This window comes from Sphingobacterium sp. WOUb80, from assembly GCF_050058145.1.
Taxonomy (GTDB): Bacteria; Bacteroidota; Bacteroidia; order Sphingobacteriales; family Sphingobacteriaceae; genus Sphingobacterium.
In genome coordinates this window covers 5,363,446-5,421,116 of record NZ_CP165617.1, presented here as the reverse complement: position 1 = coordinate 5,421,116, position 57,671 = coordinate 5,363,446, and the positions used below count along the sequence as shown (strand labels likewise).

The following is a 57,671-nucleotide window of genomic DNA, read 5'->3' as shown; positions in this document are numbered from 1 at the left end:
ACACATTACCCTCCGTGTTTAACCGAAAAAACAAACTGCGTTTTCACCTTGTTTCGGCACTTTTGACGATCAGCTTGATGCAGCTCTATGGTACAACAAATGCACAGCGCATCTCTATCAACTCAAACAAATCGTCCGTCAAACAAGTTTTTCAACAACTGGAAAAACAATCTGGCTATAGTTTTTTCTATAAAGACGTTGTACTCGAAAAGATCAAGGATACCGGTGTTAAATTTGAAAATGGAACCCTACAGCAGGCATTGGATGCCATTCTAAAACCGAATGGATTAGATTACGAGATAATTAATAGGACGGTGGTGATTACATCTGCGCAAAAAAAGGACACGAATAATAGCAATTTGAGCCCAATCCGGCAACAATACATTACAGGAAAGGTATTGGATGAAAATGGAAAACCCGTTGAGGGGGCATCCATACGCCAAAAAAATGACAATAGGAAATCAGTTAAAACCAATACAGATGGGGTATTTAATCTGCCAATAACAGCATTGAATGAAATGCTCATTGTCTCCTTCATTGGTTACGAAAGTCAGGAGATAAAGGCCACACTATCGGTCAACGGCATGTTGGTCAAACTTCGCAGAAAGGACAATACGATCGAAGAAGTTGTTGTTACCGGAACAGGAATCAATAGAAACAAAGACAGTTTTACTGGTACTACGACGAAATTTTCAGGTGCAGAATTAAAAGCTGTTAGCAACAACAACATTATTCAAAGTTTGAAAACATTGGATCCTTCTTTTTTGCAAATTGAGAACAATCTAGCAGGTTCGAATCCCAATGTCATGCCAGTGATTGAAGTACGTGGCAAGAGTAGTATTCCCAGCTCAACACTAACAGACCAATTTGGGGCTGACCCCAATCAGCCGTTATTTGTATTGGATGGGTTTCCAACAACAATACAGACTATTGTTGATCTTGACATGAATCGTGTCGCATCAGTAACCATATTGAAAGATGCCGCTTCAACAGCCTTATATGGTTCACAAGCGTCTAACGGCGTTGTTGTTATAGAGACTATAAAACCAAAACCAGGTGAGTTACAGTTTACATACACACAGGATTTTAGGTTCGAAATGCCCGATTTGTCCGCATACAATATGATGAATGCCACCGAAAAATTGGAATTTGAAAGACTCTCCGGGCGTTACAATTCATCGGTAAGCCCCACACATCAAATCTATCTCGATAGCCTGTATAATCAACACCTCGCATTTGTAAAAAAAGGAGTTGATAGTTACTGGCTAAGCGAACCGCTACAAAATGGCTTCTCGACCAACAACTCCATTAATGCCGCAGGTGGCGATGAGACTTTTATCTACAACTTGGGCTTAAACTATCGGGCAGGAAAAGGAGCCATGATTGGATCAGGTAGGGATAGCTATAGTGGTAGTATCAATCTAACGTATCGAAAAAACAAGGTAAATATTAATAATATCACCTATATCAGAGGCAACAAAACAACCGAATCTCAATATGGTTCATTTTCCACCTGGGTAAATACAAATCCTTATTATGAAAAAAATTTGGAAACCCCATATTTGGAAATCAGTCGTAAATCAAACTCCTCCGTCGACTTCTATATTGCCAATCCATTATACGATGCCATGCTGCCACAATATAATAAATCCAAAAACCTAGAGGTACAGAATAACTTTAATGCCAACTATGACATTACGGGTTACCTAAGAGCCAATGCAGCGCTACAAATGACTAAGGGAACGACAGAAGGTAAAATCTATAAGTCGCCCGAGATGAGTGATTTCTTTGAAACACCAACCTTACGGAAAGGAAGATACACGGACAATCGAAATAACAATTTTTCCTATCAGGGAAACTTGATGTTGACCTTTTATAAAACATTTGCACAAAAACATCAATTAAACGCCAACTGGCGCAATACAATCGCTGAAAACAAAAATGATTCCTATCAAACTGTAGCTGAAGGATTTCCTGCAGGAAACGCGGGAAACCCACGTTTTGCCTATAGTTATTTGCTAGACGGTGCACCACTAGCGTCCAATAGTGCATATCGTACGGTTAATACAACACTAAGCGCAAATTATTCTTATGATAACCGCTACTTATTTGATGTTGTGTACAGATTGGATGGCTCAACGGCTTATGGAAGTAATAAACAATTCTCCCCGTACTATGCCGTCGGTCTAGGCTGGAATATCCACAAAGAAGCCTTTGCGAAAAAAATATCCTGGATAAACTCTTTACGACTAACTGGAAATGTGGGTATCACAGGTAATCAGAATTTCGCTAATATCAGCTCTATTTCGTTATACAACTATACCAGTACAAATTACAACCAATTCGGCCAGGGCGTAACACTTAATATGCTGGGCAATCCCAATTTGGAACCTCAAAAGACACAGCAGATTAGTACTTCTTTAGATTTCAGCTTATTAAACAATCGTTTTACAGGTTATATTAATGCGTACAACAAGAAAACAGACCCATTAATCGTTCCGGTAGACTTACCGTCCTCAACAGGCGTATTTTCCTACCCCTATAACATAGGAAGCCTTACCTACAAAGGCCTAGAAACCAAATTAACCATATATCCGATCTATAATCTTGAAAAAGGGATCACCTGGAATATTGGCCTTACAGCTGCAAGCTACAAAAGCCAATATGATGGATTTGGCGACATCCTGAGAACCCTCAACAAGCAGCAGGAAACATCCAAATCTTTAATCAGATATATAGATGGAAATAGTGCTGAGGCCATTTGGGCGACCAAATCTCTGGGAATTGATCCAACCACAGGAAAAGAAGTTTTCTTAACTAAAGATGGACAATATACATTTGATTATAACGCTGCTGATATAGCCAATGTCGGAAATACAGCACCTAAAGTAGAAGGAGTAATTTCAACGAACCTTCGAATCAAAGGATTTACATTCGGACTCGGCCTACGCTATAGATTAGGTGGCGATATCTTCAATACAGCATTATTTGACAAAGTGGAGAATATTAACTTCATTAACGTAGTAAACAATCAGGACAAACGTGCATTATACGATCGATGGCAACAGCCAGGGGATATCGCCCAATTTAAAGCTATATCCCAAACGGCAACAACACCGATATCATCACGATTTGTCCAATCGCTAAACACGCTTAGCAGCGAAACCTTAAACATAGGTTATCTCTTTGACAAAGGCCCTTGGCTGCAAAGTATGAGATTGAAGACCTTGTCCGTCAACCTAATGGCAAATGACTTCCTATATTTCTCCACCGTCAGAAGAGAGCGTGGTATATCCTACCCTTACGCTAGAACATTCGCCTTCTCTTTCAGAGCATCATTTTAATTATTGACTTATGAAACGTACTATTAAAATACTCCTAATTCTGCTGATAACTGTCACTTTTTTCTCCTGTAAAAAATTCCTGGACGTTCAGCCGGAAGACAAGGTCTCAGAATCCCAGTTATACAGCACCAAAAATGGCGTCAGGTCCGTGCTCAATGGCATCTATTTGGATCTTGCTGCAAGCCAGTTATATGGAGATAATCTGACACTTTCTACAATCGAAATCCTTGGTCAGCGCTACAATATCAGTTCGGAACACACTCAATACAAGACATCAACTTACGCCTATAAAGATAAACCAACAGTAGATCGTATGGAAGATATCTGGGCGAATGCTTATGCGACCATCCTTAATATTAATGTCTTTTTAGAAAATCTCGATAAATACAAAGGCGTTTTGGACCAATCCACAGAAAATGGCTATAGAGGCGAAGCAATAGCGATGCGTGCATTCCTACATTTCGATCTTTTACGTCTATATGGTCCTCGCTATTCAACGATAGATTCTACAAAACAGAGTTTGCCCTATTATAAAAACAGTAAAACCGAAGTAAACCCTCTATTACCGGCCAATGAGTTTATGGAAAATGTAATGGGTGATTTAAACATCGCCGAAACTTTACTGCAAAACGACCCCATCATAACGACCGGTGTGAATACCGCCAAACCAGAAGATCTAGTCGACTTTCTAAGCAATAACAGAAATTACCGACTTAATTATTATGCTGTAAAAGGCCTCAAAGCACGCGTTTACCTCTATCGTGGTGACAAAACCAATGCTTTAGCTATGGCCAAAGAAGTGATAGCTGTAAATGACAAGTTTCCTTGGACAACTTCTGCCAATGCTTTGGTTGAAAAACAAAATCCCGATCGCATATTTTCATCAGAAATGATATTTGGCGTGATGAACTCCCAACTATACACTCGTTACCTAACCTGGTTCGATCCATCCGTTGGTGAGAAGCAAATATTGGCCCCGACGCCAAGTCGCTTAGCTACCGTATACGAAAATAATGAAAATGATTATCGATACAATTTAAACTGGCAGATGCCCTCCAATGGATCCAAACCTTATAAAACTTTTCTTAAATATGTGGATGTCGTCGATAAGACCAAAACTTTCCGGTTCAGCATTCCTTTGCTCAAAATAAGTGAAATTTATTACATCGCAGCTGAATGCGAGCCCAATAGTGCTGACGGGATAGCGTTGCTCAATATAGTACGGGCTAACCGAGGCTTGCTACCATTGTCAGCAACGGTAAACATTTCGACCGAGCTACAAAAAGAGTATCAAAAAGATTTATTCGGTGAAGGGCAGCTTTTTTATTACTACAAGCGCAGAAACGTAACCTCAGTAGCCAATGGCTCAGCAACAAGTGGCAACGTAACGATCAACTATAACGTTCCCCTCCCAGACTCTGAATCTATTTATAGACAATAAAATGTTACCAATGAAAAATATATACTATCTACTCCTAGCCTGTGCGACTATTACCTGTCTCTTTTCATGTGAAAAGGAACTCCACAAGTATGAAGGAAAACCTGCCGTCTATTTTAATGAAACGGCCCGGCCCCTCGCCTATTCTTCAGAGGTCCTCAAGGATTCTACAGTTATCTCCTTCAGCCTGACGAAAGGACCAACAGTTGATTCGCTTGTGCATATGGTCATTGCTACAATAGGAAATGCGGCAGATAATGATCGTCCCTATAAAATAGTTCCAAATTCATCATCTACTGCAATCGAGGGCAAGCATTATGAATTTATCACCAAAGATTTTTCGATCAAAAAGAATCAGCTTCGGGATACTATATGGCTCAGGTTTCTAAGAACACCAGACATGAAAGACCAAAATTTTCTACTCAGCTTCGACCTACTTGAAAATGAAAATTTTTCGGTCGATATGCAGTATAAAATTACGAACCAGACTACAGGTCAAAGATTGAATTTTATTAATTATCGATGGTTTATCAATGATATAATAAAAAAGCCAACCCGTTGGTTGGACCTCTATCTTGGAACATTTTCCCGCACGAAGCTCAACTTGATGGTTGAGGTCCTTAATGTCGACCCACAATATATGGATACCAATATTTCAATTGCTGAAACATTGGCCTATGGTAAATTTATGCAACGGTATCTGAATGAGCAGAAAGCAACTGGCAAACTCATTTTAGATGAAGACGGCCAACCGATGAATATGGGAAGCGCCGCGCAATAGCCTACAAACTTAAAATGAAAAAAAATGAAAAGAAATATCTCCTATTCAATTATTAGCTTCTTGATGGCATGTATATTCTTGGGGGCCTGTAAAAAAGATCTTGGAAATTATAATTATTCTCAAATAAATGAATTGGATACGATCACAGAACTGCCCAATGAAGTCACTGCCCTTGTCGGTAAAGACCTCCTATTAACCCCCAAAATACGATTTACACAAGACAGCAAATTTGTTGAAGATAATTATCAATACCAATGGACTTATATTGGTTCCAATGGTCTGGGGGGACAGGTGATATTCTCGTTAAGTGACGAAAAAGATCTGAATATTAAAATGAATCTCGTCGCAGGAAGCTATCAAGCCTATTTTTCGGTCACAGACAAACAGACCGGAATAAAATATACACGTCCATTCAGACTGAAAGTGGTTAACGAAATCAATGAAGGCTGGATTATGATGAACGAGACCAATGGAAATGCCAGAGTTGATATGCTCGTATTGAATGCCAACAATACCTTCGATCTATACAATGACGTTTTAGCTTATACTGGTTCAGAGCTGAAATTAACAGGCAAACCCGTTATGACCTACACATACGCAACAGGGTTACTGCTCGGACCAGACAAGATCAGCTATGGGCTATATTTAGGCACAACCTCCGGTACAACAAAGGTAGACCCCAATACCTTCAAATGGACAAACACGATGGGACTCTCTTATGAAATGATAGGTGCGATTCCAACTGGATTTCATGCTGATGTAATGCAGCAAAGAGGTGGTGGGGCCTCTTATTTGATTGGTGGCGGCAATGCTTACTATTACGAACGCAGTCTCAACATATTCTATTCAGCTCCGATCAATTACATCGCAGCTGAAGAAAAAGGATTTGAAGTAGCCCCTTTTATAGGTGGACGACATACAGATATTTCCAACCCCATTATATTGTATGATAAAACGAATCAAAGATTTGTGCGTCATGTATCCACAGCCTCAACCTGTACCACACTTATTGATCCAGAAAAGGATCTTAGGTTATTCAGTTTTAAAACAGGACTAGATATGATATACATGCGCTGGATGGCATACAATGGTGGTGAGATCTTCTCTATTCTTAAAGAGCCTAATGGTTCAAAAAAATACATCGCAAGGTTCAACGCGGTCAGCACGGCACAGACTTACTATAATGAAATCACCGGCACAGAAATCGATAAAGCAGAATTCTTTGCATTCAATCCCGAATTTGGTTACCTGTTTTACAGCACTGGAGGTAAAATTTATGAATACGATATGACTTATAAAACTTCCAAATTGATGGTTGATCTAGGAGATAAAAAAGTAAGCTATCTGAATTTCTATGAATTCAAGAATTCCACAAAATATACCAGTGGAAATAAACTCATGGTAGGTTTTTATGACCCTAGTAAATCGGACGGGACCGAAGGAAGCTTAAATATTTATACCGTTCCGGGGTTAAATGCCAATATTGTCTTGGATCAATCCTATACAGGATTTGGTCGGGTTAAAAGTTTAACCTATAGAGAACGCTAAGAACATTTCGAAAGCAGCAGACAATATAGACACTGTATCTCTAGTACTATCCTGCAGGAAATCTTCCAGGGTAGTACTATGATATAATTTGCGTATATCTATTGGCATTATCAGGACTACAAACAACAACAACAATCATTACATATAAATTATGCTTTTCAAACAGATTTTCAAAGCAGGGGCTTTGCTGTCTTTTGTACTCTCTACAGCCATATTACAGGCGCAGACCGCAACTCAGTTACCAGCAAAATTACTTTCCTGTTTTGTCCACAAAGATACATCAGATATTTTGACACAATTAGCCCCAAACTTCTCCATAGCTGGACACACCGATGCTGGCGCAAAATTTCGGTTAAACCAGATTATCAAAAATTACCCCGTTTCAAAAATTGAGGTAATAACAGAAAAGAAAACAGCAAAAGGTACTATCTTGCAATTGAACCTCACCTCTGGAACGGATAAACACCTTAATACGGAAGCCTTACTCGATCAATCGGGCAAATTAGTACGCCTTTCCTTATTTGACCAACTTTATGGTATGCAACGTAAGCAAAAAGCACAATTACGGGCAACAATTCCTTTCGAAAACAAAAATGGATCCATCTATCTCCAGGTCAAAATCAATGGTTACGAAAAACCATTACGCTTACTGTTTGATACAGGTGCGGATGGCATGGCTGTAAATCAGCAATTAGCCGACGCTATTGGACTAAAAATCACTAGAGAGAATAATGCTTCGGTGGTAGGCGGCAATACCAAAATTCAAGTGTCGGATAATAACAGCATTCTATTAGACACCTTAAAACTAAGCGGACAAGGTATTGCGATATTCCCAGAAATGAGCAAAGAAGGTGATGGCATCATTGGTAATACCTTGATTCGTCAATTTATTACCCATATAGATTACGACAAAAACATCATTTCGCTATATGATTTTGGAGATTTTCAATATAAAGGTAAAGGAGCTACCGTTCCGATTACAATGCCTGCGGGAGTCATGATTCTCCCGGGTCAACTTGAAGTTACACAAGGTAAAACATATACAGGACATTTCGTATTCGATACCGGAGCATCCTATGATCTGATCTGTTTCCGCCCCTTTGTACGCCAAAATAAACTACTTGTCAGTGGATTTAAATCAGAAGCTCAAGCAGCAACCGTAAGTATGGGAGTTTCTTCACCCACCTTCTCCGGCAACAGCTTTCAATTTGCGATTTCAAAACTTCCAGCCATACCGGGCTTACCAATCACCTTAATGGGCGGTAACTCCGCAAACGAGCAGTGGCAACCTGGTTTCGATGGTTCTATCGGAGTCCGCCTACTCAGCAGGTATAATATGACAATCAATCTGGCGGAGAGTGAGGTCTACTTTACTCCTAATAAGCTGCATGCCCATCCTCAGGACTTTCTAATAAAAAATTATCAGTTTGGATGGGACAATACAGGTCAGCTGAAAGCCTTAGGCATTATTGGTGCCTTAGAAACTCCAGATGGTTTAAAAGTAGGAACCTTAATTCAGCGTATTGACAATTACACCGTAGACCAACTCAAGAAAAAACCTATGCTCATCGAAGAAATAAGATTGAAAGCAAAGGAACAGCCAATTGTCATTACAATTACCGACAATAAAAACATTACAATTTAAATTTTAACAGATCCTATCAAACGAACGCTCCTAACTATAAATAGATGAAAAGAATTATTCTTTATATGATCACAACGTATTGTGGTTTGTACTTGCCCTATTTGCTAAATGCACAAGAAAAAGTCTTTCAGGGCACCTATGCGGAATGTCAAGCCCAAGCAAAAAAAGAAAATAAACTTATTCTTATCGACCTTTACTTTGTAGGCTGCATACCTTGTGCTGAAATGGACAAGCAAGTGTTTCCCGACCCAACTGTTACCAAAGAACTCCAAACCAATTACATCCTTTACAAGACAGATGTGATGAAGGAAATAGATGGCAAAAAATTGGCTCGCAAATATGGTGCTCCGGGTTTTCCAACCTATGTGATTGTCAATGCTGATGGTAAAACCATCCTGACAGAATCAGGATTTTTTGGTGTAGACAGGTTTGTCCCCTTGTTAAAGGAAGCCGTACAACGGAACAAAGCCAATTTAAATCTCGCATTTAATAGTAGTCTGGATAACGAATATCCGGCTGCCTACAGTGAACGCTTTATCAAAACAGGTGAAAATCACGATTTTGCCGAATTAGAAAGTTATCTGGACCAGCAAAAAGACTTGTTTGATGAAACTGCATTCTTAGCCAATAGCGTCACCGCATTCCCAAAGTATAACAGTTGGACCTACGATAACTTACCCAAACTGATCAAAATGTATGGTGGAAATTTGCTTCGCAATAAGATTTCGACAATAGCTACAAAGAAAAGTAAACAATATGGTTCGGCGCAGCAATTGGACAGCCTTCAAAGAATGTTAACGTATATCCGCCCAACTTTCAATGATAAACTATGGGATATCTTTTTGCCCGGATTTATCACAAATTATTATACAACCTCTAAAAATGCCACTACCTATCTGCAACTGATCAATCAATATAAAGTTTACAATACGTGGGATCTTAGGAGCAACGCATTGGGGCAGGTAATTATCGACCAGGCAAAGAATACTGAAGTTCTAAAGAAGATATTGGTTGAATTTCAACAACAGCAAAGTAAACAGCAACTGGATGCGGTAGACAGCTACCGTTTGGCACTTTTATATTACTATTTACAGGATTTTAACCAGGCAACAAAAGCCGTTACTGCACTCCTAAAAGCAGACCTATCAGCACCGTATCTTTCCATGCAGAAAAAAGAATTTATCGCATTGAAAGATGCGATAGACAAGAAGAATTCGAACCTATTCCAAGCGAAAGACATCAAAAAAAATATTCCATTTAATCTTAGTTAAACCAACAAAATCATGATCAGAAAAACAATTTTATTATTCACAGCGTGTATTTCAGCTTTTGCTGCGCTGGCGCAACAACCAAGTAATGTCACTGGAACCACAGACCCCAATAAAGTAAAACGTGTTGGATTATTTAAAGTCCTTAATGGACGATTAAAAGAAATTGCAACGGCGATTCCGGATGCTACGGGTCGATTTGGATTCCGTTTCACCCCAGAATATGAAGGCCTGTATTCGATCGGTAGTGGAACTGCACAAAACCAACAGGGATTATTTCGTTTTTATTTCAAAGGCAATGAAGATCTAAATATAAAATTGACGCAAAGCGATTATGAGCTCATAGGGAAAAATAGTCCCGAAAATGAAACACTATATGCATGGGACAAACAGGCAAAAAGTTTCCACGACAAAGGAACAACTCCTGGAGGAATGAGTACCTATGTCGATTTCTTTCCCGAAGTAGAACAATTTAAAGGAAAACTGGAAGGTATAAAAAAAGTGGTCAAAACTGGAAACGCAAACTTTGACAAATTTTTCCCTGAACTTGTAGATTACGATTTTGCTTATTATGCCATTTCCTACCTGTACATGCCACGCACAGCACATCCGAGTAAGGAAGAAATGAGCGATTATTATACAAAGTTCAATGCCGATTGCTTTCTGACACCCGAGCTACTTAAATTTCCTTATGGCGATCGCTTTATGAGTAACATGATCTATAGAAAACTGGATCTAGCGACAAAACCAACATTTGATCAACAGGTTGCCGCGATAGGTCCTGATGTACTTAAAGGACAATATGTGCTACAACGTTTGGAAGGAGCCCGCTCCTACAACGACTTTCAGGACATGAACACGACCTATAAAAAATACTTTACCTTACCTGAGCAGATCGAACGTGCCAAAACTGTTGAAGCCAAACTAGTGGAAACAAAGACAGGCGTACCTGCATTTCAATTTAGTTATCCTGATATTACAGGCAAAAAAGTTAATCTGGCAGATCTAAAGGGCAAAGTCGTGCTGGTTGACATGTGGGCAACCTGGTGTGGACCATGCCGTGCCGAAGAGCCACACTGGGAAAAACTCAATGAAGAATTTAAAGGTAAACCAGTTGCATTTGTAGGTGTTTCTGTAGATCAAGATAAGCCTAAATGGGAAGGTTATGCGAAAGAAAAAAATCTAAAGGGCATCCAGCTTCATGCGGGTCCAGGAAATGAATTGTCCAATGCTTACAAGGTAAATGGAATACCTCGTTATATTCTAATCGACAAATCAGGAAATCTGATCACTGCAGACAGTCCAAGACCAAGCGATCCTAAATTAAAAATTCTGCTTGAAGAATGGAGTAAAAAATAAAAACCGAATTAAAACCTACCTATACAAAAAGATCCCAGTCGAAATAAAACTGGGATCTTCCATTATAAAGACAGTTCATCAATCATCTAACGTTATTACATAATTAACGAATTACGCTCATCCCAATTGTGGATCTGTCTTTGAATGATTGCCCGTTTCCACGCGCCCTGCAAAATGGCGTACAAATTTGGTTCCCTCCAGATGTAAACTCACATCATACCAACCATGGACTTTATGGGATTCCACAATCCATTTCGTGGATTTCCCTGCCGCAAGTACAATAGATTTCGTCCATGTACTATAAGCATTATCTTCTACATGCACACGGAATGATTTTTCCCCTCGATTATGAACTTCCAATACAAGGTTACCCGTCAACAGGCCCTTCTTCCCGATTTCATAAGTTGCTCGAACAGACAATGGTTCCTTATTTCCTCTAAATCCGCGCATAAATCCATTTGGGCCGTACACGGTCAAATCGTAATAACCATCCTTAAAGTCGGCCAGATCCCAATCAAAATGGAGCTCCTGCCCCGCGACAACCGCAAATGGCCAGAATTTAACCCCTTCCTTATAGCTCGGTCCACTATAGACATTAAAAGGGCTGCTGAGCGATTTACGACCAAACACCTTATTGCCTGCTTCTAATGTCAAATGAATTCGGTTGGTCTCTTTAGCAAATGACTCTTGAACATAAAGCTCATATGCCAACGCGTTAGAATTTTTCTGACCTTTCTCCTGTCTTGCCAATAAATTGGAATGACCTTTAGACCGCAAGCTTGCTGCATCCTCTTTCGACCAGACATGAAAATTGTTGGGCAGCGGTTTCGATTTTGCCCGATCAATAGCATAGATCTGCTGATTCCGATCAAGAAAAGGTAACTCAACAGCATGTGCTCCTTCGGCTTTCCGAAATATCGATGTCAAATCACCCGTAATAGCCCGGCGCCATGAACTGATATTCTCCTCTTTCACATGCTTGCCCAGCTTTTTCTCAAAGAAATGTTCCATAAACTGGATGGTCGATGTAATGTCGCAAATCTCCGAATTGACCCAGCCTCCTTTTGACCAAGGCGACGCCACAATCAAAGGGACACGGTAACCGAGGCCAACAGGCCCCTCCGTCGCGTTATCTTTTTCCTCACCATCGGCAAGCTCCTGGGCTAAACTCACATATTCACCACTGTAATCTAATTCCGGTGAAGTTATTCCAGAACGTTGATCTGCTGGATTAGGTGCCACAAAAGGTGGAATATGATCAAAATACCCATCATTTTCATCATAATTTAGAATAAAAATAGTCTTCTTCCAGATTTCCGGATTTTCTGTCAAAATATTCAATAGCTCCGATACATACCAAGCGCCATACATGGGTGCACTCGGATGATCTGAAAAGCTTTGTGGTGCAACCAGCCACGACACAGCAGGTAACTTCCCAGATTTCACATCATGTCTAAATTGGTGGAGTACATCCCCCTTGGGAACGGTAATCTTTTCACCTTCATGTGTGACCACACTTGTCTCCCGATAGAAAGGGTCGCCTTCATTGGTTTGAAAAGCGCGTTCATGCAAAGCACGCTGCTCCTTAGGAAGCTGCTGAAAAGCATGATCCGTGAGACGAGCCAAATGCTTTTTATAGCTATTCAGTTGCTCCTGTTTCTGCTTAAGCTTATTTTGCGTTTTCTGTACGCTTTCGGTACTATTGTCCGCTAATGCTTTTTCAAGGCTCTGGATCTCTGCCGGCAATTCTCCAACACGCTTGCGCATAAAATCAAGATGGCTTTTCTTGAATTCAATATGATACTGCGCAAACCACTCCAAATTATTGTCCGTAAAATTACCCAACAGATCCTCACCGTCTAAGCCACTTTCTATGCTGACTTCATTTTGATAAACTTTCCAGGAGATCCCTGCTTCTTCCAGGCGTTCAGGAAAAGTCTTCCAATGTGCCCAACGGTTAAAATAGATATCGGAATTCCGTACCAATGGTTTTGCCCCTTTTTGTGGCACACAGGTCCCTGTCCAGAAGAAATGCCTATTAGTTGTTGTACCCGTAATAGACGAACAGAAGTGCTGGTCACAGATTGTAAAGGCATCAGCTAATGCATAATAAAAAGGGATATCCTCCCGTGTATAATATCCCATAGTCAGGGGAATCTCTTTCAAGGTCTTTCCTCCAGGACGCTTAGCTTCGATCCAGTTATCGTGTTTCCCCTGATTCCGGGCAGCCATCTGGTTTTCCCAGGAATGCGGTAAATTGCCGGTCCACGCAGCATTCGAGTTTTTGATATCCAACCTGAATGGTGAATAGGTCTTACCCGCAGCCGATGACTGTAACCACACCGGATTGCCACTAGGCAATTTAATCGCCCTTGGATCACTAAATCCCCGAACGCCGCGAAGCGTTCCAAAACTGTGATCAAAAGAACGATTCTCTTGCATTAATAATACAATATGCTCGGCATCCAAAAAGGTACTCCCTGTGATCGGTTCAATCGCCAATGCCCGCTGTATTGCATCAGGCATCGCACTTTGTAAACCAAAAACACCGGCTAACAAGGAAGCCTTCTTGATAAAATCTCTTCTGCTATCCATAAATAAATTTGTTGTCTCTCTTATAAATTCAATGGTCTAAAGCGAATATATCCATTCCCCATCGTTTTTTATGTAACGTTTTTAACAAACAATCCCCGCAAACGATTGATTTCATTTACGGGGATTGTTTTTTCGAATGGCTTATTTCAAAAGCCACATCAATTGGTTCGGATCATCAATACCATTAAATTGTCTTTGAACGGCTTCTTTGACATTTTCCGAATTGTAATTGTATTCTCTATCCTTATATTTCCAACGCACAGGAATTTTTGTCGGCGCATCAGAGTTCATACTTGAACTTGCATTAATCTTCCAGGTCGGATATCCCGTACGGCGGTAATCATAATATGGAGTATAACTCAATTGTAGATAACTGGCCAAATATTTCTGTACTATAATTTCTGCGATCTGCTTTTCAGCGTCTTGCGGAAAAGCTTGTCCATATGCAGTCAATGCTCCACTGATGTAATTTGCATCCATCGGCATCTTATGCGTGAACTGATCCTGATTTGGCGTATTATCGGCCGTAAATTTCATCGAAGCCTCAATTCCCTTTTTGTACCATTCGACGGCAGGAGCATCAATCCAACCACGGGCACTTGCTTCAGCCAATACAAAACACAATTGCGCATAAGAATATTGTTGCGTAGGCTCTCCAGTGACCAACTCCGTAAAACGGTCATTCAATTTCGAGTAATCTGTTGTTTTCTTAATATCACCGATATCGCCAAAAGACAAAGAAACATCAACACCCAAATAGGCGTCAAAATCAGACTGCTGCTTTCCATTGGCCAATCGCAAGGCAGAAGGTGCAGCATAATAGAACAAACGTCTGTCTTTTCGGATTTTTAATGGATCGATAATTTCAGAAGACACAATCGGATAGATCACAAAGCTATTGCTCACTTTATAAAAAGGGTAAGTCTGTCCGCTTTTGTCCGATCGTGTCAATTGAAAATTATCGGCATTCGAACTAAAAAAGACGCCGGAGTCAACAATCTTTTTGAAGCGTTCCTTTACCTTTAGATCCGTATCGGAAGTTCTCTTACTCAACTGGATAAGTACATTCAAAGCAAAAGTATTAACAAGCTTCCGCCACTGCTGCGTATTACCTGCATAAACTGGGTCACCAGTAAACTTATCACCAGCCTGAAACAATTTATCAGCTTCTTCCAACTCACTCAAAATACCTAAAAACACATTTTTTTGGGTATCATATTTCGGAAAATACATCTTATCAGATTCACCTCGCAATGCTTCTTGATAGGGAATATCCCCCAGTTTCATTGTCCCCTCAAAAAAACGCATCGCCCTTGCCAAATGCATAACACCCGCATAAGATTTTGAGAGACCTTCGGTTGTTGCAAAATCGACCATATACTGCGCATCGTTCAATCCCGTCAATGCCGATTCCTCTTCCCCAAAGTTATTATATTGGTATCCTTCAGCAAGCTCAGTCCATGCAATTTCCTTTGTCAACATATAAGGTTGCATAAACGATTTTTGAGACGACGGATTGGCCAATCCTAAAATGATTCGCTCAGAAATCATGGAGGAATTTACCACCTTAGGCATCTCCGGATCCGTATTTATTTCTTCAAATTTAGAACAGCTCGCTGTAGCAAATAACAATACCGCAACTATTCCCCATGTATAATTATTAAATCTCTTTTTCATCAGAATATATTTTTTAGGCCACTGAGGCAATCATCCCCTTTTTACAGACTCATGATCATCCCAATGTGCACGATAGATTAAAAAGTCAGGTTCAGATTAAATCCAATGTAACGCATCGAAGGAGAACTTAAATCCTCTTGTCCACGATCTGGATCAGAAAATTTATAGGTTTTCGTCCACAACAACAGATTCTGCCCCGTTACACCCACGCTCGCTCGCTTCGCTTTAAATTTTTGCGCAACAGTCGCCGGAACAGAATAATTGATTGACAACTCACGTAGTTTTACAAAAGTTTCGTCCCAATAGTTCTGTCTGCCTGAATATGCAGTCTTCCAATAAGATTCATAAGAAACCACTTTATCGTTTTTCTCAAATACCCGGGTATCTTCGGCGACACGACCATAATTATCATATTTAACCGATCCCGACACGACCTTCACGCCCGGTGCTACGTAAGTTTTATTTCCATTCACGACTTCTTCATAACGGTAGCTATTATCCGAATCAGGATGGGCTCCAGTTTGCCATAAACGTGCATTCATATTCGAATAGGACATCCCATTAATTCTGCCATCCAAACTGAATGACAGCGAAAAGTCTTTATAACTAAACTGATTTGTCAAGCCCCAAAACCATTTTGGTGCCGAATACCCGATCAATTGTGCTTTATAATTTGCCGATATAGGCATCCCAGCAGCATTTAACACCATTTGCCCATCTGGAGCACGCTCCCAATCTTTGGAAGTGATATAATCTGTCCGCAATCCTTTTTGAACATATAATGCATCGCTGGAATAACGAGGATCCAAAGAATGGAAGTATTCTAGATTCTGTGATAGATTCAAACTCACATCCCATTTAAAGTGATTGCGCTTGATCGGAATACCACCGATAGTAATTTCATGCCCTTTGGTCATGCGCTCCTCTCCTGTATTGATCAGCCTATACTTAAATCCCGTGAAAGAGGATATATTATTATAGATGGCCTGATTGTGCAATAAACGATAATAACGGGTATAGTTACCATATAACCTATTTTTCAATAATGCAAAATCAATTCCCACATCAGTCAAATCACGTTGCGTTGGCGAGATTGAAAAATCTTTGATATCATATTGATAATCGGAATTTGTTATTGCATAGGTTGCTGTTGGAGCCCCGTCCCAGACATTATTATTGACCCTAAATACTTGATTGATCTCGTATGGATCAGGAACTGTCTTGGTGACCGCCCATGAACCACGTAACTTCAGCATATCCAGCCATTGTGGTTTACTTGGCAACAAATCAGAAATAATAACACTTCCCGATACTGACGGGTAAAAATATGCACGATGCTCTTTGGACAAGGTTGACGACCAATCGTTACGCCCTGTCGCCTCAACAAAAATGGCATTCTTCCAAGATAGAGACAAACGTCCATAAAGGGCATTTCTCATTTCCCGTACCCTAGATTCAATAGAATTGACCGGATCAATTGAATTACGTAAAGAATAGTAGCCCGGAATGGACAAACCGTTCATTGTCTTGGAAATCAAACTATTATTCTGACGATAGAATATGGCTGCACCCAGCAATCCATCTATAGCAAAATCACCGAAAGATTTTTTCCCCGTAAAGATCAAATCGTTATTGGAACTAAAACCGTCGTATTTGGCTTTCATGTATTTCCCCTTACTGTCAAATCCCCCGAAATCCGTAAAACCGCCACGCGTACCATAAATCCCGATCGGGTTTTGCTGCGTTCTGGTTTCACTTAAATAATCGTACCCCGTCCTTAACATAAATTTACCCCAATCTGCAACCTTGTAATTCAATGTAATTGCAGCATTCAATTTATTACTTAAGCTAGGCGTTGTTTTCTCATAAGCGATCAAATATGGATTGTCATACCAGCCATTGTACATCCAGTTCTGTTTCTGGTCTTTAATCATCCAATAGTCCTTATATTGCTCAAGATCATATTCAGGGCCTGTCCATACTAAAATATTGTAAATATACCCCTGATCATTATAGCCTGCTCCAAAGTTGTTAGATGATGCATTTCGGTTATATGCAAGCCGTGTTTCCAGATCGAACTTACTGCTGATTTTAGTCTGCCCGGAAACCGACAAGTTCGTCATGTTCAACTTCTGATTAGGGTACTGCCCTTTATTATAAATATGGTTAATGGATGTCCTTATGCTTCCGTATTCACCTTGGTTGGTAAAACTCACCGTGTTATTAGATATAAAACCTGGTTCGAGAAAGTTTTGAAAGTTATTTTTACCACGAGACGTCAGCGGTTGCACTTCTAATTGCTTGGTCAATGGATTCCACTGCGACGCCGTACGACCGATATCCAGTTTGTCCCCCCAGACATAATCATTGTTATTGAATTTACCGAATTCCCCCGAGGAATATGAACTTTGCACCTCAGGGAGCGCCAAATAACCCGAAAAGAACATATTGTTACTATTGACCGTAATCTCTGTTCCTTTCTCGCCAAGCCCCTTCTTCGTAGTCACCATAATCGCTCCGCCGGCACCCATACTACCATATAAGGCAGTTGCTGTCGCACCTTTCAATACAGTCATATCCTCAATATTATCTACCGGCACATCTCGTAATGTCAGATTTTCATATGCAACACCGTCTATCACTAAAATAGGCGTTAGCCCCCTTACTTGGATTTGAGGCGTACTGTTAAATTCCGTGCTGTTCAAAACACGCACACCCGACATCCGCCCTGTCAAAGTAGTACCGACATCAACCCCTTTCACACGTGTCAGATCCTCTCCTTTCACACTCTGGGTAGCATACCCCAGCGCTCTTTGCTCCCTTTTTATTCCTAAAGCAGTTACAACGACCTCATCCAATGAATTTGATGATTTAACCAGTTTTATTGTTCCAGCTTGCGTAGCTAAAATTTCAATGCTTTCGTATCCGACATAGGAAATCTGAAGTAAAGCCCCATCTGTCCCAGCAGGCAATCTAAATGTACCGTTTTCGTCGGTCGTAACAGCTGTGGCCGTCCCTTTTACGCGGACCGTCACACCAGCGATAGGCTGTCCTGTCTCCTGATCGACAACCTTCCCCCTGGTTTCGTTGGCAACAGTGGAAACCGGCTTATCATTCTTCACGCGAACATCGGTGCTGTTTTTCTTCGAGATCACATACAGCTTATCATCAATTTTCTTGACCTCAAGATTTCCATCTGAAATTGTCTGGATAAATTGAACAATCTGCTCCTTTTTCAATTTATCCAAATCGACTAAGTCATTGACTTTTTGATTTGATATGGATGCATCGTAACCAAATTTGATATTAAATTTTTGCTCCATTCGCCTGAGGATTTTCCCAATCCCTTCACTGGTCGAAAATTGTGATGCCATGGTCTGAAGTGCGAGCGACTGAAAGAGCAAAGCACTTCCCATAAGTTTTAAATAGTAATTGGTTCTTTTCATAAATTACTTTTTATAGATAATTATTTGATTAAAAGCAGTATTAAGCATCGTAAGCGACTTTTCTAGATCACTTGCCGGTAGATAACCGGTATAGCTTTCCGTCTGGAAAGAATCGATTAATTCAAGATGACTGTCAGGATAAAGATTATTGAGATCGGCCACGATCTGGGAAAGAGGCACCTCTTTAAATGACAAGAGATCACTCTTCCAGTTGGATGCAATGGTCGTATCCGCTTTGGATACATCAAATTGTTTTTGTTGCCTATCATAAGCAACTTGCTGCCCAGGTTGCACAATGGAATGTTCCTTCCCGCGAGACACACACACCCGGCCGTGATTCAGCACCAGGCGGCTGTGGCCCTGCGAACAGTTTAAGTTAAATGCAGTACCCAATACGCGAACATCAAAGTCGCCGGAGCTGGCAATCACAAATGGTTGTTCAGGATTTTTGGCGACTTCAAAAAAAGCTTCGCCTGAAAGTTTGATACGACGTAAACTGTCTGTATTAAAATCTGACAGCAATTCGATCTTCGCTCCTTGCCGAAGAGAAACATGTGTACCATCTGGGAGTACAAGCCGCTTCACAAATTTTGTTGGGTTGGAATAATGGACAATTGCATAGGCCGTATTCTTATGCTGCCCCTCAAACTTAAATTGAAATAAGAAGGCGAGACCGATCAACAGCGTGCAGGCAGCAGCAGAAATAACAGACCATCTTTTTTTCCAAATAGACACTGTAGGTGTACGCAACGGTGTACCTGTAATCGCAAAGAAAATATCTTCAGAAGTTGTTTTGTTCAGCTCACAATCACGGTCATCCAACGCAACAACCTCATCCAGGTCCGGAAGTTCATCCCTTTCACACGAAGTAAGTAAATCAAGAAATATAGCGGTTTCCTCGGGACTTAACTCCCCCCTTAGGAATTTTTTGTATAAAGCAGCTATTTTGGAATTCATCATCTCTATCCGTCTTTAAATACATATACGTACCTAAAGGACACAAAGACGACCCTGCTCTAAAAAATATTTAAAAAAATCAATAGGGCTATTGAAATCTCAAAATGATCAAGAATATATTGACGGACAAATTTATTGCCCTTCACCAATTGATCCCGGACTGTATTGACAGAAATACCGAGTCTATCCGCAATCTCCTGATTGTCCAAAAACTCCTCTTTGCTCAAAAGAAAAATTTCAAGACGCGCCTTTGGAAGTTTTGCAACAGCTTCCCGATAAACACGCTCCAAATCCTTAAATCGGATGGTTTCCTCATTCGAATTGTCCACTAATTGGGTATGATCGACATCTGTAGTTTGAAATTGGAATCGAACCTTTTGCTTCCGAAGTTCATCAAATACAAGATTCCGGGCAATCGTATAGAGATAAGATTGTGGATTTTTACTTCCATCCAATTCTGCCCATTTTTTCCAGATTCTAGAGAATGTTTCCTGGACCAAATCTGCGGCAGCTGGCTCTTCTTTTAGATGTAAATAGGCATATTTATACACTTTGTCCTTATACGACAAAAAGAAAGTTTTAAAATCCAAATCACTGTTATTTTCAATAGGCATGCTTCATCACATATAATTGATCGTACAAGTTTAGTTAGAATTTTTTGAAATATTCCAATGAATTGCATGGGACATTTGGATCGCAGTCCGAAAAATAGCTCGTGATAACATTTTAATTATAATTATTTTATATTAAATTAACATCAATATCATGAAATACGTAAAGAACATTTCCCTATGCAGGGAATGTATAGCATTGCACAAACAAAAAACCACGGCAGAAGCCATGGTTTTTTGTTTATTTCTATGGAATATAAATTACAGCTTGTTATTTTAACAGCGGAAATGGGCCTAAGAAATAGCTTCCTCGTTTATAGAAACGGAGAAAGAAATCAAGTACTTCATCATTCAGAGGAAAAAAGAACTGCTTGTCCACATCTGCCTTGAATAGATTGACATAATACTTAGGCAGCTCGCTAGGGAAGAAATCCTCAACCAAAAGATTTAGAAAATACCGCGCATAAGGTACTTCATTTTGACCATCTTTCTCTACAAAGCTGTTATGCTTCAATGGGAAGAACTCCTCAATACCACCAAAAACCTCCAATCCTGTCTTTGGATTAAAGAATACAGTAACTTTGGCATCTTCCGTAATATCCAAATTTGGCTCCGGCAAAGGAGACTCCTCTTTACTTGGATATTTTTGCTGATATTTCTTAAAGAAATCAACAGCAAATTCTCTAACATCTTTCCCTTCCATAAATGCGACAGCTGCCTTATGTTCTGACTGGAATAATTTACCCATATCTTTCAGCTGCTTTTCCGTTTTCTTCAAGCTCTTATCCTTACCATGCATGGCTTCTATTCGATACGTCATCTCATACTGCTCTGGTAAGTCAAAATTTATCTCCTCGGCGTTGACAACAGTCATAATTCCAGATAAGTTCCATGCATCTTGCCAAGGTACAATTTCCATATAGAAAGATAAGGTTTCCGTAGGTTCAACAAATTGTTGTATAGAATCTTTAAAGATTTTGAATGCAGTTTTTGTACCGATATGTTTTACATGCACATACAGCTCATCCGTTTTAACGTATTCAAAAAAGCTATTAATACGATTGCCCAATGTTTTGACAAGACGATACAGTGGATGTTCTTTCCCAATCACTTCAGCGACAAATTCAGATGCCTTCAATGCAAACAAATGCAGTCTATAATTATTGAAATGGTTGTCTCGAACACGATAGATCATCTGTTGGAGCTGATTCTGATCGTGTTGATACCGTCCAATTTCTGCAACTTGCATCAAATGATTGAGATTGGTATTATATTCACCTGCCGTCAGATAATTTGTAGCGACAAGTTTCTCAATAAAATTTCGGACCTCGAAATAGTTCGCATCCTCATCCAAAACATATTCTTGCTTTAGCTTCTCATTTTCAGGAGCAACTTCATAATGTTCTTCCAAGATCGAATAGGCCAAATCTGTAACCAATTGGATCAAACGACCACGGGGATCAATAAATAAATGGGGATTACGTTCACTGAAAAATAACCAAGTCAATACAGCAATATCTTCACTATTTATATCCTCAGCATAATAGTCCGTTAAGTCATTATTAGGATAGAAAGGTAAAAGTTGATTGTACAGTTCTGTATGGATCGTCCGAAATGCAGCAAAAATTCCTGTTTTCGCAATAACGTCTTCTAAATAACATGTCAGATAGATACTTAATGTCTTTAAAGCATCTGTATGAATGAGATCATTTGTCTCTTGCTCCTCAAACCATAGTGTAGATAAACTATCATTGATTTCATTTGCAACACGTAAGTAATAACTATCTATTTCGTTTGTTTTTTGATAAGTATGGTGTGCTATCCAGTCTTGAATAAAAATTCTGTTTCCTCTCATATGAAAAATGCTAAAACCAAAAGTAGCCAAATTTTCGAAATATCCATATGTGCAAAACACAAACGCGAACGAAAATAATCTACATGAGTTAAAGCAACTACAAACAGCAAATAACAGCCAAGAATCCCTCGTAAAATTTAAAATACGTCCTTACTGCAAAGCAGACTAACTGGACTAAAAGCAGGCGGTATCTGCCAGGACAGATAGAATTATCACAAAAAAAGAGATACCTAAAAGGGTATCTCTTTCTCCAATTAATATATTTTGATGCTAGCCAGTAGCGATCACATTCTTATTACTTCCCAAATGGTCTTGCAATGACGGATTCAATATGGGACATGTTTTGAGTAAATCACGTACAGGATATTTAGCCACCACATCTTCCAAAGCGGCCAAATGGCGTTCATGATGCGCGTCTGACCCCACAAAATCATACATCCCAGATTTAATCATTGTCAAAGCTGCCGATTTCACCTCAACACCATAATACCGACTGATAGACAGCAAGTTAAGCTGCAACATACAACCAGCGTCCTTAATCTGTTTATACATGTTGAAGTTGTAATGATAATAATTATAACGTTCTGGATGTGCTAAAATAGGTTGATAACCGAGATTTTGTATATCCAATATCGTTTGAAATAGCGCTTTGGATTCTTGTAAATAGGACATCTCAATAAGTACATAACCACCAGGCATTACACAGAGTTCATTCGATCCGATGAGATTCACTATTCCGTCATCAATCATATGCTCAGCTGCTGCATGAATTTCTGGCATATTGGGCACCCCAACTATACCAGCGAGTAATTTATCTTTAGCAGCTTCAATCGTACGAATCGAATTTGGATGTACACCATCCATAATATGCGGTGTACAGATAAATTTCTCGAAGCCCATTCGGCCAAGCCCTTTCAACAATACTAATGATTGTTCAATTGATTGACTTCCATCATCTATTCCAGGAAGGATATGGTTATGCATATCCACCTCCAAGAAAGCCAATTTACCGACAACCTTTACTTTTGAATCCTGAGTTTTGTTTCCAAACAGTTTTGAAAATATCCCCATATCGTGATGTATAAAATCTTTTTTTTGTCTGTTTACTTATTCTGTTAAATGTCAAAAATACTATAAACAACCCAAACGATCTTAATATTATTTTAACATTATAAAAATATAACCATAATATTACAAAATAAACCCAAACAATAGCGTAATAAAATTGTTTGGGAACTCCTTTTAGTTACTTTTTATTTAATTCCGCCAAAATTTGATCGAGCAAATAACTGATCGCACCATCATTGGTCTGCGGCAATCTTGTCGACATTTCAGCCTCAGCACGATTGCCAACTACGCCCTTAGAAGTAAGTGCTGTACTGCCATATTGATTAAGTTGCGCCAGTGTTTCTTCCCATTGTTTACCAGGTGTAACCCCCATTTCCTTTAACATAGTGGGTAGCTTTTGCAGATCAATGGCCGCAGACATCTTGTTTTGCTTCATCAGTTTTACAAAGTCTTTATTTGCGGGAGCATTCATCTTATTCTGACGAATATCATTCAAAGACAACGAATCATTACTGACCATAACCAGATCTTCTTTCAGAAGAACATACATTGGGAAATCCATGGCTTTCTTTGTTGAAAAAGCATAAATACCATCATGAATCTGCCCAACGTTCTTTGAAACGGCCATTTCTAACCCCTTTTTAATCAGACGTTGATCCTTCGATGTAAACATCCAGATAAATACAGGAAGTGTTTCTTCCTTTGTCTTTTTCACTTCGGTTGCATTGTAATCATCGTCGTAGGTGTAATCGATATAGTCTTTTTTGAACTTCCGAAGACCGTTCACGACAACCAAATGGTCTCCTGGCATCACCTGGGCAATGGCCTTTTCATCTAGCGCTATTTCAAGAGCCATCAGCCCCCATTCTACGACATCCTGTTGAGGCCCCAATAAACCGCTATAATATTTTGCCATATAAGCAGGCATCTCTCTCAGATAAGCCTCCGAATTAATATTCACATTAAAAAAACCTAAGGTTTTATCCGTTAAATATTTACTGAACTTCGAATTAGGTTTTCGCGCATACATTCTTTTGGTCATCTCAGCAAGGGTTTTATCTAACCCCACAGATCCCTTTAATTTCAGCACATTCCCCTCTTGCACTAAATCCAATAGGCCATCTTGATAACCCGTCTTGAACTTATCCAGTTTGATCCCCATGTAGTAATAAGGAAGAGAGGTGGTATAAGGCATAAGGCCACGATATAAATCCTCTACATGAGGAACATACAATCGAATAAGCCCTAGATTTTTTAGAACTTTCTCCCGATCTGCATTTGACAGGGACTTATAATTCCCCGAAAGCAAACGGTTAGCCTCATTCAACAACCATTTATCGCGTAATCCATTTCGAATAGAATCATTTTTTCGATTTTGATCTTCATACGCCGTATAAAGCGAATCATAATAACTAGGATCATGCATTTCAACCGCATCACCTATAGCAATATCAGCAACCGGAGGGAATGCTTCTGTCGCAGCGACTATCGTATCGGGTTCAACGGCGATAGCAACTGGCGGCGCCACCGGAACGGCAAGCGGTTTTTCATCTTCATCCCAAACTGCAGCAACGGAATCCACGGCGGCAACTGTTGTATCTGCCCAAGCTTCATCATCGTCGTCAGATGGACGTGCGACGTAATCAACCTTTTTAATTCCATAATGATTAGCAATTGAATCGTTGTCTAAGAAGTTGGTATTCGTTGTCGCCGAAATAAATCGTGCAACACGATCGTTATACACCAACATACTGCCTGCTTTGAGACCTATGCTCGTATAACCATTGGCAAATGCCTTGGGTTCTCCCGCCTCATGAAGCAGTTTCTCAAATTGCCCCTTGTTGTCCAAAGAAAATATGAATTCCGTAAAACTGATACTATCGGTCTTCCTTGTATAAAAATAGGCTGTTTGGGATAGATCTACCCCCAAATTTTTAATATCATTGCTCGCTGAGATTCCCGATTTCTCAAAAAAACCAGTTTTCTGAAGCAACTCGTTCAGCTTATTTGCATTTGCCTTCTGTACAATATCTTTCACGTTGAACGCCGCAATAATTTCAGCATCTTCGGGAATCTGTTTGATCAGATCCTGCGACTTTACATTTGCCATAAACGACAAATAGGCCAATCCTACCAGTATAATTTTTGATTTCATCTTATATAAAAATTTTTAGCTGTCCCAGAATTGCTATTCATCAATATGTTATCGATTAAACATCTCCGGTTTCACCAATGTTATTAGGTTTATTTTGTTAATGTGATTTTATTTGCCAAGCTCGATTTACCATAGACCAAATCCATAAAAGGTAGTTTTAGCAAAACCCCCTTTTTATTTCCCGCGACCTTTGCCAGACTGTTTGCCTGCGAAACTACTGGTCTTTCAAAACGAATAATCTGCGTATAGAATGCATCTGCAAATTGGGTCGTATTATCACTTCCCAGCTGATTGAATTTTGTCTTCCAGTCAGCAGAAGCCGCAAATTTGCGTTCAAATACATTGCTCTGTGCGTTAAAATAATATCGGTTTGAGTTCGATATCTTCGTTTTAAATCGATTGGCTAATATATCTGAAAAGGCATTCAACGATTCTATCTGACTAAAATCACATGAAATATTAACGATATAATTGGTAAAATCTGTTTTATATTGCACATTGGAAATGCCCTTCGCCTGCTTGAGCAGCTGAACAGCAGACCGGATCTCTTTTTCCATATCAGCCTGGGAAGGTATCTGAATTCCCTTGATACTTTTCATCTTCATTAAAGAAGACACCTTGGTCTTACTCTTACTTAAATTTAATGTCGCTGCAATATGCCCGGATCCATCCGATTTTAAATCGATCTGTTCAACAAAATCAAAACAGCTCGACAATGTCAATGTCATTAAAAAGGCACAGAGGACCACATAAAATCTCTTCAATTTTCTTTTCGCTTTAAATATTCCGTTCATTACAATCCAGTAACGATTAATAATTTGTCAAATCAATATATGTTTTGACATTAACAGCAAACATTGTGCTATTTTTTTCTTATTGACAAATTTATTAAAAGCGAGCACGCATTTTACTACCTGATTTCAGGGAAAAATGAAGAAAATCGAATTTATGACATTACTCCTTCACAAAAGAATTAAAACCGCTATCCTTAGCCCATTGAAGCGTATTATAATACGGGTGTATCCACTTATTTAAATCATTAGGAACATAACAAGATAACCCAGAATATCGCAAAATGGGTTTACCTAGAAAAGTTGCCGTATTCGCCTTATAGATAACCAATTTCGAAGCTGTAGCCTCGATAGTGGTTGTCTCAGATGGCGACATATTCTGATGCACAAAATCAAGAAAATCAAAACCTGCAGATAAGGACTTATCATCAAAATCCAGTCGTTGCAAGTTATCCCGGTAGATGGTTGTCAGGGGGGACTTCGTCAGCGCAATATGGACGTTATTTGCGAGATCTGACCAATAGGCATTATTGACCACAGAAATGGTAGCCGACTGATAGAGTCCCGTTAATTGATTATAAAAATTAAAATATGTTGTCGCAGTAGATTTCAGTCCACGTTCAAGATCAGGGTCTACCAAGTGTTTCAGTACCAAATCATAAGGCATACTGGTTGATAATACCTCCGCTGGTGAAGCAATCGTGTATTTGGCCTTTTCCCGAAGCTGATACAAGACCTCGACACTTGCCATTGAACAAGCATCAAACATTAAGAAATCAAGTCCGGAAGGAATAATCGTCTCCAAATCTCGCAGCTCCGTTTTATTTCCGCGATCTTCATTAAAAGACATCAACTTGACCCCAACATTCGGAAGCCAGTTTGTCGCATGTGACCATAGAACAAGCCCCGATGGACGATTGCCGACATATTCTTTCATGGTCAACAGAATCTGTTTCATCACCACAGGGTTCGCTGAATCTTGATCGCCGTAAGATTTGATGACTGTGCTCTTGATCTCTGGGCTTTGATCTGCTACAATTTTATAAATTTTGGGTGTGGTGCCAGCCAAAGCGGCATATACATAGACATCGGCATCCAGTCCTACCATGCCCTCTTCCATCGCATTGATGCTATTGTAGGCATCTGACACCAAGTTATTATTGGCACCAATATAAACCAAAACAACACGGCTATCTCGCTCGTCTACAACATCTTTTTTGTTATTGCAACTAGTTAAAGTAATAACAAATAACATGCATAACACCGCAAATAATCTAAATACCATAGAATTTATCAAAACACCATTAAATCGCAACAAATATACCTAAAAATCAAACTGATACATCAAATAAATATTTAATTACACAAAAGAACACAAAAGGTTCACATTAATTTAACTTAACTTAAGTATTTTTGTCATTGCTTTATTAACAAACACTAACTATCAATATGATTAACAAGATCATAACTATCCCGAAACAAAACATATTCCGGATAGCTTACATTATGATTGCATTGCTTACGTTTAATTCCTGCCAGAAAACTGCATCTAGAATTGAACAATCGGCAGTACAATTCAATCCGACCATCGTTGGTCAAATCAACACAAAAGCGACAGGAACTTCCTGGGATAAAAATGATGAGATCGGCATATACATGTTCAAATCTGGTCAGCCCCTAGGAGCAGCATCCATCATTGACCAAGTTAAAAATCAGGTATTTACTTTCAATGGGTCACTATTTCAAAGTAGCAGCTCAATTTTCCTGCCCAATGAAAAAGTGGATTTTATCGCCTATTATCCTTACAAATCGCTTACTGATTTCCAGTACCCCATTGATGTAACGGACCAATCCAACCCATCAGCTCTAGATCTGATGTATGCCAACAATGCCAAAAACATCGACAAGAGCAACAATACGATACCCCTTTCTTTTGTGCGCCAATTGAGCAAAATCAGCATCAATCTCTCCATTACCAATACTGCCGCACTGGAGGCAAATCAGATTACTGTTAAATTACCGGCAGTAAGTACCCAAGGGGGATTCGACTTAACATCTGGAAAATTGACGGTTAATTCAACGGATAAAAAGGATGTTCAGGGAAAAGTAACGGTAAATGCGAATAAAACAGCCTTAATTGAATTTATACTCCTTCCGGGTGAAGATATCACCGGAAAGGCAATTAAGTTTATTGCTTCTAATGGCGATAGCTATACCTGGACCGTACCACAAAATCAAAACCTAAAGCAACTGACCGCAGGCAACAGATACAGCTTTGACATCAAAATCGACAACGGTAAACCGAGCGGTGGAATCGGTGATTCACAAGCCTATCTGGAAATCCCTAAGATGAACAGTCTCAGCAATGATGAGGTTTTTATACAGCATTTTATGCCAGACGCAAGTGACAGTAGAAACTATGCTATGTTATATGACAAAAAATTAAAAATGGCATATTGGGTAGCTTATCCGTTATACAGCAGCATTTTAGGATCGGGCAATCGCACAGATGCATGGGGATATGATCCGCAAGTCTCTACGGCTTTTCAACCTAATTTATTTAATGGTTTCAAGCCAACCGGCTACGACAGAGGACACCAATTACCAAGTGCGGACCGCAACTTAAATACAACCCAAAATAAAACAACGTTTTACTTCACCAACATGACCGCACAAGCTTCGCGTCTGAACCAAGGTATTTGGGCAAACCTGGAAACGAAAGTCAGAACCTGGACGGCACAGTGTGATACGATGTATGTCGTAACAGGAGCAATGCCTACAACAAGTACCAATACTGTATTGGATTTCGCGCAGGACAATGATGGCAAAGATATCGCCAAACCCAAATATTACTTCAAAGCACTAGCAATGAAAAAAGGATCCGAATATTATACCATTGCCTATAAGATAAATAATGAAACTCCTCCTTCTGGAGTAACCTTCGAAAATTATAGATTATCGGTAAGCGACCTAGAAAAGGCTACCGGATTCACTTTTTTCCCTGATCTAAATGATGTTCAAAAAGGAAATATTAACACCTCTATTTGGAAATAATTAATAAACGACTTAGTCATATCAATTCATTTTAATTATGAAAGTAAACCAACTTTTATTCCTAGCGACTGCGGCGGCAGCCGTTACAAGTTCCTGCCAAAAGGCACCTGTTTCAGAACAAGAAATTACCAAAGCGGTAACTTTTTCTTCAACAATCTCCAATCAAGTTACTACCAAAGCAGCTGGTGCAAACTGGGAAAGCAACGATGCTATCGGTGTTTTCATGAAAACCGGCAGCGGTTTAAGCAATGCATTGGCCAGCAACAAACAGTATGTAACGACAAGTGGAGACGGAAACTTCAAAGCGAATAGCACTACAGAAGAAATCTCTTATCCTGCTGATGGTTCCAACGTAGATTTCATTGCCTACTATCCTTATCAAACAACAATTAGCAACAATGTCTACCCAGTCAATGTGAGCGATCAAACGCAACAAAACAAAATTGACTTCATGTATGCTAATAATGTAACTGGTGCCAATAAAAATACAGCAAATGCCCAATTACAATTTAGCCACAAACTAAGTAAAATTGAATTGACGATTGCCGCCGGAACTGGCGTAAGCTCTTTAACTGGTCTTACAGTAACCTACAATGGATTCAATACAACTGCCAACTTCGACCTAGCAACAGGTACATTAGCAGGAGGAGCCAACCCAGCCGCTATCAAAGCAAAAACAACCGCTGGAACAACGACAACAACAGCAGAAACCATCTTATTACCTGTAGCTAGTGTTGCAGGAGCAAAAGTTGAGTTTAAAATTGGTAATGAGACTTATACTTGGACTTTACCATCATCAACAACTTATGAAGCAGGTAAAAAATACAGCTATAATATCACCTTGCAAGAAGAAGCCGGTAATAATACAGCTGTTGTCGCCTCAGGAAGTATTGTTGATTGGACAGATGTTCCTTCAGGCTCTTATACTATCGGCAAAGATGAAGATAATGGTGGCGGCACAACAGATCCGGTTGAACAAACTCTATATGAGGAAGGATTTGGAACAGAGAAGATCGCCGCTAACACAGATTTTGATAAATTCACAGGTTGGTCAAACACAGCTGTAAAATACACGTTAGATGCTGGTAAGTTATCGATTCGTTATACTGGTTTTAATGACAATAATATTTGGGTACCAGCTAATGCAGACGCAAAATTCACTGTAGCAGGTATCAATACAGCCGGTGCGAATAAATTGAAATTTAAATTTTCTTTTGGCGTAAATAGCAATGCAGCAACCTCAGCATTTGATGCCAAAGATATTGTCATTACATTCAATGGAAAAAACTACTCCCCTGCATCCATCGTTTTTTCTGATGCAAATGGCTATAAAACAAACACAAAATATCCATTAGAAATCGATTTGGCAGCAGAAACTACTATTCCCGCAACTTCTACCATTTCAATAGCTGTTGCCGGCGCGGCAAACACGATTGGGGTAAGGGTTGACGACTTAGCTCTTGTAGGCTTAAAATAAATCACAATAAAACATACGCAAATGCAACACATCTAACATGTGTTGCATTTGTCATCTAAATACATTTCACTATTTAACCTCAAGCTATGTATAAAAAATACATACTTTTTGCGCTCTTATCTGCTGCCAGCACACCTATATTTGCCCAAAAGGCCAATGTACAGGGTATTGTGCGCAATCAAGTGAGCAAAGAACCTTTTTCTAATGTACGTCTCGTCTTTGAGAAAAATCAAAAAACAGTTGTTACGGATTCCAAAGGAAACTTCAGTCTACCGAAGTTAAACTCGGGTGAGGAAACCATCCTGATCACAGGCGGTAATATCCAAGAGACCAAAATCACCGTCCAGATCCCGGCCTCCGGCCTACTTAAAATAGAAGATATCTACGTCCTTCCAAGTACCGACAACGACAACATGGTACAACTAAGCATGGCTGCCGATGATCTATTGGATGATGATAACGAATCTTTCGATCAAAATATCGCAGCCAAGATTATTCTTTCCAACGACGTATACGTCAACAAAATTGGTTATCAGCTGTCTCAATTCCGTTTCCGCCTCCGCGGATACAACAACCGCTACGAACAAAAGTACATCAACGGCGTTCACTTTAACGACCAGTTGCGTGGTGTCTTCAACTACGCTTCCATTGGAGCCATCAATGATTTGACCCGAAATGGAGACCAAGACAATGCCATGGATGCCTCGACCTTTACATTCGGGTCCATCGGCGGATCCGAAAATATCAATATGCGCGCCAGCACCTTTGCGAAAGGCGCAAAGGCAACAGCTACCTATACCAACCGCAATTACTATAGTCGCGGCATGTTGAGCTACTCAACAGGACTCATGGATAATGGCTGGGCATTTACAGGTTTAATCGGTGGCCGTTATGCAGACAAGGGAAATATTGAAGGTACATTTTACAAGAACTTCTCCTATGCCCTGTCCATCGAAAAGCAATTCCAACAAGGTAAACATAGCTTATCCTTAGTCACCTTTGGTTCACCCGTAGAGCGTGGTCAACAATCAGGTTCTTTCCAGGAAGCTTATGACCTGCTAGACAATAATCTGTACAATCCCAACTGGGGTTATCAAGACGGAAAAATCAGGAATTCACGGATAGTGACAGCATATGACCCTACCGCAATCCTTTCACATATCTGGAAAATAGATCAAAATACAAAGTTAACAACAGGGATATCGCTACATTATGGGAAATATGCCAGTACTGCACTCAACTGGTACAACGGTCCAGACCCTAGACCTGACTACTACCGCAATTTACCAAGCTATTTTACAGATTCCATAACAAATCAGTACTACAGTAATCTTTGGCAATCGGCCAAAGTATCACAAGTGGACTGGGACAACCTATACCTCGTCAACAAGCTAGAAAATAAAATCAACGATGGTGCAGCCATCTATATGCTTGAGAAACGCCATAGCGACCTATTGGAAAGTAGTTTCAATACTACGCTTAATAAAACCATCAACGAACATGCTAAATTGACGCTCGGTATCGGTGCCAAAGGTTCTCAATCGCAACAATATAAAACTGTAGCGGATCTGTTGGGGGCTGAATATGTTCTGGATATAGACAAATTCTCTGAACGCGACTTTGGTCAAAACACGGGGCAAAGCCAAAATGACTTGCTGAACCCCAACTTTAAGGCACGCAAAGATGATATTTTTGGATACCGTTACAACATTAATATCAAATCTGCGAATGCTTGGCTACAAAACGAATACACGTATTCGAACATCGACTTTTTCTACGCGACCCAGCTTTCTTACACAAGTTTTCAACGCGTAGGCTACATGAAAAACGGACGTTTCCCAACCAATTCCTACGGAAAAGGGCAGGAACACCATTTTTTTGATTATGCCTTTAAAGGTGGGATGACCTACAAATTCAATGGCCGTCATTTATTAAACGCCAAAATTAGCTATCAGACCAAAGCGCCTTTGGCCAATGATGCCTATATCTCGCCAAGAGTAAGTGATTTCACATTTGAAGACCTCAAAAGTGCGAAGATATTCTCTACAGATATCAGCTATGTCTTCTCACTGCCAAAACTAAATGGCCGCCTATCGGTATTTCAGACCAACTTTACAGATCTTATCAGCAGACAAAGTTACTACAACGATGCAGCAAGGACCTTCATCAATCATGGTCTAAAAGATATGAATCAGGTCAACAGAGGTGTAGAACTGGGATTGACCTATAAAGTTGACAACAACTGGAGTGTCGATCTTGCCGCAACAAAAGCTGAGTATTATTATAGCAACAATCCAATGGGAGCACAAAACTCAGAGAATGGATTGATCAATAATGAACGCGAAATGGTCTACCTCAACAACTATTATGTTGGTGGAATGCCACAGACTGCAGGAACTTTAGGTATCCGCTATTTCGTTGACTACTGGTTTTTTGGAGCAAATGTAAATTATGCCGGCGATATGTATCTATCGAAAGCTCCACTTCGTCAGTTAGCGTCAAACTACAGCACGATCAATCCGTACGATCCGGAACTCGATGGCGCCTATCATATACTGACCGACCAGGAAAAGTTCAAAAATAGCACAACCATCGACCTATCGATCGGCAAAATCCTTTATCTGAAGAATCGCAAGTCGATGAACTTCAATTTAGCGGTCAACAACGTATTAAACAACAAAAACATCCGAACAGGTGGTTTCGAAAATGCACGTCTGGATATTACGGCACCAAATAAGTTTGCGTCCAAATATTACTATATGCAAGGAATCAATTGTTTTATGAATGTATCCTATAGATTTTAATTTCAACAACGATGAATAAAAAAAATATACAAGCTGTCTATACATCGATGCTATCGCTCATCTGTATTGGACTCATCTTATTTACAGGAGCCTGTAAGCGCGATCCTGAAGCCCCCTTATTGACTCAACCGATCTACGACGGCCCCAATGCAAACACCACGATAGCCGCGTTAAAAGAAAAATACGCCAATATCACCGATCCAAAAGTCATTGATGAAGATCTGATCATTAAAGCAGTGGTGACCGGAAACGATATTTCGGGTAATATCTACAAACAACTGTACATTCAGGATGAAACTGCGGCCATCAATTTAGGAGTCGATCAAAACAGCATGTACACGACATTTCGTGCTGGACAAGAAGTATACGTCAGCTTAAAAGGTTTATCCATGGTGAAATATGGCAGCGAACTGCAGATTGGATTCAGTGGAACCAATGCCAACCGTATTGCCTGGGAGATCTTTCAAGAACACACCAAGGTAAGTGGATGGCCTAATGCGGCTAATTTAACGCCGTTGGAAGTAGACCTGTCCAAGTTAGACGCATCAATGGTCAACAAATTGGTCATCATTAAAAATGTGCGCTTCAACAACGGTGGCATTAATGCCTTCGCGGGTGGAACCGCTACTGTCAGCGAAGTAGTCAAAGATGCGAATGGCAAAACATTAGATGTGCGCAACAGCAACTTCTCCACCTTTGCTAAAGAGATCCTTCCTAAAGGAAACGGAACACTAGTCGGAATATTAGGTCGTTACAATGGTGGTTGGCAGCTCTTCTTACGTGACAAAACAGATGTTATTGATTTTGACGGTACAGATGCTGGAACAACACCAACTGATCCCGAAACTGGAGGAACAATATTCAGCGAAACGTTTGGTGACGGTACTTATCCAAGTGGCAACCGCCCAAAAATTGCGGACTTTACAGGGTTTGATATGAAGTCTCCAGTAACTTATACCGAAGAAAGTGGCTCGGCTGACATTCGTACAGCAACTGGAATCAGTGCTTCTGTATGGTTCCCGGCAAATAAAGATATCACGCTCAGAATCGCTGGAATACAAACGGCCAACAAAACGGATCTTACATTGAGCTACCAGCTTGTACCTAACATCTATAATGTTGATGAGACGACTAACCTAAATGCAATGAAAGTTAAAATTAACGGAACAAGTTATACTATTCCGAGCACTCAAGTGACTATCAAATCAACAGACGATCGCAATAAATATTATACAATCAGCATTCCGAATATTACACCTGCCGCGACCAGTACCATCGAATTTATAATGACTGGCGCCGACAATGCCTTTGGCTTCCGTCTAGATAATATTAAAATCGTAAGCGCAACTGGCGGAAACGGTTCAGACAATACGATTATCGTTACTAAATAAATAAAAGATGAACTATAAACACATCAGCTGTATTTTACTTCTCCTTTTATTTGCTGCGCACCCGAGTTTCGCACAAACCAACCGTCGGGTTTATCCCATCGCATTCTACAATCTGGAGAATCTATACGATGCCGTAAAAGATTCTTCCATCAATGACGATGAGTTTACGCCAAAGGGTGCCAATACATGGACGGAAGCAAAATACCAACAAAAAATAAAAAATATGGCACGAGCAATTCGTGCCATTGGTTCGCCTAGTTCAAGCCTCGGGCCCATTGCTTTAGGGGTAGCCGAAATTGAAAACCGCCGTGTCCTCGAAGATCTGACCAAAGACCCACAACTCAGTGACTTGGGTTTAAAGATTGTACATCACGATTCGCCGGACCGCCGTGGTGTGGATGTTGGATTTCTGTATAACCCAGAATTCTTTACCCCATATCGCGATCAGGCGTATCCCTTTCATTTGCCAGAGAATCCCGGGTTCAAGACACGTGATCAACTATTGATATCCGGCACTATCGCCGGCGATACAGTGCATATCATTGTCAACCACTGGCCTTCACGCTATGGCAACAAATCTTCCGAACTACGTGAATTTGCCGCCAGCATTACCAAAGGAATATGTGACTCGCTATATCGCGAAAATCCCGAAGCGAAGATTATTATCATGGGCGATTTAAATGATGATCCCAAAGATAAAAGCGTAAAGGAAGTATTGCAGGCAAAGAAAAATCCACAAGATGTACCAGCTCAGGGATTGTATAATACCATGTGGAAGTTTTACGATAAGGGAATTGGATCTCTTGGTTATCAAGGACAGTGGAACCTTTTTGATCAGATCATTATTTCCAGACCATTATTGGACAATAAAAACAAAGGCTTACGTTTTGTCAAAGCAGAAATCTTCAATCGGGACTTTTTGGTGCAACAGGAAGGCCGCAACAAAGGTTATCCGCACCGAACATTTTCCGGCGGAGTATTTATCAATGGCTATTCCGATCACTTTCCAACGTTGATCTATTTGGTAAAATAAACTAAAAAACAACTTATTTTGCTAATTGCCTCGTATTGATAGGATGTTCCTATAGCAAACTCCTTTCAATATAAGAGGGGAAATCTTAATAGATTTCCCCTCTTATAAATAAACGACAATTCAATTTAATAACCAAAAGCCTTAAATTCACCCAGATGTGTAAAATCATCGCCAGCATCCTTTGGTTTTGTCATGGTCACCCTAACATAACGCCCTTTAGTAACACTAGGTAACTTGTAATATTGCCAATCGCTATTTGTTGGATCAAATGACAGATTTGAAGCTACTTTTGTGAAGTTGATTCCATCCAATGAAGTTTCTAAATCATATTTAATAAAACCGTTATTTGCACCTGATCTTCTGATCATTCCAATCTTAGAAATGAATCGTTCCTTACCAAAATCAATTTTGAACCAATGCGGAAAAGGAATCGATGGATCATCGTACTGTGAATGCCAAAAGGACGTTATATCGTTATCTATTAACGCTTCTGCTCCCCCTCCATCATCAATCTGAGAATCTGAAACTGTCGCAATCCAATTGGATCGATCGGTAAACTCGGGCAGTGGTCCCGGAACTTGCGCGATCACTTTACTTTCTTCAATTTTCAGTTCAGCGTCAACAATAGTAAGTTTAAATGAAATTGGTTTTGTTTCATCAAATAATTTATCAATAGCTATGGATTCTACAGCTGGTCCCTCCACATTCTTTGTTCTTTGTTCCCCTTCGACCGTGTAAGTGATCGTATATTTCAACGAGCGGTCAAGGGTTTTAGGAAAAGTAAATTTCACACCACCGTCAATCGGCTCGGTTTGTAGATTATCGAGCTTATACTTTACTTCGGAAGGCAATGGCATTAATACAGTAGTCGTCACTTTTGATGATGTCCCTTCTTTGGTAAAATACTGTATAGCAAAATCATAGGGCTTATATTCACTCAAATGAATAATGACCGGCTCTTCAAACTTGGTAAGTTCTAACTTCTTCTCCGTTCCATCCATATAAGTGATGGTTGCTTTTGTCACACGATCACTCAGCTTTGGAAAATAAATTTCAACATTTTGATTAAATGCCGACACATAGGTCAAACTAGAGGGACGAGCAGTAGGACGTTTCTCACTGACCACGGCTTCCTGTTCCAACTGTGGCGGAAATACGAGTTCCTCTTCTTTACATGCCTGAACTGCCAACAAAATGCTGCCAATCAAAAGGCATTTGCCAATTACAACTTTAAATCTTTTCTTCATTGTACAATATCCTTTAAGGCTTTAAGAATTCGATTTCATACTTATTAAGGAAAACTTGACCGTCCAAGTTCCAGTCTTTATGTGCCTGTAATTCCAGCCAATAGAAAATTTGGGTAAACATGTCTGCAGGTTGAATTAACACCGTGTTATTCGCATCGACAAAAGGCAAGGTATTACCGGAAAGAATAAGCCGTGAGGACCCTTGTGCTGCAATACTTGGATTTCCTGCCACCTTGTTCATAAACGAATTGTTTACCAGACCATCCATTGGCCAATAGCCCACAAGGTTAGGATTTGTCAATTCAGCATCCGGAATTCCAACACGGTTGGCATTTTTCTTCAATGTTGCTTCGTCCATAGCTTTGTTATAAATGTGCACATCGCACAACTGCATATCCACGGCTAGACCCGAAAAAATATAAGGGAAGTAACCGAAAGTCAAGCCAGTGGCACTCGTAACATTATTAAGATTCATCGTCGTACTAGTCGCTTCACCCGTTTTTAGACCATTGACATAAACTTTGACTGTAGGTACATTATTTACCTTAGCAACTGTTGCCGCAATATGTGTCCATTCGCCAACAGACGAAACAGGCCCCATCCCCGGCTGTACATTCGTACTACCATCCGCAACAAAAAATGTTAATGCACTGCCTGACTTAAAAAATGCCCATCCTGCTGTCGATCCTGTCCGAGCAGCATTCTTGCCTAGAAATGGAGCATTACTGGCATAATCAAATTTACCGTCCACCGGATTCATTTTAATCTTTGCTTCAACTGTCAATTCACCTGTTTTAGCAACTTCATAGATAGATTCATTGGCCAAAACTGGATTGTTCCGACCGCGAAAAGCATTAGGTCCATACCCGGCGAAAGAAGTTTGTCCTGCATCATAAAAACCATAAAAACGCATAGATTTCATGATATCTGCTTTCAGTTCTAACTGTTTGAAATTATTATTTTGGAAAATTGCAAATATGTTTCGCTCAGCATATGAGTCACCGCCATACACTTTGTCTGTCCCTCCATGATTACTTGTCACAATAACCAGCCAGTCTTCATAAGGATAGTTCTTTCGTGCTTTTAAGGCTTTCATAATCTCTCCAATATAACCATCCACCTTCTTTACCGCATCAACATACCCAGCATTACCTGCAGAAAATCCCCCAGCTATACCTGCCTGTAAAACATCTTTAAATTGTACAACTGCCAGTCCCGGATTTTTCTTTCCTAGCAGGTCTATTACTTTATTTTTAACCTCCTCATCCGTATTGACATCAGTTGCCTCGTCTGCGCTTACCAAAAGTTTAGTCGTAATTGCCTGATCACGCGCAACAACATAGGTTTTTGTCATCGGAGAAATTGTTGAAATTCGATATAAGATGGAAGGATAGCCCGAAGCATTATGATGCGGGTCATTTTCGTCCGGTTTTGGAATATACGAATCGTCTTCAATCTGATGCTTATCCTGAGTTACCCCAGACATCATTGACGTCCACGTGGCAGCATCCTTTGTATTCTCATTTGCAATTGCTTCAAATGAATACTTACTTGTTTTCAGTAGCTCCGCAATATTCGTTGGCATGATCTTTTTCATTTCCAACCCCACAGCCCCGTCAATGGAAATAAACAAGACCCTTCTCTTCACGGTTTGATCTACCCCTTGATCGTAATCTTCATATACTGCCGCCGGATTTGCATACTTTGTACAGCTTGCTAAGGTGAACACCGCACCTAAAGCGATCAAAACAAGCTTTGTCAGACTATATTTTCTTTTCATATTACTCAGCTTAAATATCATAAAACACACCAATTTCGGCCAAAGCTACGTGAACAGCTCCACCCAGGTTCTGATCCGGGAACACAAACTTGACATACTGAGCTTCCACAATGCTGGAGAATGCAAATTCGCGTATTGCATTGCGCTGCGCCGTATTTTCAGCACTTTGAGCCAATGTATAAGTTCCCATTTCTTTCCAATTCTTATTATCACTGCTAACTAACACCTTCACTTTCGTTTGAAAAGTATTGTTTTGACGATTTTGAATATAGAACCCCTTAAAGGCATTCATCTCATTCATGTTAAGGGTTAATTCAACAGGAAGGGTTGTTGGAATACTACAACCGGACCAGCAGGTATGCCAGTAGGTATCTGTCTTACCATCAGTTAATGCTGCAAAAGTCCCCAAACTTTCATTCGTCGCCGTCGCAACATTCGCTGTGAACGTAAAAAGATTGCTTGGCAATTTATATTTGGTCGGAAGCGGTGTATCGCCACCAGTAAATGTCAATGGATTATACTCCCATAAGGTTGTTGTCAACGGCGGATACAGATTACGTATTTCTCGCTTTGCCGAAGCACTGACAGGAATACCCCAGGCAATGAAGAAACGATTGAAGTCCGTACCAGCAAAATGACAGAGTTGACGATAAAAATAATCCCGTTTCGCTTGTTCCAGCGATGTTGAGAAGTTCTCATTCCGAGCTTTTGCATAAATATAAGGGAAGAAATCCCATCCCGATTCACCATTTTTTCCCTTTACTTTATCAAAAATCTGCAGAAAAGGCGTCAAGCGTGCAAACACCACGTTATTGGCAGAACTGAGACCATAACTGAGCGGTATATTTGAAAAATTCTTCGGCACATTATCTTTTGCAAAAGCTAGTCCTGCCGGTATTTCTGTTTTTAAAGCCGGGTGAAATGAAATCCGATTCGTATTGCCACGTTTCCGCGCGGCGTTAAAAATAAACAAGTTATTTGTCGTCTCGCCCAGATCACTCCAGCTCCATGCAAACACGGCCTGATAATTGTGCCCAACCTCATGATATGTTCCCCAAGAAGTTCCCTTTTTAATTGTATTCGGGTTAATCAGCTCATCAAGCCAGTATTCATCTTCCTGCATGACCCATGGACTACCACTATGTGCATAGCCTGCAGATGGATGAATATCCATGACACCCCGCTCCCAAAACTCGGGGTAACGGTTAATAATATCGGGAGCATTGCGACTCAATCCCATCCAATCATAGTAATCTTCCTCATACGTTTTATCCCAAAGCTCCAGCGCCTCATCAATATGATCTGCCTGACCCGATTGAATAAATCGGGAGATAAGCGAACGCGGCACCGAGAATGCGACATGTTTGCCGATTAGATCCATCCAAGGGACATCACTGGCCATAACATCCTTTTGCCACTGCGCAATCGTACTTTTTCCAAGGATAAAGTCGGTAGCTTTGACAGCTCCCGCAATTTTTAGTGCTACAGGTGAGGCCATTGGCTTCTCCTTGATAATCCAGATCGTCCCACCATACAAATTACGGACATAGTTAACACCTGGAAAAAGCTCTTTACGGGTATAGATAAGGGCATCACGGCGAGGGGCATCCTTCCCCGCAATATTGTCCTCATGTACCCCCAGCTGAACTGTAAGTCCCATTACTCCTTGCGGAACAGTAATCCGCACCACTTCTCCTGCCGGTGCATAGAGTCCTGTACTATAATAAGGTGCTGGCGTCGCCTGAACCTTAAACTCATTTCTGTCTACATATTGCTTATTCAGCAATAGAGTCACCGTTGTATCCATTACGCGTTTGACGCCATCGCCCACAAGCCCGGGATAGATCCGAGCACGTGTATACATGCTCTTATCGGGCCTCCCCATTGTGGTATCTGTTAAAATCTCGGAAGCAGTGGAGTCCCCAAGCTGATAACCATCTTTAAAGTCATAGCCATATTTGCTGCAGGATGAGGCCAAAGCAATCATCCCTGCAAATATTCCCATTATATATATCTTATTCATATTGGTTAGTTCTAATGATTACTTTCTGATTTGCGCATACGCTGGACTCCAGCTTTTTCCATCCAAGTTCCAAGCACTTTCTACGGTTACCCCCAGCCACTGATAGACCATAAAAGGAACGTCAACCGCATTTGGAACTTGTCTAAAAAATGACCCTTCGATTGGAGGCTGAAAGAAAGGAACCAATTCATTGAAGCTTGTCCATGAAACCGGCCCTTTAAGCGCTATATCTCCCGCACCCTTTCCTCGTTTTTCCGTGAGTTTGCTGGTATTAACATCGCCATACCCCGGCCAATACCCTTGCAGACTAGTCCAAAATGGGAAAGACTCATCAATATGTGTTACACCGCCATAGCGTTTTACCTCATCATGGGTAAAGGCACGGTTGTAAATCTGTAAATTACAAAGTGAAAGATCACAGCCCGTATTTCCATCACCAGGGCTGTATCCAATCCGTAATGGGCTTGTATTGTCAAAATTACTATTAGCAACCACATTTTGCGAAACCTTACCTGCTATCGAATTTTTTGTACCGTCGGTATAAGTATATACCGAATCTTGCGTACCGCTACGTTTAATCACAACAGTAAGCGCATGCCATTCACCATCGTTGATGTAATCACCAAAGGTCTGGTTCGCAAAAGAGCTATTGAAACCCCACCCACCGCTTTCTGAAAAGATATTCCAACCATTTCCGCTGAATCCCTGCAAGCGTTTGGCAAGAAAAACTGCATAGTTATAAGTCGTATTCGGGCTGTTGTGTTTTGCAAAAAAAGTAATCGTCCAATCTTCACTTGCACTTACATTAAACTTGTTCGGATCAGTCAGCTGACCATACACCTGATTATTGGCCGCATAGGTGTAGCGTGTTGCGTTGCCCACAAAAGGAATATCTTTTGCACTCGGTCGAGGGATGATTTTCCGCGCAAATTTAGGCGAGTATAACAGCGTATACGTACTCCGCTCACTATCTCCATATGCCGTAAAATCGCTCTCTGAATTTTTAGTTTTGCCCCCTTTTCCTGAAGTAACGATCACTAACCAGTTTTCATTGGAAATTGATTTTCGGCCTTTAATTGCATCTACCAATTGTTTAATTTGCTTATCTGCGTTTTGAACAGCAGTGACATAATCAGTCGACTCACTTGTGTAACCGCTCGCCACTCCAGCTTGCTCTACTTTTGTAAGATGAACCACATTTAAGTCGGCAGAATCGGTCTGTAAGCCCTTTAATGCATCGGTCACTACACCCTGATCATCTGTTCCTACCTGTACCGTTGCATCTTTACCAAGGTAAGTACCATATGCTGAAGATGAAGTATAAAAATTGGAGCGATGTGCTTCATTTTTCAACCGCTCAAAGATGGTTGGATATTGCGAATTTAATGTACTGATATCTTCAGATGTAACACCGGTTTTATCACTATTAACGCCAGTCAATAGTGACGCCGCAACAGAAGTATTCGTTACTTCAAAGTCCGTAGTCGGATCAGCTAAACTGCCATATGTTACCAATCCATTGCGGGTCATGAGCGTCATGTTTTCAGGTTCAATATCCTGTACAACAGATCCCGACAACCCATCCACGATAACCAACAAAACCTTATCTTTACTTTCAGGGCTATCTTTCGCCTCATTAAAATTCTGGAGCAAATTTGGAAAATCCTTATTACAGGCAACCAATAAAAGCATTCCTCCAATTCCCCAAAGGGTATTTTTTATTATTTTTATATACTTATTCATATTTGGTTCAATAAAAGGTTAATCCTTGATTTCCATCTTAAAGACATTTCCAACACGATCTGCCCCATATTGTAAAATACCTCCACCAATCAATAATGCCGGAAAACCCAACGATGAGGTCGATTCTATAATTTTAGCTGCACTGCCCTCAAAAGGTGACTGGTTATTATATTTCTGTAATAAGGTACCGTCTTTCTCCAATACCAGGAAGCTTGATCTCTTAATTGAATTATAGCTATCGAAAGTGCCCTGAGCTACAATCCGCCCATTATCCAGCATCTGTGCAAAGGTCGCCAATCCTGTGCCTATATCGCCCAATACAAATTGGTCATCAATACTGCCATCCAGATTCATTACAGCGATCCCTTTTACTTTCCCATTTGCCCCCAAACCACTGAACACACCCGCTATCAGAATTTTTTTCAGTTTTGCATTATAGCTTACGTCAAACACACGATCAACCGTTCCCCCTAAATTAAAGGAAGGATCTATACTGCCATCAGCTTTGATACAGACGATCCCCCGTGCAGGCTGACCATTGAAACTTGTAAATGGCCCTGTAACGATGACACGCTCGTTGTCAATCAGTTCCGCATCGAAAATAGCCGCATTTGCACCGATATTATTTATCATATAGCTTGAATCCAAAGATCCATCCGCTTTCATGCGCATAATATGCTTCACTTTCGTTGCAATTGGGCGTTTATTCCCACGGGAGGAATAGGTATAATCGATCTTATAGTGCGTGTCAAAATTCCCAACCGCAATGACGCGATTATCTGATACCCCAAAAACCTTAGAGACACTACCCGTAGTTCCTGCATTAAAGGTACATACCGTATCGCGTCCATCTCTTGGATTGCCCGTTGTATTAATCACATCGACTACTGTGGAGTCCACAAGACCATTGGGATTAAGCCGAACAAGACCAAAGACATTTTTTTTATCGAACTTATTGAAAAATCCGCTTAATATAAACTTTCCATCGCTCATTTTAGTAACTGAGTTTACGTACCCATTTGCGCCCTCACCAAATGTCATTGCGGTCGAAGTCTTTCCGTTGCCATCAATAAAATGAATGCCATTCCGAAAAACCTTCTTATCTACAGCCTCATTTTCAAAATTGCCAAACCCACCAGTTACAATATAACCACCCGCATTGGCTAAAATATCCGTCACCATCGCGGAAAAGCCATTCACCATACCGTAGTTGACATCCCTGGAAACATTACCGTCAATCTCTAGCCGTGGCCCGTAGAATACCTGCCCATCGGCTTCGATCTTCGCATCGCCCGAAGAAATTTGATCCGGTACCTTAATAGTCACCAAAGAATCTTTTGCACTGACCACTTCCATTTTCGTATTATTGACATAGAAGTTAAGTTTGCCAAGATATGGTGCAATGCCTTTCACATAAAAGTCAACCAATTCCCCGGGTTTTGCGGTCCCTGGCTCCGAATAGCTTTTATAAAATCCAATGCCAAGCGATCCTTTTCCACCCGCATAAGGATCTGTGCCGAGGGCAATATCCTTACTGCAGGAACTTATTGCAAGGCAGGACAGCAAACCAAGCTGGTATCCTATTTTTGTTTTTAATCGTTTCATCATTATTCAGTCAAATCAGTTAATTTGGTAAAACGCCAGTCGTATATGCCTCATTGGCAAAAAGAGCTCCCACAAAACCCAAGGTGTGCTTTGAAAATTGCAAAACATGCAATACACCATTGGCCGGTTGAATATCCGATGTTGCCACAGGTGCTGTAATAAACGGAGTCAAATATTCCTCAAATTCACCAGTTCTTGAATAAGGGAAATTGAAATAGAGCTGGCGATAACCTGCATATTTAATCACCTGATCATTTGAGCGCACATCGTTGTACAAGACACCAATATTCATGTCCGAACCATCGTAATTTTTGTAAACCCCGCCTGGGTATGCCGCCAGATTGATGGTATCAATCTGTGTAAAATCCTTCGATAAGTACTTTCCTTTGAGAATGTATTGTCCCAGATATTTCCGCCAAACCTCTGGTTTAATCTGTTCCAGTTTGGTTATTGTATCCTGGCCTGAGACATATAATGTTCGGTTGAGCCGCCACACAGCTTTTAGGATTGTTGGATCCGGAGGGGCAAAAAAGGTCACTTCTTCCTTTTTTAACACCTCATCCAGTTTAGAAATCTTCAATGCGACCATCAACGTATCAAATAGATCGGGACGTGACTCCAGATACTGCCAAACTGTACCATCGAATTTTGGATTATGAACTCCAGTATCGATAAAATCATCTTTTTTACAAGCGACTACTCCTAGTATCATCACTGTCAAAAACAGAGTTAGTTTCAATAAACTTTTCATCTTTCTTCCTTTCTTAATTCCAATAATTGTTTAAACGCATATATGGGTTGTTGGCCATTGCAGACTTATCAATAGGCCATGTCCATCCACCTGCATTAAATGCGCCTACCGACATCGGTGCCATAGTATACTCAGTATTCATGACCTTCTTGGTCCGAACCAAATCATAATAAAAGTTACCCTCACCTAACAGTTCACGAACTCGCTCCCACCAGATTGCATCTTTGAGCTCATCGCCGGACACTGAAATTTCTGAAGCATCAGCACGTTTACGAATAACATTGACTACGGTACGCGCTTCCTCGTCGCGATTTAATTCTGCTAAGGCTTCGGCACGCAAAAGGATCGGATCGGAATAACGAAATATCATCTGATTGTCATCTGGATTATTGTCTTCACCTTCTTCCATAAATACATTGGAGAATTTCAAACATTGGAAATCACCATTCGTCGAATAAATATCTTTATCAAACCAATAGGTCTTACGCAGATCCGCTTCCGCCAGTGGATACATTTTTTCCATAAATTTCGGATCATAATAAATATAGGATTTCGATGTTACCTTATTTGGAGCATGTAATACGTAATCCGAGTAAGAAGCTGATAAATGGAAGCTCTCGCCATAGTTAAAGTTTTGCACGATCTCAAATAAACCTTCTTTGGTACGCCCTTTAAAAATTTCCTTGGTTCGTTTTAGATCCAATAATTCATAAGCCCCTCCGTTTTCCTCCATCAATTCTTTCCCAAGAGTAGCCACCTTTTCATAGTTAATGGATTTATCTTCTGTTGTAAAACCAGCAATCCACATATTGATATGCATATTCAATGCAATGGCACTGCCTCGCATTGCCTTAACAGCAACTACAGAAGGATCATCGTAAGTCCAGGGAAGATCTTGATAGGTTGCATCCAAATCAGCCGAAATATTTTTCAACACAGTCACCATATTCGTTCGTGGCAATGGGTTCGTATTCACATCGGTATAATAAGGAACATCCCCATAAAGACGCACCATAAAAAAGTAGGCCAAAGAGCGAAGAAAGATCGCCTCGGCCTTATAGGCGCTCTTTTGCCGCTCAGACAAAAACGGCATATCTTTATTATCCAGCTGATAGCAAACAATATTTGCATTTTGGACCATTTTATAAAAAGTGTCCCATTTCGTTATTCTTGGAAAACCGAAATAGGAAAAATCATTTTCACGGGCAAAAATCATAGACAGATTGTTATTCCGCAAATAGGCAATATAATCCCGGCCTGACCCACTTGTCGCACTAGTACGATTAGTCGGTGCGCAACGCAAGTCTCCAGACGCTGGAAAGAAAATATTCGTCATAGTTGCTTCCCGGAATGTAGAATAGATTCCACCCATATATTGCTCGACATCCCCCTTATTGGTCCAGTAATTGTTACCTGTCAATTTATCAATCTGTGTAATGTTCAAGAAATCCTTACCACAGGAGCCTAGTACTAAACTAACTCCAAGTAACGCTGTATATATAAACTTTCTTTTCATGAGATTTTCATATTAAAATTGTACACTGACCCCCAACGAATAGGTTCTTTTGCTTGGATATCCATTGGATCCATCCCGTCCTACCCCGGTCACTAACTCCGGATCCGGTCCCGAATAATGACTAAAGGTGAAGATATTACTCGCAGTAAAGTTGAGTCGTGCAGAAGTCAAACCATAACGCTTTAACCACATCCGGTTAAAATTGTAGCCTACTGTCGCTGAGCTTAATTTCAACCACGAACCATCTTCCAGAAACATGGTCGAATTGTAACGATAGGGGTTATAAAGAGACAAACGTGTAAAATCAGATACATTCGGGTAATCAGCATTATCACCCAACTGACGCCATACATTGTAAGCATCCAAAGGGACATAAGCACCTGGAATATATTTCAAATCGCCCTCTTTAATCCCTGTTGGTCTATCATAATTACGAAAACGGTCTGCTAGGGCGGTATTCAAAATATCCCGATCCAACGTATAATTGATCTGTGTACGTAAAGACCAGTTCTTATAACGCGTATATAAACTAAACCCGCCAGTCACTTTTGGCTGCGCATCACCAACGAATATTAAATCATTCTCATCTAGAATGTAATCGCCATTCAGATCAGTAAAAATAGGATCCCCTGCGCGGAAGTATTTTCCATCTGAAAGTGGCCCACCTGCGCGGTAACGCTGTCCAGTCAATGGATTCACTGGGACCTCATCATCCGATTTGTATACGCCCTTATAATCATATAAAACGAACGTAAGCGGGTTTCTTCCCAACCTAAAAAGTTGCGGCAGATCGAATCCTGAATCGTCTGCTTGGATCAATTGTCTAGCACCATCCGGCAATGCAGTCGTAAAACCTCTATTCAAAGCGAATGTTGCTGTACCTGTAAAGTCCCAGTCCTGATTTTGAAAACGTGGCCGCACATTAATGGTCAATTCATGGCCCATATTAACCATTGCAGCCTCATTCGTGAGCACATTTTCAAAAGCATTATGGTTCGCGATCGCTTTCGAACGCAAAATTTTATCGGACTGCTTGTAATAAGTCTCATACGTAACATATAAGGCACTGTTGAAAAAACCTAGTTCGGCAGCCACTGACCATTGTGTTGTGGTCTGCGGAACGAGTCCTGTATTTGGGGCATTCTTTAGATCAAGAGACGTTGTCGGTCTATTGTTATAACGGCCGTCATCGACCTTATACCATCCGTATAGATCAGCCACAGTTCCCGTTGGAGAAATCGTACGACCTACCGATCCACGCAAAAAGCCTGTGTCCCACCAATCCAGATTTTTCATAAAATTCTCTTTCTTAAAATTCCAACGAAAACCGAGCGAAGGATTGGATGACCATGGAGATGTTCCGCCAGTAACGGAAGTACCATCCACGCGGTAAGTGAGATCAAGAATATATTTTGAATCGTAGTTGTAAGAGAAATTACCGGCATAGGCGATAGAGCGGAAATTAGAAAGATTATTAAGTAACCCCCCTAAAGTTTTACGTGTGTCGTAACTGATACCTGTTTGGAATTGATCGTTGGCAGTCCCCCTGAACTTATTTAGATTTTCAGAAGATGACGAGATTTCCATTTCTGAGAATCCGTATACATTGATCATATGTTTTTCACCAAACATTTTAACCCAAGACAATAGGTTACGGTTATATACCTTACTCTTGTTCTGATAATAACCATATACCTCGGAGCTATTTCCTAGCAATAATTCGGGTGTAAACCGATCTTTTGTTGCAGTTGTATAATTGTAGTTAAAGGTAGTGGTTCCTCTTAAACCTTTAATAGGTTCATATTGCAATTCGATTTGAGCAACGTAATTTCCAGTTTTATTGTCATCGTTTACATTTAGTGCAGATAGTGCATCCATGCTACCCGAATAGAGTGACGGAGCAGGGTACAAGGAAGTTGTATTGGCGGACTTTCCAACCCCTGTTTGCATCGTTGCGTTACCACTTCCCATTCGATTTTGGCCTAAATTGGCATTCACATTGGCCATCATCCGAAAGCGGTCATTAGGTTCATATTGCATATTGGACTGTACCGTATAGCGTTTGAACCCTGTATTTGCGATGATACCATTTTCATCGTAATAATTCATATTCACTTTATAATTAAACACACGCTCTCCTCCCGAGATGTTCACATTATGTGTTTGATTATAGGTATTGCGATAGAAATAGGATTGCCAATCCGTCGAATTGTTGTAATACGGATTTAAACTATCTGCCAGCATCGGAGAATCATTAATCCGCTGAATCGCTGCTGCTAGCGTCGTATCATTCATTAAAATTTGTTCAATCCGAACCATACGTTCATCACGGCCGCCGATCACTTTACGTAATGGAGGCACCGCACTCATAAATCCTTGAAATTGATACTGAACAAGTGGAATCTTAGAATTTCCTCGTTTAGTCCGCACTTGGATGACCCCATACGCTCCACGTGAACCATAAAGTGCAGTAGCTTGTGCATCCTTCATTACCGTAATATCTTCGATATCTTCAGGTGGAATCATCGAGATAGGTGATACACCAGGCCCGGCAGTTTCAAAGCCATACTCGTATCCAGAGTTATCATCGATAGGAACACCATCAATGACAAACAAAGGTGAAGTTGGGGTTAAAAAGGTATTATCACCGCTACCAGATACATTAAAATTGGAGATACCGCGTACAGCAATCGATCCACGCATTCCGGGACTACCCGTATTATTTTGGATATTCATCCCCGCGACCTTACCCTGCAAAAGATCCACAAAGTTTCCCGAAGGAATATCTTGAATTTCCTTTCCTGAAATGGTTACAACAGATCCCGTTAGTGTTTCACGTTTCCGTTGCTGATAACCTACAACCACTGTTTCTTCAAGTTCATGTGTAGTCATCTGCATCACAATATTATACTCTTTTTTTGAATCGCCCACGGTCTGTCTAACCGTAGCATATCCCTGATAAGAAAATAACATTACACCTTGTGCAGGCACCGAAATAACGAAGCGGCCGTCGTCTCCCGTTTTGCCCAGATCCCTTTTTGGAGATTCCAATTTAATGGATACTCCCGCCAGAGGCTTATTATCATTCCCTTTTACCGTCCCCTTAATCATCGTGGACTGCGCTAGTACACCATTGGTTAGCACATGGGTAAAAAAGAGTATTAGTATACATAATTGTTTCATAATTCTTAAGCTAAGTTAACCGGTCACTATCAATCAAATTTTGGCGCTTCATGTGGAAATCGGAACTGAATCTCCCAATCTCCCTCTTCATATATTGCAAACGGAATGGAAAACCCACATAATTCCAAATAGCCAAGATTCCCTTTTCTTCTATACGCAATTGCCAAATAGGCTGCCGTTCCGTTGCCAAGTGTATATTCTGTCTCTATACGAGCTAAAGGAATAGGGTAAGCAACATCGTAAACTACTTTCTTATCGACCACCCTAGGATTAAATCCATGAACCAGCTTCGGCCAATCGGTCTCACTAAACTTAGCCGGATCTATTGGATTATTTAATGAATCCAAAAAACTAATAGTCAACGTTTTAGCACCCTTTCCCGTATTTTCAGTTTTATTCATATAAACTCGAATATCGGCGGAACCTAATGGTCTTCCTGTGCGCTCGCCAATCATATTTGACACAATAGCATTGGTATAGGGATAAGAAGACGAACCTGTAATTGGATCCTCAATACTCGGTTCATAAGCCTGCTCACGGAAAGGCTTTAATTTAAAATTACGCAAGTAACGTCGCCCGCCTGTATTGGTAACTTCAATATCGAACACATAGCCTGAGTCTGGCTGTGCCTTAACAAAAGCCGAGCGGGCAGATTGTCCCCAAAAGTTGATATTACCCGAATGCTCGAGAATTTCTAATAAGGGACGGTACTCAATTTTTCTCTTCGCTTCGATCTCCGCGATACTTTTTTCAAAACCTGTATAAGCCTCTTTCCAAACTTTGACTGGAAATTTATCGTTAAACACTGTCGCAGGTTCCCCATCTAAATCGCGTACATTGACAATCTTAAAGCTGAGGGGCTGTGAGGTATTCTGTCCAATGCTGACAATATTGTTGTAAAAAGTATTTCTACCCAGCACTGGCGTAAACTCAGTTGTATTATATACGATATCCTCGCCCAAAGAATCTTGATCGGTGGGTATATTTTTTTTACACGCTCCCAGGACCAATAATCCCAGACAAAACATCGCTATATTTCTTACGGAAGTATAAAATTTCATCTTCATGATGTTAGTTGTTTAAGAGTTTGGCCAATTTGCTGAATCCAAAATTGTGGCTCGGTGCCAAAATATGTAGCATACCATTGGTTGTTCGAATATTGACAACGGATGTATTACTTTCCTGCCAATATCTTTTAAATATGGAATTGTTCATATCACTGAGTACAAGCTGCTGCTGTCCGCCGCCAACGATTCCAGAGGCAGAAGTAACTTTATACTGTATGGTCATCCGATATTTATCAATAGAAAGTACTTCTTTTCCTTCAACAAAGTCCCGTAAAGCATCTGTATCATAGATTCCATCAAAAGCATAGTGATAGGTCAAGGTATCCAAAATGGTTTTTGGAATATCTTCCAGATACATCTTTGAGCGATTTGAGGCTTGACGTACAGCATTTAACGCTTCAAGTGCATTAGTAAAACTGTTATTTGTCGAAGCAAAGAATGTCGTTTTTTCAGACGTATTACCAAGCTTTGCCCGTAAATCCGGCACACGTTCCAAAACTAACAACAGGGAGTCATAGGTTGATCCTTGCTCCTCCAGAAATTGTAAAGTCGTACCATTATACTCCGTATAGTTCAAGCTATAGTTTTCATAATAGGTATTCCCTTTTTTACAAGCGGTAAATCCAAGTAGGATGCATAGCAAAAAACATCCTATATAGTATATTCTTCTCATCATGGTTAGTGCTTTGGTTATTTCCAATAGGAATTTTGTTTCAACTTCGAATTTCGAGATAATACATCTGCTGATATCGGCCAAAAAATTCCACCATTTTCAATCAAAGTGTTCAAAGTAGGATTGTTTTTCTTGATTTTAGCAAAACGAATCTGATCATACCATCGCCATCCTTCTCCCATCAATTCGCGCCGGCGTTCCAAGAATATCTCTCCTAACAAGTCTTTTGGCGACGATGAAATATAAGGCTTCAATCCCCGCTGTGCTTTGACTTGATTTAAATATTTTATCGCTTCATCCCGTTGGTTAAGCACCGTCTTGGCTTCTGCATATAATAGGAAAATCTCCTCTAAACGTGTAAACACTAAGTTTGAACCAAAAATTGAGAAATCAGAGTCTCCTTCACCATTCCGAATCACTTTGATCTTACTAAAAATCGGTATGTCGCCGTTATAATTGGTGAAATAGTTTGTTCGAATCAGTCCTGAAACAGAGTCAATACCAAAACGCGTGTCATTAGGGTCATCAAAGATGGCATTGATTGTATCGCGGTTAACAAAAATATCCGGTTTGGCTTTCGTTACAATCGGATAACCCAAGGTCAAGGATTCAAGGTGACCTGTATTCGTTGCCTCTCCAAGTTCATAAGAGGAACGGATCGCTAAAATCTGTGCACGTGTGCTCGGACCAAATAAACCGTCTGTCGGACTCACAAGCGATGGCACATTTAACAAAGCCAGATTAGCCTGTGTATAATTATCAATCACAAATTTTGAATAGACATCCGCATTGATATATTTTCCCTGCCAAGCAGCAATATGCGCTAGAATAGAATAAGCTGTGATTTTATTCACCAAAACTCCGCTCCAGACAGATTCTGACTCGCCATAATAAGTTTGCTGACCAACGGCATATCGATAAGGCAGGTCCTCAGCCGCTTTAAGCAACTCCTCTTCTGCAAATGCAAGAACCGTAGATTCAGAAGATTGTGCTACTTCAGCAAAGCTCCCATTATCATAGGAATCCTTTAATAAAGGAACCTCGCCCCAGATACGTACCATGTAAAAGTACATCAACGCTCGAATACTGCGGGCTTGGCCAATATCATATTTCAGATCCCGCTCCGTGTAACGGCTATCTTTTTTCAAAACTTCCGGTGCACGCTCAATAAATAATGAGGCTGCATTAATCACCGCGTAAAAACGCCTCCAGTCCGTCAAGTCCTTTATAAGCGGATAAGAAGCTTTCAGCTTATTTTCCTGAACAACACGTAAATCAGCCCGCGAATAGGAATTAAAATCACCATAACGCATTTCTCCATAAACCCAGTGCCCATAATTATCAACCATAGCCGCTCGCATCAGGCCATAGATGCCCATCAAATGTGCACGCGTATCAGATACAGATGCCCATTCCCGCCCTTCAGCACCAACATTACTGGCTACTATATCTAATTTTTTATTGCAAGAAGAAAATAACACCGACATACTCAGCATGAGCACGAGGTACTTCCCCCATTGATTATATCTTTTCATATTAAACATTCAATTATTAAGGTTTACAGTTCCAATTTTATCCCTACACTGACCATCGGAGAAAGTGGTAATCCATATCCTGTATAGTAGCCATTGAAATCAATTAGTTCAGGATCCTTTCCCGAAAATTTAGATATCGTCAATAGATTCATTCCCGAAACGTATACATAGGCTCGGCGCATCGTTTGGAATTTATTCTTTATACCGTTTAATTGAATCAGATCATAACCTAAGGTCAATGCTCTAAGTTTAAGAAATGAAGCATTTTCGAGAAATAGATCCTGGTCTACACGGTATGCAACAAGTGGACTCCATGGATTATAGATCGGATATTTTGTAATATCCACATCTTGTTGCCAATGGAATACTTCGCGAATACCGTCCAGCGAATTAGTATTTTCGGTATTGATAAAATCATATTTGGATGCTGCGCGCTGATTTAGTGCTTTTTGACCTAAAGCAAAATACCATTGCATGTTCAATTCAAACCCTTTAAATTTAAACTGATTAGTAAAACCGCCTACCAGTTTAGGCATAGCATTTCCTTTTAATACGCGATCCTTCTCATCAATAACAAAGTCTCCATTCTGATCTTTCCAACGTGGGTCCCCGGCGGCAAAATCGACCCCATCAAATTGCAATTTACGGCCATTTTGAACAGGAATTTCTGCGTCCGTATTATAAATTCCTTCATTTTCGTATAGCCAAAATTGATCAACGGCTTGTCCAACACGTAATAAACGATCTCCGACTTTCAGTTCGGTTTTTCCATTTGGTAATGCCGTTAGCTTATTTTGATTAAAATTTAGATTTAATGATGAAGTCCATTGGAATCCAGCAGGATCATTCAATATTTTCCCACCCACATTCAAATCCACACCTCTATTTTGAACCGTAAGACCATTGATAATCTGTCCGGAATATCCATACTCCGCTGGGATAGGCATATTGATCAATTGGTTCACATCTTTCTTTTGGTATAATGATGCTCTTACATCCAATCGCTTTTCCAATAAAGTCCCGTCAATTGTCAGCTCAGCATGATCAGTATACGGCCATTGAATACCGTAACCTACCCATCCTTCTGAATAAGGGCGGGAAGCGACCGCAAATCCATTATAAGAAACCAATGACTTCTCCGACCCCCAATTTAAATCAGCCGTATAATTGGGGCCAACAGCATATTTACTCGTAAAGATGGGTTTGCCAATTCGCGCCCAAGAAGCCTTTACACTTAATTGGTCAACAACTTCTGCTTCACCTTCTTTTACAAATTGATAATTGGCGGAGAATGCCGGGGTCATCAGCCAACGCGAGTCTGGTTGTACAGTTGACGAACCATCATATCGTAATAATGCGTTAATATCCAAACGATCATTCCATGTGTAATGACCAGACAAATACAACGAATGTAATCTAAAATCCTCCCGATTGGACCAGCGATTGACATAAAGTCCACCGATCGGCGTAAGATAGCTTCCCTTTTGAGAGTCTCCCTCAACCACATTGACCTTAATAAAATCATTGGGGCCATCATATGCCCGTCCGTAATGGTAGCGATACAGATCTTGGGTATAAGCAGACCCCAGCTTAAAATCAAATTTATGCTTGTCTTCGAACTTGAAATTGTAGTCCAAACTATTATTGAACACCAAACGCTGATTAAAACCAAAATAACTCGACATATAGTTATTTGTTTCCATCAGTGATCCTGGAAAGAATGCTTCACGTTTACCCTCGGAATAATCTACGCCAAAGTTTGTATTGAATTTAAGATTAGGCAATAGGTAGAGATCCAAATTAACAGCCAAGTTGAGCATATTAACCGTATTGTTATCCAATGCCCCTTTATAGACATCAAGATATTCGCTATACTTATCCTTATTCGGAGAAATTGGAACGGCCAAATCCGGCACATAAGCCGCTTCGCCAAAGCGATCTCGTAAACTACGATTCCGGTCACGCAAACTGCGGCTAGCATTGATGGTTGTCCCAAAATTAAACCACTTATAGGGCGCCATATTGACATTAAAAAGGGCATTATAACGTTCAATATTTGTCTTATCAGCTGCATTGGCATTTTTCATATAGCCGCCCATAAAAGCAAAATTCGCACGGTCTCCACCGCCTCTTATACCCAGATTACCACCATAAATCGGTGTGTTTTTATAGTATGCATCATCCCAATTAGCAGGACCATAGTAATTTACATTAGTCTCATCACTCAGATAACCCGGATAACTTAATTTATCGGATGCAGATGCATATTTATCATAAAAGGCCGACCGAAACAAATTCTCATATTGCGCATTTACTGGAGTTACAACCGGTTTAGTTGCTAATCCAACATAACCATCAAAACTGATTTCCCGTCTACCCTCCTTTCCGGGTTTGGTCAAAATCCAGATTGCGCCATTAGCTGCTAAAGGACCTAATTTTGCCAATAAGACAGGATCTTTGATGACTTCAACTGATTCAATCGTAGACAGTTCTATTCCTGCAAAATTATCTGTCCCTGGCCCTAAACGGTTAAATTGATATTGCTGAATCGAATAGGTAAAATTATTATCCCGTGCTATCGGTATACCATTGACATACACCGCTGGTTGAACCCCAACAGCATCTTTAGCTGCAAGCAGCGGACTTCCTATCCCTCTAATAACCATATTCTTTGGAGTTCCAGGTTCACCAGTAGATTCCTGAACATAAAGTCCAGAGACCTGTCCTTTCAATACCTGAGGAATTCCCACAAGAGGCAGTGTCTCAACATTTCCTTTGTTGAGGCTATCCTTCACCTGTTGCTTCTGCAACAGGGCTTTAAGCCTTCCTCGCAAAAGCTGTTGATCCGCTTCATTGATCTGTGAAGTGTCTTGCTGCAACTTCCACTTATCCCAAGCTTTCGCATGGTTATTGTGAAACATAGGCACAAGAAATAAAAAACAAAATAGTCTTCTCATTCGATTTTGACTTTAGGCTATAAATTTTGAATTGGTAAAAGCGTATCTCTGTAAGGCATATAATATTATATGCTACGGCTATAAAATTCTAATTCTGGTACGGCAATAATTGCTTGTTAGTTGACCAAATATATATAAGTGAACTTGAATATCACTACTCCCAAAACAACTCAAACGTTTGCGTATATTGAGCAAACGTTTGCATAACATCAAAAGACAGGTAATAAATCCTACTTTTTTACTAGATTTAACTCATGAAGCTTATTATATTTGATCTGGACGGAACACTGCTAGACACATTACAAGACCTCGGGGACAGCTGCAATGCTATTCTTGAACACTATGGATATCCAACCCATCCACTCGTCGCTTATAAGAAATTTGTAGGTAATGGCGTACAGAAACTTATCGAAAGGGCATTGCCCGAAAAAGCACGGACTACAGAGACGATTACAGCATTGCTTGCAGCTTTTAAGACATATTATGAACAAAAGCCTATATCGCATACCAAACCCTATACAGGAATTATACCATTACTCCAAGAACTAAAATCCCTAGGTTACCTCATCTCCGTGGCCTCAAATAAATATCATGAAGCTGTCATCCCACTGATGCAGCAATACTTCCCCGATATTTCATTTGACCTTGTCCTGGGCCATCGCTCAGGTCATCCAGCCAAACCCGATCCCGCAATTGTCCTGGACAGCATCGAGACATTGGGTGTCAACAAACAAAATTGCTTTTATGTTGGTGATTCATCGGTCGATATGGATACTGCCAATAATGCTTCGGTAACAGCCATAGGTGTGACATGGGGTTTTCGCGATGAAGACGAATTAAAGGAACATGGCGCTCAATATATTATCCACAGACCACAAGAACTGCTAGGTATTATATAATCGTATATTATAAAAAAGAAAAGCGGCACCCAGATCAATCGTGATCCAAGTGCCGCTTTTTTTTTAAAGCAGGAGGCTACATTTTCGCATCCATCAATTGCTCGCTTTGCGTTTTGGGGTTACCCAATTTCATTTTTATAACAAAAGCTTTATTGGCCACAAATGATGCTGGAAGTACAACATCATAATAGGTATTTTTATCAAGATCCAAACCAATATCAGCATGTTTTAGCACCAAGGACTGTCCATCTTGGAGCAATACTGCCGTTGTTGGGACTGCTGTTGCATTTTTAGGCACTGCAATACGGACAATATTATTGACAGGTCTATTAAAAACTGTAAGATAGAGGTTATCTTCTTTCTTTGTAAAATACCCCAGTTTAGATGGTGCAAGC

General features: G+C 40.3%; 36 protein-coding genes (2 of these 36 only partly in view). 13 read left to right on the top strand and 23 right to left on the bottom strand.

Annotated elements, in window-relative coordinates:
- The 7 genes from AB1Z56_RS22385 to AB1Z56_RS22355 all read left to right on the top strand — a co-directional run.
- A protein-coding gene (locus AB1Z56_RS22385) for a SusC/RagA family TonB-linked outer membrane protein (protein WP_426790235.1) crosses the window boundary here: on the top strand, window positions 1-3,344 show its 3' portion. Its footprint begins 115 nt before the window's first position; 3,344 of the gene's 3,459 nt are visible here — the last part of the coding sequence; its start codon lies beyond the left edge, outside the window; it ends in the stop codon at window positions 3,342-3,344.
- A 10-nt stretch (window positions 3,345-3,354) separates the two neighbouring features.
- Window positions 3,355-4,785, top strand: a complete 1,431-nt coding sequence (locus AB1Z56_RS22380) for a RagB/SusD family nutrient uptake outer membrane protein (protein WP_426790234.1) — start codon at window positions 3,355-3,357, stop codon at window positions 4,783-4,785.
- Between the two features lie 10 nt (window positions 4,786-4,795).
- Window positions 4,796-5,563, top strand: a complete 768-nt coding sequence (locus AB1Z56_RS22375; RefSeq protein ID WP_426790233.1) for a DUF4843 domain-containing protein — start codon at window positions 4,796-4,798, stop codon at window positions 5,561-5,563.
- Window positions 5,564-5,587: 24 nt separating this feature from the next.
- Window positions 5,588-7,111, top strand: a complete 1,524-nt coding sequence (locus AB1Z56_RS22370) for a PKD-like family lipoprotein (RefSeq protein ID WP_426790232.1) — start codon at window positions 5,588-5,590, stop codon at window positions 7,109-7,111.
- A gap of 151 nt (window positions 7,112-7,262) precedes the next feature.
- Window positions 7,263-8,756: a retropepsin-like aspartic protease gene (locus AB1Z56_RS22365; RefSeq protein WP_426790231.1), complete on the top strand. Its 1,494-nt coding sequence runs from the start codon at window positions 7,263-7,265 to the stop codon at window positions 8,754-8,756.
- Window positions 8,757-8,800: 44 nt separating this feature from the next.
- Window positions 8,801-10,027: a thioredoxin family protein gene (locus AB1Z56_RS22360; RefSeq protein ID WP_426790230.1), complete on the top strand. Its 1,227-nt coding sequence runs from the start codon at window positions 8,801-8,803 to the stop codon at window positions 10,025-10,027.
- 12 nt (window positions 10,028-10,039) lie between these two features.
- Window positions 10,040-11,383 carry a TlpA family protein disulfide reductase gene (locus AB1Z56_RS22355; protein ID WP_426790229.1) on the top strand — a complete coding sequence of 448 codons (1,344 nt, stop codon included), beginning with the start codon at window positions 10,040-10,042 and terminating at the stop codon, window positions 11,381-11,383.
- A 117-nt stretch (window positions 11,384-11,500) separates the two neighbouring features.
- On the opposite strand, the gene AB1Z56_RS22350 is transcribed toward AB1Z56_RS22355, so the two are convergent.
- The 10 genes from AB1Z56_RS22350 to AB1Z56_RS22305 all read right to left on the bottom strand — a co-directional run bounded on the left by AB1Z56_RS22350 (window position 11,501) and on the right by AB1Z56_RS22305 (window position 27,823).
- Window positions 11,501-13,978 carry a phosphocholine-specific phospholipase C gene (locus AB1Z56_RS22350; RefSeq protein ID WP_426790228.1) on the bottom strand — a complete coding sequence of 826 codons (2,478 nt, stop codon included), beginning with the start codon at window positions 13,976-13,978 and terminating at the stop codon, window positions 11,501-11,503.
- A gap of 141 nt (window positions 13,979-14,119) precedes the next feature.
- The gene (locus tag AB1Z56_RS22345) at window positions 14,120-15,655 is read right to left on the bottom strand and encodes a SusD/RagB family nutrient-binding outer membrane lipoprotein (protein ID WP_426790227.1); all 1,536 of its coding nucleotides are present in this window, start codon (window positions 15,653-15,655) and stop codon (window positions 14,120-14,122) included.
- Between the two features lie 77 nt (window positions 15,656-15,732).
- Window positions 15,733-19,101 (bottom strand): SusC/RagA family TonB-linked outer membrane protein, encoded by a 3,369-nt coding sequence (locus AB1Z56_RS22340; protein ID WP_426790226.1) that lies wholly within the window; start codon window positions 19,099-19,101, stop codon window positions 15,733-15,735.
- A gap of 3 nt (window positions 19,102-19,104) precedes the next feature.
- A complete protein-coding gene (locus AB1Z56_RS22335; protein WP_426790225.1) occupies window positions 19,105-20,061 on the bottom strand; it encodes a FecR family protein in 957 nt (318 codons plus the stop codon).
- A gap of 56 nt (window positions 20,062-20,117) precedes the next feature.
- Window positions 20,118-20,672, bottom strand: a complete 555-nt coding sequence (locus AB1Z56_RS22330; RefSeq protein WP_309359697.1) for an RNA polymerase sigma-70 factor — start codon at window positions 20,670-20,672, stop codon at window positions 20,118-20,120.
- A gap of 268 nt (window positions 20,673-20,940) precedes the next feature.
- Window positions 20,941-22,524, bottom strand: a complete 1,584-nt coding sequence (locus AB1Z56_RS22325) for a DUF3843 family protein (protein ID WP_426790224.1) — start codon at window positions 22,522-22,524, stop codon at window positions 20,941-20,943.
- A 270-nt stretch (window positions 22,525-22,794) separates the two neighbouring features.
- Window positions 22,795-23,595 (bottom strand): tyrosine-protein phosphatase, encoded by an 801-nt coding sequence (locus tag AB1Z56_RS22320; RefSeq protein ID WP_426790223.1) that lies wholly within the window; start codon window positions 23,593-23,595, stop codon window positions 22,795-22,797.
- Between the two features lie 175 nt (window positions 23,596-23,770).
- Window positions 23,771-25,747: a DUF4836 family protein gene (locus AB1Z56_RS22315; protein ID WP_426790222.1), complete on the bottom strand. Its 1,977-nt coding sequence runs from the start codon at window positions 25,745-25,747 to the stop codon at window positions 23,771-23,773.
- An 89-nt stretch (window positions 25,748-25,836) separates the two neighbouring features.
- On the bottom strand, window positions 25,837-26,541 hold the full coding sequence (locus AB1Z56_RS22310; RefSeq protein WP_426790221.1) for a hypothetical protein: 705 nt from the start codon (window positions 26,539-26,541) through the stop codon (window positions 25,837-25,839).
- A 160-nt stretch (window positions 26,542-26,701) separates the two neighbouring features.
- Window positions 26,702-27,823, bottom strand: coding sequence for a clostripain-related cysteine peptidase (locus AB1Z56_RS22305; RefSeq protein ID WP_426790220.1), 1,122 nt, complete (start codon window positions 27,821-27,823; stop codon window positions 26,702-26,704).
- 221 nt (window positions 27,824-28,044) lie between these two features.
- Here AB1Z56_RS22305 and AB1Z56_RS22300 point away from each other — a divergent pair, with 221 nt between their 5' ends.
- The 5 genes from AB1Z56_RS22300 to AB1Z56_RS22280 all read left to right on the top strand — a co-directional run bounded on the left by AB1Z56_RS22300 (window position 28,045) and on the right by AB1Z56_RS22280 (window position 36,297).
- The gene (locus tag AB1Z56_RS22300; protein WP_426790219.1) at window positions 28,045-29,592 is read left to right on the top strand and encodes a fimbrillin family protein; all 1,548 of its coding nucleotides are present in this window, start codon (window positions 28,045-28,047) and stop codon (window positions 29,590-29,592) included.
- Between the two features lie 37 nt (window positions 29,593-29,629).
- Window positions 29,630-31,069 carry a fimbrillin family protein gene (locus AB1Z56_RS22295; RefSeq protein WP_426790218.1) on the top strand — a complete coding sequence of 480 codons (1,440 nt, stop codon included), beginning with the start codon at window positions 29,630-29,632 and terminating at the stop codon, window positions 31,067-31,069.
- A gap of 86 nt (window positions 31,070-31,155) precedes the next feature.
- On the top strand, window positions 31,156-33,873 hold the full coding sequence (locus AB1Z56_RS22290; protein ID WP_309359681.1) for a TonB-dependent receptor: 2,718 nt from the start codon (window positions 31,156-31,158) through the stop codon (window positions 33,871-33,873).
- Window positions 33,874-33,884: 11 nt separating this feature from the next.
- On the top strand, window positions 33,885-35,264 hold the full coding sequence (locus AB1Z56_RS22285) for a DUF5689 domain-containing protein (RefSeq protein ID WP_426790217.1): 1,380 nt from the start codon (window positions 33,885-33,887) through the stop codon (window positions 35,262-35,264).
- A gap of 7 nt (window positions 35,265-35,271) precedes the next feature.
- Complete coding sequence (locus AB1Z56_RS22280; protein WP_313266326.1) at window positions 35,272-36,297, top strand: endonuclease/exonuclease/phosphatase family protein; 1,026 nt, start codon at window positions 35,272-35,274, stop codon at window positions 36,295-36,297.
- A 125-nt stretch (window positions 36,298-36,422) separates the two neighbouring features.
- On the opposite strand, the gene AB1Z56_RS22275 is transcribed toward AB1Z56_RS22280, so the two are convergent.
- The 12 genes from AB1Z56_RS22275 to AB1Z56_RS22220 are packed head-to-tail and all read right to left on the bottom strand — an operon-like array spanning window position 36,423 to window position 56,377.
- A complete protein-coding gene (locus AB1Z56_RS22275) occupies window positions 36,423-37,544 on the bottom strand; it encodes a discoidin domain-containing protein (protein WP_426790216.1) in 1,122 nt (373 codons plus the stop codon).
- A gap of 13 nt (window positions 37,545-37,557) precedes the next feature.
- Window positions 37,558-39,324 carry a LamG-like jellyroll fold domain-containing protein gene (locus AB1Z56_RS22270; protein WP_309359672.1) on the bottom strand — a complete coding sequence of 589 codons (1,767 nt, stop codon included), beginning with the start codon at window positions 39,322-39,324 and terminating at the stop codon, window positions 37,558-37,560.
- A 10-nt stretch (window positions 39,325-39,334) separates the two neighbouring features.
- Window positions 39,335-41,347, bottom strand: a complete 2,013-nt coding sequence (locus AB1Z56_RS22265; RefSeq protein WP_426790215.1) for a M60 family metallopeptidase — start codon at window positions 41,345-41,347, stop codon at window positions 39,335-39,337.
- An 18-nt stretch (window positions 41,348-41,365) separates the two neighbouring features.
- The gene (locus AB1Z56_RS22260) at window positions 41,366-43,090 is read right to left on the bottom strand and encodes a DUF4983 domain-containing protein (protein WP_426790214.1); all 1,725 of its coding nucleotides are present in this window, start codon (window positions 43,088-43,090) and stop codon (window positions 41,366-41,368) included.
- An 18-nt stretch (window positions 43,091-43,108) separates the two neighbouring features.
- Window positions 43,109-44,698, bottom strand: coding sequence for a DUF5008 domain-containing protein (locus tag AB1Z56_RS22255; protein ID WP_426790213.1), 1,590 nt, complete (start codon window positions 44,696-44,698; stop codon window positions 43,109-43,111).
- A gap of 16 nt (window positions 44,699-44,714) precedes the next feature.
- Complete coding sequence (locus tag AB1Z56_RS22250) at window positions 44,715-45,446, bottom strand: fasciclin domain-containing protein (protein WP_309359664.1); 732 nt, start codon at window positions 45,444-45,446, stop codon at window positions 44,715-44,717.
- A 13-nt stretch (window positions 45,447-45,459) separates the two neighbouring features.
- Window positions 45,460-46,962: a RagB/SusD family nutrient uptake outer membrane protein gene (locus AB1Z56_RS22245; RefSeq protein WP_309359662.1), complete on the bottom strand. Its 1,503-nt coding sequence runs from the start codon at window positions 46,960-46,962 to the stop codon at window positions 45,460-45,462.
- A 12-nt stretch (window positions 46,963-46,974) separates the two neighbouring features.
- Window positions 46,975-50,145 (bottom strand): SusC/RagA family TonB-linked outer membrane protein, encoded by a 3,171-nt coding sequence (locus AB1Z56_RS22240; RefSeq protein WP_309359660.1) that lies wholly within the window; start codon window positions 50,143-50,145, stop codon window positions 46,975-46,977.
- 29 nt (window positions 50,146-50,174) lie between these two features.
- A complete protein-coding gene (locus AB1Z56_RS22235) occupies window positions 50,175-51,212 on the bottom strand; it encodes a DUF5007 domain-containing protein (protein WP_309359658.1) in 1,038 nt (345 codons plus the stop codon).
- A 4-nt stretch (window positions 51,213-51,216) separates the two neighbouring features.
- A complete protein-coding gene (locus AB1Z56_RS22230) occupies window positions 51,217-51,888 on the bottom strand; it encodes a hypothetical protein (RefSeq protein ID WP_426790212.1) in 672 nt (223 codons plus the stop codon).
- Between the two features lie 14 nt (window positions 51,889-51,902).
- Window positions 51,903-53,420, bottom strand: a complete 1,518-nt coding sequence (locus AB1Z56_RS22225; RefSeq protein WP_426790211.1) for a RagB/SusD family nutrient uptake outer membrane protein — start codon at window positions 53,418-53,420, stop codon at window positions 51,903-51,905.
- Between the two features lie 23 nt (window positions 53,421-53,443).
- Window positions 53,444-56,377 carry a SusC/RagA family TonB-linked outer membrane protein gene (locus AB1Z56_RS22220; RefSeq protein WP_426790210.1) on the bottom strand — a complete coding sequence of 978 codons (2,934 nt, stop codon included), beginning with the start codon at window positions 56,375-56,377 and terminating at the stop codon, window positions 53,444-53,446.
- A gap of 254 nt (window positions 56,378-56,631) precedes the next feature.
- Here AB1Z56_RS22220 and AB1Z56_RS22215 point away from each other — a divergent pair, with 254 nt between their 5' ends.
- Window positions 56,632-57,276, top strand: coding sequence for an HAD family hydrolase (locus tag AB1Z56_RS22215; protein WP_426790209.1), 645 nt, complete (start codon window positions 56,632-56,634; stop codon window positions 57,274-57,276).
- Between the two features lie 76 nt (window positions 57,277-57,352).
- Here the strand turns inward: AB1Z56_RS22215 and AB1Z56_RS22210 are convergent, their stop codons facing one another.
- Window positions 57,353-57,671 carry the final stretch of an alpha-L-fucosidase gene (locus tag AB1Z56_RS22210; protein WP_309359648.1) on the bottom strand. The gene runs 1,190 nt beyond the window's last position, so the window shows 319 of its 1,509 coding nt (coding positions 1,191-1,509); the start codon falls outside the window, past its right edge; it ends in the stop codon at window positions 57,353-57,355.

Excerpts from the sequence above, each read along its gene's own strand:
- AB1Z56_RS22320 (WP_426790223.1), bottom strand. The coding sequence starts at position 23,595 with ATGGGGATATTTTCAAAACTGTTTGGAAACAAAACTCAGGATTCAAAA.
- AB1Z56_RS22245 (WP_309359662.1), bottom strand. The coding sequence starts at position 46,962 with ATGAAAAGAAAGTTTATATATACAGCGTTACTTGGAGTTAGTTTAGTA.
- AB1Z56_RS22250 (WP_309359664.1), bottom strand. The coding sequence starts at position 45,446 with ATGAAAAGTTTATTGAAACTAACTCTGTTTTTGACAGTGATGATACTA.
- AB1Z56_RS22235 (WP_309359658.1), bottom strand. The coding sequence starts at position 51,212 with ATGAAGATGAAATTTTATACTTCCGTAAGAAATATAGCGATGTTTTGT.
- AB1Z56_RS22285 (WP_426790217.1), top strand. The coding sequence starts at position 33,885 with ATGAATAAAAAAAATATACAAGCTGTCTATACATCGATGCTATCGCTC.
- AB1Z56_RS22280 (WP_313266326.1), top strand. The coding sequence starts at position 35,272 with ATGAACTATAAACACATCAGCTGTATTTTACTTCTCCTTTTATTTGCT.
- AB1Z56_RS22255 (WP_426790213.1), bottom strand. The coding sequence starts at position 44,698 with ATGATGAAACGATTAAAAACAAAAATAGGATACCAGCTTGGTTTGCTG.
- AB1Z56_RS22355 (WP_426790229.1), top strand. The coding sequence starts at position 10,040 with ATGATCAGAAAAACAATTTTATTATTCACAGCGTGTATTTCAGCTTTT.
- AB1Z56_RS22220 (WP_426790210.1), bottom strand. The coding sequence starts at position 56,377 with ATGAGAAGACTATTTTGTTTTTTATTTCTTGTGCCTATGTTTCACAAT.
- AB1Z56_RS22335 (WP_426790225.1), bottom strand. The coding sequence starts at position 20,061 with ATGATGAATTCCAAAATAGCTGCTTTATACAAAAAATTCCTAAGGGGG.
- AB1Z56_RS22360 (WP_426790230.1), top strand. The coding sequence starts at position 8,801 with ATGAAAAGAATTATTCTTTATATGATCACAACGTATTGTGGTTTGTAC.
- AB1Z56_RS22230 (WP_426790212.1), bottom strand. The coding sequence starts at position 51,888 with ATGATGAGAAGAATATACTATATAGGATGTTTTTTGCTATGCATCCTA.
- AB1Z56_RS22330 (WP_309359697.1), bottom strand. The coding sequence starts at position 20,672 with ATGCCTATTGAAAATAACAGTGATTTGGATTTTAAAACTTTCTTTTTG.
- AB1Z56_RS22305 (WP_426790220.1), bottom strand. The coding sequence starts at position 27,823 with ATGGTATTTAGATTATTTGCGGTGTTATGCATGTTATTTGTTATTACT.
- AB1Z56_RS22295 (WP_426790218.1), top strand. The coding sequence starts at position 29,630 with ATGAAAGTAAACCAACTTTTATTCCTAGCGACTGCGGCGGCAGCCGTT.
- AB1Z56_RS22225 (WP_426790211.1), bottom strand. The coding sequence starts at position 53,420 with ATGAAAAGATATAATCAATGGGGGAAGTACCTCGTGCTCATGCTGAGT.
- AB1Z56_RS22365 (WP_426790231.1), top strand. The coding sequence starts at position 7,263 with ATGCTTTTCAAACAGATTTTCAAAGCAGGGGCTTTGCTGTCTTTTGTA.
- AB1Z56_RS22340 (WP_426790226.1), bottom strand. The coding sequence starts at position 19,101 with ATGAAAAGAACCAATTACTATTTAAAACTTATGGGAAGTGCTTTGCTC.
- AB1Z56_RS22275 (WP_426790216.1), bottom strand. The coding sequence starts at position 37,544 with ATGAAGAAAAGATTTAAAGTTGTAATTGGCAAATGCCTTTTGATTGGC.
- AB1Z56_RS22370 (WP_426790232.1), top strand. The coding sequence starts at position 5,588 with ATGAAAAGAAATATCTCCTATTCAATTATTAGCTTCTTGATGGCATGT.
- AB1Z56_RS22260 (WP_426790214.1), bottom strand. The coding sequence starts at position 43,090 with ATGAATAAGTATATAAAAATAATAAAAAATACCCTTTGGGGAATTGGA.
- AB1Z56_RS22300 (WP_426790219.1), top strand. The coding sequence starts at position 28,045 with ATGATTGCATTGCTTACGTTTAATTCCTGCCAGAAAACTGCATCTAGA.
- AB1Z56_RS22315 (WP_426790222.1), bottom strand. The coding sequence starts at position 25,747 with ATGAAATCAAAAATTATACTGGTAGGATTGGCCTATTTGTCGTTTATG.
- AB1Z56_RS22270 (WP_309359672.1), bottom strand. The coding sequence starts at position 39,324 with ATGAAAAGAAAATATAGTCTGACAAAGCTTGTTTTGATCGCTTTAGGT.
- AB1Z56_RS22345 (WP_426790227.1), bottom strand. The coding sequence starts at position 15,655 with ATGAAAAAGAGATTTAATAATTATACATGGGGAATAGTTGCGGTATTG.
- AB1Z56_RS22350 (WP_426790228.1), bottom strand. The coding sequence starts at position 13,978 with ATGGATAGCAGAAGAGATTTTATCAAGAAGGCTTCCTTGTTAGCCGGT.
- AB1Z56_RS22215 (WP_426790209.1), top strand. The coding sequence starts at position 56,632 with ATGAAGCTTATTATATTTGATCTGGACGGAACACTGCTAGACACATTA.
- AB1Z56_RS22290 (WP_309359681.1), top strand. The coding sequence starts at position 31,156 with ATGTATAAAAAATACATACTTTTTGCGCTCTTATCTGCTGCCAGCACA.
- AB1Z56_RS22265 (WP_426790215.1), bottom strand. The coding sequence starts at position 41,347 with ATGAATAAGATATATATAATGGGAATATTTGCAGGGATGATTGCTTTG.
- AB1Z56_RS22240 (WP_309359660.1), bottom strand. The coding sequence starts at position 50,145 with ATGAAACAATTATGTATACTAATACTCTTTTTTACCCATGTGCTAACC.
- AB1Z56_RS22325 (WP_426790224.1), bottom strand. The coding sequence starts at position 22,524 with ATGAGAGGAAACAGAATTTTTATTCAAGACTGGATAGCACACCATACT.
- AB1Z56_RS22310 (WP_426790221.1), bottom strand. The coding sequence starts at position 26,541 with ATGAACGGAATATTTAAAGCGAAAAGAAAATTGAAGAGATTTTATGTG.
- AB1Z56_RS22375 (WP_426790233.1), top strand. The coding sequence starts at position 4,796 with ATGAAAAATATATACTATCTACTCCTAGCCTGTGCGACTATTACCTGT.
- AB1Z56_RS22380 (WP_426790234.1), top strand. The coding sequence starts at position 3,355 with ATGAAACGTACTATTAAAATACTCCTAATTCTGCTGATAACTGTCACT.